Annotated in this window: 49 protein-coding genes and 1 tRNA gene; 21 read left to right on the plus strand and 29 right to left on the minus strand. The window is 71.9% G+C overall.

Going from position 1 to position 43,119, the window contains the following annotated elements; genetic code table 11:
* The first annotated feature begins 132 nt into the window (after positions 1–132).
* Positions 133–873 carry a TerD family protein gene (locus tag ACZ7IF_RS36045; RefSeq protein ID WP_470980666.1) on the plus strand — a complete coding sequence of 247 codons (741 nt, stop codon included), beginning with the start codon at positions 133–135 and terminating at the stop codon, positions 871–873.
* Positions 874–920: 47 nt separating this feature from the next.
* Here ACZ7IF_RS36045 and ACZ7IF_RS36050 read toward each other — a convergent pair whose 3' ends face one another.
* Entirely contained in the window at positions 921–1,703 is a 783-nt protein-coding gene (locus tag ACZ7IF_RS36050; RefSeq protein ID WP_470980668.1) for a TerD family protein, read from the minus strand.
* Between the two features lie 194 nt (positions 1,704–1,897).
* Here ACZ7IF_RS36050 and ACZ7IF_RS36055 point away from each other — a divergent pair, with 194 nt between their 5' ends.
* The 4 genes from ACZ7IF_RS36055 to ACZ7IF_RS36070 are packed head-to-tail and all read left to right on the plus strand — an operon-like array spanning position 1,898 to position 7,116.
* The gene (locus ACZ7IF_RS36055; protein WP_470980671.1) at positions 1,898–3,073 is read left to right on the plus strand and encodes an HpcH/HpaI aldolase/citrate lyase family protein; all 1,176 of its coding nucleotides are present in this window, start codon (positions 1,898–1,900) and stop codon (positions 3,071–3,073) included.
* Between the two features lie 11 nt (positions 3,074–3,084).
* Entirely contained in the window at positions 3,085–5,589 is a 2,505-nt protein-coding gene (locus tag ACZ7IF_RS36060; protein WP_470980674.1) for a phosphoribosyltransferase, read from the plus strand.
* On the plus strand, positions 5,589–6,419 hold the full coding sequence (locus tag ACZ7IF_RS36065; RefSeq protein WP_470980780.1) for an HAD family hydrolase: 831 nt from the start codon (positions 5,589–5,591) through the stop codon (positions 6,417–6,419). Before ACZ7IF_RS36060 ends, ACZ7IF_RS36065 begins: the two co-directional genes overlap by 1 nt.
* A 37-nt stretch (positions 6,420–6,456) precedes the next feature.
* Positions 6,457–7,116 (plus strand): O-methyltransferase, encoded by a 660-nt coding sequence (locus tag ACZ7IF_RS36070; RefSeq protein WP_470980677.1) that lies wholly within the window; start codon positions 6,457–6,459, stop codon positions 7,114–7,116.
* A 13-nt stretch (positions 7,117–7,129) separates the two neighbouring features.
* Here ACZ7IF_RS36070 and ACZ7IF_RS36075 read toward each other — a convergent pair whose 3' ends face one another.
* The 3 genes from ACZ7IF_RS36075 to ACZ7IF_RS36085 all read right to left on the minus strand — a co-directional run bounded on the left by ACZ7IF_RS36075 (position 7,130) and on the right by ACZ7IF_RS36085 (position 9,499).
* Positions 7,130–7,342, minus strand: a complete 213-nt coding sequence (locus ACZ7IF_RS36075; protein ID WP_470980680.1) for an FmdB family zinc ribbon protein — start codon at positions 7,340–7,342, stop codon at positions 7,130–7,132.
* 157 nt (positions 7,343–7,499) lie between these two features.
* Positions 7,500–8,015: a DUF4383 domain-containing protein gene (locus tag ACZ7IF_RS36080; protein ID WP_470980783.1), complete on the minus strand. Its 516-nt coding sequence runs from the start codon at positions 8,013–8,015 to the stop codon at positions 7,500–7,502.
* A gap of 239 nt (positions 8,016–8,254) precedes the next feature.
* On the minus strand, positions 8,255–9,499 hold the full coding sequence (locus ACZ7IF_RS36085) for a hypothetical protein (protein WP_470980683.1): 1,245 nt from the start codon (positions 9,497–9,499) through the stop codon (positions 8,255–8,257).
* Between the two features lie 106 nt (positions 9,500–9,605).
* Between ACZ7IF_RS36085 and ACZ7IF_RS36090 the strand changes: the two genes are divergently transcribed.
* A tRNA-Val gene (locus tag ACZ7IF_RS36090) sits at positions 9,606–9,680 on the plus strand.
* Between the two features lie 68 nt (positions 9,681–9,748).
* Here ACZ7IF_RS36090 and ACZ7IF_RS36095 read toward each other — a convergent pair.
* From ACZ7IF_RS36095 to ACZ7IF_RS36155, 13 genes are all read right to left on the minus strand, one after another.
* Positions 9,749–10,903, minus strand: coding sequence for a tyrosine-type recombinase/integrase (locus ACZ7IF_RS36095; RefSeq protein WP_470980686.1), 1,155 nt, complete (start codon positions 10,901–10,903; stop codon positions 9,749–9,751).
* Positions 10,903–11,091, minus strand: coding sequence for a helix-turn-helix domain-containing protein (locus tag ACZ7IF_RS36100; protein ID WP_470980689.1), 189 nt, complete (start codon positions 11,089–11,091; stop codon positions 10,903–10,905). The genes ACZ7IF_RS36095 and ACZ7IF_RS36100 overlap by 1 nt, the downstream gene beginning before the upstream one ends.
* The gene (gene repSA / locus ACZ7IF_RS36105; RefSeq protein WP_470980692.1) at positions 11,088–12,479 is read right to left on the minus strand and encodes a replication initiator protein RepSA; all 1,392 of its coding nucleotides are present in this window, start codon (positions 12,477–12,479) and stop codon (positions 11,088–11,090) included. The genes ACZ7IF_RS36100 and repSA overlap by 4 nt, the downstream gene beginning before the upstream one ends.
* Complete coding sequence (locus ACZ7IF_RS36110) at positions 12,476–12,661, minus strand: hypothetical protein (protein WP_470980695.1); 186 nt, start codon at positions 12,659–12,661, stop codon at positions 12,476–12,478. The genes repSA and ACZ7IF_RS36110 overlap by 4 nt, the downstream gene beginning before the upstream one ends.
* Positions 12,662–12,750: 89 nt before the next feature.
* Entirely contained in the window at positions 12,751–13,299 is a 549-nt protein-coding gene (locus tag ACZ7IF_RS36115) for a GGDEF domain-containing protein (protein ID WP_470980698.1), read from the minus strand.
* 91 nt (positions 13,300–13,390) lie between these two features.
* Complete coding sequence (locus ACZ7IF_RS36120) at positions 13,391–13,702, minus strand: SpdD protein (protein ID WP_470980701.1); 312 nt, start codon at positions 13,700–13,702, stop codon at positions 13,391–13,393.
* A gap of 23 nt (positions 13,703–13,725) precedes the next feature.
* Positions 13,726–13,884, minus strand: a complete 159-nt coding sequence (locus tag ACZ7IF_RS36125) for a hypothetical protein (protein ID WP_267090472.1) — start codon at positions 13,882–13,884, stop codon at positions 13,726–13,728.
* 17 nt (positions 13,885–13,901) lie between these two features.
* Positions 13,902–14,093, minus strand: coding sequence for a mobile element transfer protein (locus ACZ7IF_RS36130; RefSeq protein ID WP_470980704.1), 192 nt, complete (start codon positions 14,091–14,093; stop codon positions 13,902–13,904).
* Between the two features lie 11 nt (positions 14,094–14,104).
* Positions 14,105–14,758 (minus strand): DUF2637 domain-containing protein, encoded by a 654-nt coding sequence (locus ACZ7IF_RS36135; RefSeq protein WP_470980707.1) that lies wholly within the window; start codon positions 14,756–14,758, stop codon positions 14,105–14,107.
* Entirely contained in the window at positions 14,755–14,901 is a 147-nt protein-coding gene (locus tag ACZ7IF_RS36140; protein WP_470980710.1) for a hypothetical protein, read from the minus strand. Before ACZ7IF_RS36140 ends, ACZ7IF_RS36135 begins: the two co-directional genes overlap by 4 nt.
* Before the next feature lie 77 nt (positions 14,902–14,978).
* A complete protein-coding gene (locus ACZ7IF_RS36145) occupies positions 14,979–16,337 on the minus strand; it encodes an FtsK/SpoIIIE domain-containing protein (RefSeq protein ID WP_470980713.1) in 1,359 nt (452 codons plus the stop codon).
* A gap of 2 nt (positions 16,338–16,339) precedes the next feature.
* A complete protein-coding gene (locus ACZ7IF_RS36150) occupies positions 16,340–16,681 on the minus strand; it encodes an SCO3933 family regulatory protein (protein ID WP_470980716.1) in 342 nt (113 codons plus the stop codon).
* A gap of 139 nt (positions 16,682–16,820) precedes the next feature.
* The gene (locus ACZ7IF_RS36155; protein ID WP_470980719.1) at positions 16,821–17,600 is read right to left on the minus strand and encodes a GntR family transcriptional regulator; all 780 of its coding nucleotides are present in this window, start codon (positions 17,598–17,600) and stop codon (positions 16,821–16,823) included.
* A gap of 18 nt (positions 17,601–17,618) precedes the next feature.
* Here ACZ7IF_RS36155 and ACZ7IF_RS36160 point away from each other — a divergent pair, with 18 nt between their 5' ends.
* The 6 genes from ACZ7IF_RS36160 to ACZ7IF_RS36185 all read left to right on the plus strand — a co-directional run bounded on the left by ACZ7IF_RS36160 (position 17,619) and on the right by ACZ7IF_RS36185 (position 23,298).
* A complete protein-coding gene (locus ACZ7IF_RS36160; protein ID WP_470980722.1) occupies positions 17,619–18,086 on the plus strand; it encodes an NUDIX hydrolase in 468 nt (155 codons plus the stop codon).
* A gap of 559 nt (positions 18,087–18,645) precedes the next feature.
* Entirely contained in the window at positions 18,646–19,308 is a 663-nt protein-coding gene (locus ACZ7IF_RS36165; RefSeq protein ID WP_470980725.1) for a hypothetical protein, read from the plus strand.
* Between the two features lie 868 nt (positions 19,309–20,176).
* A complete protein-coding gene (locus tag ACZ7IF_RS36170; RefSeq protein ID WP_470980728.1) occupies positions 20,177–20,524 on the plus strand; it encodes a hypothetical protein in 348 nt (115 codons plus the stop codon).
* Positions 20,525–20,830: 306 nt separating this feature from the next.
* Complete coding sequence (locus ACZ7IF_RS36175; RefSeq protein WP_470980731.1) at positions 20,831–21,451, plus strand: hypothetical protein; 621 nt, start codon at positions 20,831–20,833, stop codon at positions 21,449–21,451.
* A gap of 270 nt (positions 21,452–21,721) precedes the next feature.
* Complete coding sequence (locus ACZ7IF_RS36180) at positions 21,722–22,198, plus strand: DUF4760 domain-containing protein (protein WP_470980733.1); 477 nt, start codon at positions 21,722–21,724, stop codon at positions 22,196–22,198.
* A 650-nt stretch (positions 22,199–22,848) separates the two neighbouring features.
* Positions 22,849–23,298: a hypothetical protein gene (locus tag ACZ7IF_RS36185; RefSeq protein WP_470980736.1), complete on the plus strand. Its 450-nt coding sequence runs from the start codon at positions 22,849–22,851 to the stop codon at positions 23,296–23,298.
* A gap of 63 nt (positions 23,299–23,361) precedes the next feature.
* Here the strand turns inward: ACZ7IF_RS36185 and ACZ7IF_RS36190 are convergent, their stop codons facing one another.
* Positions 23,362–23,436, minus strand: a complete 75-nt coding sequence (locus ACZ7IF_RS36190) for a 50S ribosomal protein bL37 (RefSeq protein WP_099895366.1) — start codon at positions 23,434–23,436, stop codon at positions 23,362–23,364.
* A gap of 101 nt (positions 23,437–23,537) precedes the next feature.
* Here ACZ7IF_RS36190 and ACZ7IF_RS36195 point away from each other — a divergent pair, with 101 nt between their 5' ends.
* Positions 23,538–24,185: a TRADD-N-associated membrane domain-containing protein gene (locus tag ACZ7IF_RS36195; RefSeq protein WP_470980739.1), complete on the plus strand. Its 648-nt coding sequence runs from the start codon at positions 23,538–23,540 to the stop codon at positions 24,183–24,185.
* 7 nt (positions 24,186–24,192) lie between these two features.
* Positions 24,193–24,423 carry a DUF2277 domain-containing protein gene (locus ACZ7IF_RS36200; RefSeq protein ID WP_470980742.1) on the plus strand — a complete coding sequence of 77 codons (231 nt, stop codon included), beginning with the start codon at positions 24,193–24,195 and terminating at the stop codon, positions 24,421–24,423.
* An 11-nt stretch (positions 24,424–24,434) separates the two neighbouring features.
* Here the strand turns inward: ACZ7IF_RS36200 and ACZ7IF_RS36205 are convergent, their stop codons facing one another.
* From ACZ7IF_RS36205 to ACZ7IF_RS36220, 4 genes are all read right to left on the minus strand, one after another.
* A complete protein-coding gene (locus ACZ7IF_RS36205; RefSeq protein ID WP_470980745.1) occupies positions 24,435–24,935 on the minus strand; it encodes a hypothetical protein in 501 nt (166 codons plus the stop codon).
* Between the two features lie 283 nt (positions 24,936–25,218).
* Positions 25,219–25,830, minus strand: a complete 612-nt coding sequence (locus ACZ7IF_RS36210; protein ID WP_470980747.1) for a DedA family protein — start codon at positions 25,828–25,830, stop codon at positions 25,219–25,221.
* Positions 25,831–25,933: 103 nt separating this feature from the next.
* Complete coding sequence (locus ACZ7IF_RS36215) at positions 25,934–27,595, minus strand: alkaline phosphatase D family protein (RefSeq protein ID WP_470980749.1); 1,662 nt, start codon at positions 27,593–27,595, stop codon at positions 25,934–25,936.
* 153 nt (positions 27,596–27,748) lie between these two features.
* Positions 27,749–28,423, minus strand: coding sequence for an HNH endonuclease family protein (locus ACZ7IF_RS36220; protein ID WP_470980751.1), 675 nt, complete (start codon positions 28,421–28,423; stop codon positions 27,749–27,751).
* Positions 28,424–28,948: 525 nt separating this feature from the next.
* Here ACZ7IF_RS36220 and ACZ7IF_RS36225 point away from each other — a divergent pair.
* Positions 28,949–29,530 (plus strand): TMEM165/GDT1 family protein, encoded by a 582-nt coding sequence (locus tag ACZ7IF_RS36225; protein WP_362469059.1) that lies wholly within the window; start codon positions 28,949–28,951, stop codon positions 29,528–29,530.
* Between the two features lie 177 nt (positions 29,531–29,707).
* Positions 29,708–30,274 (plus strand): hypothetical protein, encoded by a 567-nt coding sequence (locus tag ACZ7IF_RS36230; RefSeq protein WP_470980754.1) that lies wholly within the window; start codon positions 29,708–29,710, stop codon positions 30,272–30,274.
* 85 nt (positions 30,275–30,359) lie between these two features.
* On the opposite strand, the gene ACZ7IF_RS36235 is transcribed toward ACZ7IF_RS36230, so the two are convergent.
* A complete protein-coding gene (locus ACZ7IF_RS36235; RefSeq protein WP_470980756.1) occupies positions 30,360–31,049 on the minus strand; it encodes an HAD-IA family hydrolase in 690 nt (229 codons plus the stop codon).
* 132 nt (positions 31,050–31,181) lie between these two features.
* Entirely contained in the window at positions 31,182–32,375 is a 1,194-nt protein-coding gene (locus ACZ7IF_RS36240; RefSeq protein WP_470980758.1) for a peptidoglycan-binding domain-containing protein, read from the minus strand.
* Positions 32,376–32,656: 281 nt separating this feature from the next.
* On the opposite strand from ACZ7IF_RS36240, the gene ACZ7IF_RS36245 reads away from it, so the two are divergent.
* Positions 32,657–34,705, plus strand: coding sequence for an MDR family MFS transporter (locus ACZ7IF_RS36245; protein WP_470980761.1), 2,049 nt, complete (start codon positions 32,657–32,659; stop codon positions 34,703–34,705).
* Here the strand turns inward: ACZ7IF_RS36245 and ACZ7IF_RS36250 are convergent.
* Complete coding sequence (locus ACZ7IF_RS36250; RefSeq protein WP_470980764.1) at positions 34,702–35,247, minus strand: GNAT family N-acetyltransferase; 546 nt, start codon at positions 35,245–35,247, stop codon at positions 34,702–34,704. The two genes, ACZ7IF_RS36245 and ACZ7IF_RS36250, sit on opposite strands and share 4 nt — an antisense overlap.
* Before the next feature lie 106 nt (positions 35,248–35,353).
* On the opposite strand from ACZ7IF_RS36250, the gene ACZ7IF_RS36255 reads away from it, so the two are divergent.
* The gene (locus ACZ7IF_RS36255; RefSeq protein WP_470980766.1) at positions 35,354–35,749 is read left to right on the plus strand and encodes a nuclear transport factor 2 family protein; all 396 of its coding nucleotides are present in this window, start codon (positions 35,354–35,356) and stop codon (positions 35,747–35,749) included.
* A gap of 75 nt (positions 35,750–35,824) precedes the next feature.
* Here ACZ7IF_RS36255 and ACZ7IF_RS36260 read toward each other — a convergent pair whose 3' ends face one another.
* Positions 35,825–36,160: an antibiotic biosynthesis monooxygenase family protein gene (locus ACZ7IF_RS36260; RefSeq protein ID WP_388936087.1), complete on the minus strand. Its 336-nt coding sequence runs from the start codon at positions 36,158–36,160 to the stop codon at positions 35,825–35,827.
* A 118-nt stretch (positions 36,161–36,278) separates the two neighbouring features.
* Between ACZ7IF_RS36260 and ACZ7IF_RS36265 the strand changes: the two genes are divergently transcribed.
* Positions 36,279–38,303, plus strand: a complete 2,025-nt coding sequence (locus ACZ7IF_RS36265; RefSeq protein ID WP_470980769.1) for a bifunctional glycosyltransferase 87/phosphatase PAP2 family protein — start codon at positions 36,279–36,281, stop codon at positions 38,301–38,303.
* Positions 38,304–38,381: 78 nt separating this feature from the next.
* Here the strand turns inward: ACZ7IF_RS36265 and ACZ7IF_RS36270 are convergent, their stop codons facing one another.
* Positions 38,382–39,314, minus strand: a complete 933-nt coding sequence (locus ACZ7IF_RS36270) for a GlxA family transcriptional regulator (protein WP_470980772.1) — start codon at positions 39,312–39,314, stop codon at positions 38,382–38,384.
* 110 nt (positions 39,315–39,424) lie between these two features.
* Between ACZ7IF_RS36270 and ACZ7IF_RS36275 the strand changes: the two genes are divergently transcribed.
* Positions 39,425–39,946: a PaaI family thioesterase gene (locus ACZ7IF_RS36275; protein WP_470980775.1), complete on the plus strand. Its 522-nt coding sequence runs from the start codon at positions 39,425–39,427 to the stop codon at positions 39,944–39,946.
* Between the two features lie 307 nt (positions 39,947–40,253).
* Here ACZ7IF_RS36275 and ACZ7IF_RS36280 read toward each other — a convergent pair whose 3' ends face one another.
* A complete protein-coding gene (locus ACZ7IF_RS36280; RefSeq protein WP_470980778.1) occupies positions 40,254–41,498 on the minus strand; it encodes a cytochrome P450 in 1,245 nt (414 codons plus the stop codon).
* A gap of 265 nt (positions 41,499–41,763) precedes the next feature.
* Between ACZ7IF_RS36280 and ACZ7IF_RS36285 the strand changes: the two genes are divergently transcribed.
* Positions 41,764–42,933 (plus strand): steroid 3-ketoacyl-CoA thiolase, encoded by a 1,170-nt coding sequence (locus ACZ7IF_RS36285; protein WP_007263861.1) that lies wholly within the window; start codon positions 41,764–41,766, stop codon positions 42,931–42,933.
* Between the two features lie 102 nt (positions 42,934–43,035).
* Here the strand turns inward: ACZ7IF_RS36285 and ACZ7IF_RS36290 are convergent.
* Positions 43,036–43,119: aggregation-promoting factor C-terminal-like domain-containing protein (locus ACZ7IF_RS36290; protein ID WP_470980786.1), on the minus strand; the 84-nt coding region annotated here is incomplete at its 5' end.

The following is a 43,119-nucleotide window of genomic DNA, read 5'->3' on the forward strand; positions in this document are numbered from 1 at the left end:
CCCCCCCCCCCCCCCCCCCCCCCCCCCCCCCCCCCCCCCCCCCCCCCCCCCCCCCCCCCCCCCCCCCCCCCCCCCCCCCCCCCCCCCCCCGCCGCATTCTCCGCTGCACGGACCGACCTGGGGGGTTGGAACATGGGGTTCTTCGACGGGATCAGGGGCGCTCGCGCCATGGGCTTCGACTCGGGCAACGCCTCGTCGAACGCCATCGAGCTCACCAAGCGGCAACCGACGGTGTCGCTCACCAAACAGCAGGCCGTACACGGCAACATGCGCGTGAACCTCTCCTGGCGGATGCGCACCTCCGACTTCGGCGGCCGCTCCGGCCAGAGCGGGCAGCTCTTCCGGCACCCGTTCAAACTCTTCAAACCCGACATCGTGCAGGCCCACACCCAGGGCATGGTCAACGTGGACCTGGACATGGGCTGCCTCTACGAGCTGACCGACGGCACCCGGGGCGCCGTGCAGCCCCTGGGCAACCTGCTCGGCGACCTCAACGACCCGCCGTACGTGAAGCTCAGCGGCGACGACCGGTTCGGCTCGGGCTCGGGGGAGACCCTCTACATCAACCTCGACCACGCCGACGAGATCAAGCGGCTGCTGGTCTTCGTCTACATCTACGACCAGACCCCGGCCTTCGACCGCACCCACGCCCTGGTCACCCTCTACCCGACCGCCGGGCCCAGGATCGAGATCCCGCTGGACGAGCGGCACCCGCAGGCCCGCTCCTGCGCGGTCCTCTCCATCGAGAAGGTCAAGGGCGAGCTGATCGTGCGCCGCGAGGTGAGGTTCGTGTACGGGTTCCAGGCCGAGCTTGACCGGCTGTACGGCTGGGGGCTCCAGTGGGGCCGGGGCTACAAGAGCAGCAAGGCCTGAGGCGCGAGCGCGGGGGCGGGGCGGGGGCCGGGCAGCCCCCCGCCCCGTCAGCGGCGGATGAACTGCGGGCCCTGGACCGGCAGCCGGAAGGACGGGTCCCCGCCCGGAGCCGGCACCGGGACCGGGGACACCGGCTGCGGGTACCCGTACGCGGGCTGGGCGGCCGGCGGGGCCTGGGTGACCGGAGCCGGCACCGGCGGGCGCATGGCGGCGGTCTGGTCGCCCCCGGGGGCGACGGCGGCGGCCGGGGCGGGCTCCGCGGCGGAGCCGGCCGCCTCGGCGGCGTTCTCGTCGACGGAGATCCCGTGGTCGGTGGCCAGCCCCACCAGGCCGTCGGAGTAGCCCTCGCCCAGGGCACGGAACTTCCACCCCTCGCCCCGGCGGTACAGCTCCCCGCAGATCAGCGCCGTCTCGGCGCCGGTCTCCGGGCGGACGTCGAAGTGGGCCAGCGGCTCGGGAGCGCCGCCCGGCGTGGCGTCGTACAGCTGGATCCGCAGGTCGCGGACCTGCTCGAAGGGCACGTCCTCGGCGGAGGCCACCACCAGGACCCGGTCCACGACCGGGGGCACGGCCCGCAGGTCCGCCTGGACCGCGTCGGTGACCCCGTCGCCCACCTGCTTCTTGCCCAGCCGCCACACGGACCCAGAGGGGTGCCGGGGCTGGTTGTAGAACACGAAGTCCTCGTCAGAGCGCACGCGCCCGTCCGCTCCCACGAGCAGCGCGGAGGCGTCCACGTCCGGCACCTCGGGTCCGGTGGTCCAGCGCAGCACCGCCCGGACCGCCGTGGCGGTCACCGGGATGTTGGAGCCCTTCTGCATCGCGTGCGTCATGCCCGTCATCCTGCCCTCCCGGGCCCGACCGGGACAATGCGGCCCCCCGTAGGGCCTTGTCCCGAACGCGAGAGCTGGGCATGGTGCAAGAGGGTTACCTGAACTTCATGTGCTTGAGGAACTCTTGACTCACGTTCGTACGTACTATTACCGGCCACGCCAGTTGGGCCGCCGAGGCAGTACGGGGGAAGCACATGCGTCACTTCGGGCACATATCGCCCAACGTCCGCAAGGACCTCTTCCACCAGGAGCCGGCGGAGTTCGACCTGGCCTCCCCGGCCCGTACCCTGGCGGCCGCGCTCGGAGCCACCCTCTACAGCCCGGCCATCCGGCCGAAGCTGGCCGGCGACATCCGCAAGCAGGCCGGCCGGGGCGTCGTCTCCATGGTCCTCTGCCTGGAGGATTCCATCAGCGACGCCGAGGTGGTGGACGGCGAGCAGAACCTCGTCCGGCAGTTCGCGGCACTCGACGCCGAGGGCGCCGGCCCCGAGGGGCTCCCGCTCCTCTTCATCCGCGTGCGCACCCCCGAGCAGATACCCGACCTCGTCCGGCGGCTCGGCCGCTCGGTCCACAACCTGGCCGGATTTGTACTACCGAAGTTCACCGAAAGCCGCGGAACGGCCTTCCTGGACGCCGTCGCCCACGCCGAGGCCGCCGCCGGACTGCCCCGCCTGTATGCCATGCCGGTCCTGGAGACCCCCGACCTCCTCCACCTGGAGACCCGCGTCGAGGCCCTCGCCGGCATCAAGCGCACCGTCAACCGCTACCGCGAGCGGGTCCTCGCCCTGCGCCTGGGCGTCACCGACTTCTGCTCCGTGTACGGACTGCGCCGCACCCCCGACATGACCGCGTACGACGTCCAGATCGTCGCCGGAGTCATCGCCGACGTGGTCAACGTCCTCAGCCGCGCCGACGGCACCGGCTTCACCGTCACCGGCCCCGTCTGGGAGTACTTCCGCAGCCAGCAGCGCCTCTTCAAGCCGCAGCTGCGCCGCAGCCCCTTCCTGGAGGAGGGCGTGGAGGAGCTGCGCACCGCCCTGATCGAACACGACCTGGACGGGCTGCTGCGCGAGATCGAGCTCGACCGCGCCAACGGGCTGCTCGGCAAGACCTGCATCCACCCGGCCCACGTCACGCCGGTGCACGCGCTGTCGGTGGTCTCCCACGAGGAGTTCAGCGACGCCCAGGACATCCTGCGGCCCGAGCGCGGCGGCGGCGGAGTGATGCGCTCCGCCTACACGAACAAGATGAACGAGGTGAAGCCCCACCGGGCCTGGGCCGAGCGCACCATGCTGCGTGCCGAGGTCTTCGGTGTGGCGAAGGAGGAGGTCGGCTTCGTCGACCTCCTGACGGCCGGGCTCCAGGTGTGAGCCGGCCGGCCATGACGAGGAAGGGCAAGACGATCGACACGGTGTGGTCGGGAACCTGGGTCGCCGAACGGCTCGGCGTGGACCTGAGCGGAGCCGACGGCGGGGCGCCGCCCCAGCTGAAGGAGCTGCTCGGGCTGGCCCTGCGGCGCAATCCGAAGCGGGCCCACCTGCTGGTCTCGCAGGTGCTGGGCAAGCACGTCCCCCAGTCGCCCGAGGCCGTGTACACGGCCGGCCACGGGCTCGGCGTACGGGTCCGTGAGCTGCTCGGCGACCGTGCCGCCGACGCGGTGGTCCTCGGCTACGCGGAAACCGCCACCGGGCTCGGCCACTGCGTCGCCGACGGCCTGGGGCCGGCCCCCTACCTGCACTCCACGCGCCGCCCGGTGCCCGGGCTGCGGCCCGCCGGCGGGTTCGAGGAGGCCCACTCGCACGCCACCTCGCACCTCCTGCTGCCCGAGGACCCCGCGCTGCTGGCGGGGCAGGGGCCGCTGGTCCTCGTCGACGACGAGTTCTCCACCGGCAACACGGTGCTGAACACCATCCGCGACCTCCACGCCCGCCACCCGCGCGCGCACTACGTGGTCGTCGCCCTCGTGGACATGCGCTCCGCCGCCGACCGCGACCGGCTCACCGCCTTCGCCGCCGAGCTGGGCGCGCGCGTGGACCTGATCGCCCTGGCCTCCGGGACGGTCTCCCTTCCGGACGGGGTCCTGGAGAAGGGACGGGCACTGGTCGAGGAGTACGAGGCGGCGGACGCTCCTGCCGTCGACGCTCCTGCCGTCGACGGTGCGGCCGGATCGGTGCGGCCGGTGACCCGGGTGCCGCTCGGCTGGCCCGCCGGGCTGCCGGACGGAGGCCGCCACGGCTTCACCCCCGCGCACCGCGAGGCGCTGGAGGCCGCCCTGCCCGCCATGGCCGCGCGGCTCGCCGACGCGCTCGGCGCGGAGCCCTGTGCCTCCCCCCGGACGGAGGCCGGGGGGAGGGTCCTCGTACTCGGCAACGAGGAGCTGATGTACGCGCCGCTGCGCCTCGCGCTGGCCCTGGAGCAGTCCGGGACGGCCCGTGAGGTGCGGTTCTCCACCACCACCCGCTCGCCCGTGCTCGCCGTCGACGACCCCGGCTACGCCATCCGGACCCGGCTGGTCTTCCCCGCGCACGACGCTCCCGCCGACGGGCCCGGCGACCGCTACGCCTACAACGTCGCCGGCGCCGGCTTCGACACCGTCGTCGCCGTCGTCGACTCCGCCGGGGACACCCCCGAGCTGCACGCCGGGCTGCTGGCCCGGCTCGCCCCGCACACCGGCCGGGTCGTCCTGGCCGTCGTCCCGTCCTACGTACCCGACGACCGGCAGGAGCCGACCGTGACCGAGCCGCCGCTGCCCGAACCGCTGCGGGGGCCGGCCTTCTCCTCGTACGCCCCCGAGGACGTCGGCTGGCTCCTCCAGGACCTCTCCGAGGTGCGGCTGGAGGCCCCGACCGAGGAGCGCGAGGAGGCCATCCAGGCGGGCGGCGCCCACTACGCCGAGTCCCTGCCCGTCGAGTACCAGCCCTCGCCGCAGTACCAGGAGCTCTACCGCGGTGCCCTGGAGGCCTCGGCGGCCCGCATCGCACGGGCCGTCGGTACCGTCACCGAGACCGTGCTCGCCGAGCGCTCCCCGTCGCCGGTGCTGGTCTCCCTGGCCCGCGCCGGGACCCCCGTGGGCGTGCTGATGCGCCGCTGGGCCCGCGCCCGGCACGGCCTGGACCTGCCGCACTACGCCGTCTCCATCGTCCGCGGCCGGGGCATCGACGCCAACGCCCTGCGCTGGCTCGCCGCCCACCACGACCCCGCCGACGTCGTCTTCGTCGACGGCTGGACCGGCAAGGGTGCCATCACCCGCGAGCTGCGCGAGGCGCTTGAACGGTTCCCCGGCTTCAACCCGGAGATCGTCGTCCTCGCCGACCCCGGCTCCTGCGTGGAGACCTACGGCACCCGCGAGGACTTCCTGATCCCCTCCGCCTGCCTCAACTCCACCGTTTCCGGACTCGTCTCGCGTACGGTGCTCAGGTCCGACCTGGTCGGCCCCCACGACTTCCACGGCGCGAAGTTCTACCGGGAGCTGGCCGGAGCCGATGTCTCCGCCGCCTTCGTCGACACCGTCGCCGCCCGCTTCGACGAGGTCGCCGACGCGGTAGCCGCCGAGGTCAAGGAGCTCCTCGCCGCCGACCGCACCCCGACCTGGGTGGGCTGGGCGGCGGTGGAGCGGATCAGCGAGGAGTACGGCATCCACGACGTGAACCTCGTCAAGCCCGGCGTCGGCGAGACCACTCGGGTGCTGCTGCGCCGCGTGCCGTGGAAGATCCTGGCCCAGCGCGGGGCCGGCTCCGACCTGGACCACGTACGCCTGCTCGCCGAGCAGCGCGGGGTTCCGGTCGAGGAGGTCGACGACCTTCCGTACACCTGTGTAGGACTCATCCACCCCCGCTTCACGCGCGGCGCCACGGGCGCCGACGGAAAGGCAGTGGCCTCCCAGTGATCCGCCAAGAGACCGTCCTCGTAGCCAGTGACCTCGACCGGACCCTCATCTACTCCTCGGCCGCCCTCGGCCTGACCATGCCCGACCCCGAGGCCCCCCGGCTGCTGTGCGTCGAGGTGCACGAGGGCAAGCCGCTGTCCTACATGACGGAGACGGCGGCGGCGCTGCTCGCGGAACTGGCCGCCGACCCGTCGGCGGTCTTCGTCCCGACCACCACCCGCACCCGCAAGCAGTACCAGCGGATCCGCTTCCCCGGCCCCCCGGCCCCGTACGCCATCTGCGCCAACGGCGGACAGCTGCTGGTGGACGGGGTCCCGGACCGGGACTGGCGGCGCGCGGTGGCCGGGCGCCTCGCGGCGGAGTGCGCCCCGCTGGAGGAGGTCCACCAGCACCTGCTGTCCGTGTCCGACCCCGTGTGGCTGCGCAAGGCGCGCCTGGCGGAGGACCTCTTCGCGTACCTGGTCGTCGAACGGGCGCTGGTGCCCGACGAATGGCTCAAGGCCCTGACCGAGTGGTCCGAGGCCCGGGGCTGGACGGTCTCGCTCCAGGGCCGCAAGATCTACGCCGTCCCGCGCCCGCTGACCAAGAGCGCCGCGATGCGCGAGGTCGCCCGCCGCACCGGAGCGTCCGCCACCCTCGCCGCCGGCGACTCCCTGCTCGACGCCGACCTGCTGCTCGCGGCCGACCGGGCCTGGCGGCCGGGGCACGGGGAGCTGGCCGACGCGGGCTGGACCGCTCCCACGGTGACGGCCCTCGGCACGGCCGGGATCCTGGCGGGGGAGGAGATCATCCGGGAATTCCGCCGGGTGGTCGGCACGGCGGCCGCATGACCCACGGGCCGCTGCGGACGGTTGGCACACTGACCGCATGACCAAGGGCAACAGCACCAAGATCACCGACGAGCTCTACCAGTACGTCCTGGCCCACAACCCCCCGCTCGACGAGATCCAGCGGGGGCTCGTGCGGACCACCTGGGAGAAGTTCCCCGAGTCGGCCGGCATGCAGTCCGCGGAGGAACAGGGACCGCTGCTGGCCTTCCTGGTCCGGCTGACCGGCGCCCGCCACATCGTGGAGGTCGGCACCTTCACCGGCTTCTCGGCCCTGTCCATGGCCCAGGCCCTCCCGGCCGACGGCCGCCTGATCGCCTGTGACGTCTCGCGCGAGTGGACCGCGTACGGCCGCGAGGCCTGGGAGGCGGCGGGCGTCGCGGACCGGATCGACCTGCGCATCGCCCCGGCGCTGGACACGCTGCGCGCCATGCCGGCGGAGCCGCACATCGACATGGCGTACGTCGACGCGGACAAGGAGAACCAGATCCTCTACTGGGAGGAGCTGGTGCCGAGGCTGCGCCCGGGCGGGCTGATCGTCACCGACAACACCCTGTACCACGGCACCGTCCTCGACGAGTCCCCGCAGAGCCGGGGCGCGAGCGTCCGCGCGTTCAACGAGCACGCCGTGGCGGACACCCGCATGGAGTCCGTCCTGCTGGCGATCTCGGACGGCCTCACCCTCTCGCGCAAGCGCTAGCCAGGGCTTCCCGTCAGCCGCAGCCGCCCCCGCCGCAGCAACCGCCCCCGCCGGCGGGCGCGGGCGCGGGGGCACTGCTGGTCCCGCCGACGGCGACGGCGGAGAGCAGCTTGACGGTGTCGGCGTGCCCGGCGGGGCAGTCGGCGGGCGCGGACGACTCGGCCATCGGCCGGCTGACCTCAAAGGTGTCGTCGCAGGTCCGGCAGCGGTATTCGTAACGAGGCATGCGCACAGGCTACCGAGTTTCCCTGTCCGGCCGGCCGTTCGCGCGTGGATGCGTGGATGCGCGGATCGAACGCGTGACCTTCTCTCCGGTGCGTGTCGTCGATCGGATGAGAGCACGGCGGAGAGCGTGCCGGGCTGGAAGTGCGCCCTCCGCCCGGCTACGGCCCCTTGCGGACCCGCGTCTCGCGCGCCGCCTGTTCGGGGTGGCGGGCGCGCCAGTACGGATTGTCGTGCGGCAGGGCGCTGCCCACCCGCCCGTACATCCCGAACCACATCAGCATCACGCCGACGACGAAGCTGAACAGCACGTTCTGGATCCGGAACGCCAGGAAGTTCAGGCCGGTGTCCAGCAGGGCGAGGTTGACGAAGCCGCTCACGATGAAGGCGATCCCGAGCACGATGTTCAGGGTGGAGGCGAAGGTTCCGCCGATCACCATCCCGGCGAACAGCAGCGCGCCGATGCAGATCGACAGGACGCTCAGCGCCCCGTTCGTGTTCAGGGCGAGCACCGTGTCGCCGCCGGTGTCGAAGAAGCCGATCCGGTCGATCAGCCCCAGGACGCCGAACGCCACCAGCAGCAGCCCGGTCAGGCCCGCGCCGACCCGGTACACCTTGCTGAGCTTGTGGTCGGCGGGCAGGTGCTCGTCCAGCCGGGCGTTGACCGGGTGCAGCATCCGCTCCGCCAGGCGGGGCCCCTGCCGCTGCGGCGGCGGCCCGTACGGCTCGTGGGGCACGTAGGGCGCGTAGTGCTCGTGGGGCTCGGTGCAGCCGTACGCCGCGTGCGCCACGTACGGCTCGTGGGGTACGGGGGGAGCTGCCCGGTGCGTGCGGGGCCGGTGGAAAGTGTGGGCAGCCATGGCGCCCTCCTCAGTCCTCTGTTCCGTTCCAGCATCCGCCGCCGCCCGCGGCCTGGCTACCCCACCGCGCGCTGGTCACGGATGTCCGACACCACCCGGCCCACCGCCGCCCGGACCTGCTCCAGCTCCTGGAGGAAGTGCCAGTAGTCCGGGTGCCGCCCCTCCAGCCCCGCCAGCGCCCGCTCCATCCGCGCCACCGACTCGTCCAGCGGCCGCGCGTGCCGCGGATCGGGCACGCTCCGGCCGGCCATCGCCAGCCGCTGCGCGTCCCGGATCGCGAACCGGGTCCGCTCCGCCTCGGCCTTCGGGTCCCGCGCCACCGCCTCCAGCCGCGTCAGCCGGTCCTGCGCGGCCGACACCGCCTCGTCGGTGGCGTCCAGCGCGGCCCGCACCGCCTCGACCAGTGCCGTTACGTCGGCCCAGCGCTGCTCCTGCCGCGCCCGGGCAGCCTCCCCCAGCCGGTCCTCCGCCCGCGCGACGTCCCGTACCGCCTGATCGGGGACGTGCTGGAGGTCCTGCCAGCAGGCCGCGCTGAACCGGCGCCGCAGCTCGCTGAGCACCGGATCCACCCGGTCCGCCCGGTTGCGCAGCGCCTGCGCCCGGGTCCGCAGGCTCACCAGCCGCCGGTCCATCTCCGCGGCCCGCTCCGGCAGCCGCGCCGCCTCGGCCCGTACGGTCTCCGCGTCCCGCAGGATCCGGTCGGCACGCTGCACGGTCTCCTGCACCCCGTGCAGGGCCGCGCCCTGGTTCAGCTTCGTCAGCTCCGGCCCCAGCGCCGCCAGCCGCGCCGCGAGGTCGTCGGCCCGCATCCCCTGCGCCCGTACCGCGTCCAGCGCGTCACTGGCCGCCAGCAGCGCGGCCCTCGCCCGCTCCCGGGCGGGCACGACCCGCGCCAGCTGCGTCTCCGCCTTGTCCAGCAGCGGCTGCAGCCCCTGGGCGAACCGGTCCAGCTCCCCCTTGACCCGCACCAGCTCGTCCCGCGCCCGGGTCAGCTGCTGCCGCGCCTGCGCGGCGGCGGAGCCCTCCAGGTCGACCCGGTCCAGGTCGTGCGCGTCGACGGCCTCGATGTAGCTGTGGCTGACCTCGTCGATGCGCCGCCCCAGCGCCGCGAACCCCTCGGTGGCCTGCCGCGCCGCGGGAGACCCGTCGCCGGCGGCGATGGTCTCGATGGAGATCCGCAGATCCCGCTGCGCGGTGTCCAGCTCGTAGAACGCGGCCGCGGCGGCGTCCTTCGCCGCCTGCGCATCCGCCCGCCGACCCTCGTCCCGCCCGCCGAACCACCGCCGGGATGCCGTCGTCACAATCCCTCTCCCGTGCCGCGTCCGCCCATGCCCCGGTCCATTCTCCCCCAAGGGAACGGGATTGCGTGGGGGGTCCGCCCTGCATGTAGGCTGTCCACTCGTCCACGGGTGTGTAGCTCAGGGGTAGAGCGCTGCTCTTACAAAGCAGATGTCGGCGGTTCGAAACCGTCCACGCCCACCAGTACGAAGGCCCCCAACCGATCATGGTTGGGGGCCTTTGACATCTACATCTGACATCAACGGGGACGGTCAGAAACGGCTGCGCCGGGTCCTGAGCAGCCGGTCCATGTGCCCGACCGCCTCGCGCTGGGTGTCCTGGACGACGTGTGCGTAGACGTTCATGGTGACGGCGATCTGCGAGTGTCCGAGGATCTCCATCACGACCCGGGGCGGTACGCCGGCGGCGGTCAGTAGCGTGGCCGTCCCGTGCCGGGCATCATGCAGCCGGACGACCCTGATCCCGGCATCCTTGGCCACGCGGGTGAAGGACCGGTAGACGTTCCGCGGCTCGATGGGTCGCCCGGTCCGAGTGGTGAACACGTAGCCGGTCTCTTCCCACTTGGCGCCGGCGGTCTCGCGCATGGCGGCCTGCCGCATCCGCTGCCAACGCAGGGGAGCGACGCAGATCGCGGGCAGCGGCAGGGTCTGCCGGCGCCGCCGCCCCTTGGGATCGTCCTCGTACGCCTCCCCGCGAACGCGCTGACGCTGGCTCCGCACCCTGATCTCCCGCTTCTCCAGGTCCACGTTGTCCCACCGGAGCCCGACGAGCTCACCCCGTCTCAGGCCGAGGGCGATGGCGAGGACGAAGGCGGGGTACAGCGGGTCCTTGCGGGCGGCGGCGAGGAAGTCGAGGGTCTCCTCCAGCTCCCACGGCGACATCTCCCGAACCTGCACCTTGGGAGGCTCGACGAGCGACACCACGTTCCTGCTGACCAGTTCCTCCCGACAGGCGGCGGCGAGGGCCGTCCGGAGCACCCGGTGCGACTCCTTGGCCGTCGCGGCGCTGGCCTGCTTCTGCAGCTGCACGAGGGCCCGCCGCACGTCGGCGACGCTCAGAGACTCCAGCCGCTTCGTACCGAGCAACGGCACCAGGTAGAGCCGGACATGGGTCTCGTACTTGGCGTAGGTTGTGCGCTTGCGGTGCGGCTGGACGATGTTCTCCAGCCAGTACGGCAACCATTCGGCGAGCTTGGCCGACCGGGTGGGCACGGGCACGCCCTGGTCCACCTTGGCGAGGAGTTCGCGCCGCTTGGCATCGCACTCGGCCCAGGTCCTGGCGTAGGCGCACTTCCGGGCTCGTGTGCCGTCGGGCTGGAGCACGTACACGGCAGCCATGTAGCGGCCGTCCTTGCGCTTGGTGATGGTGCCGGCGCCGTTCTGGTTGCGCTTGCGGGCCGTGGCCATCAGGCAGCCTCCCCGATCTCGTGGTCGATGAATTCCCGGACGGCGTCGGCGGGGATGCGGCGGGCCCGGCCGATGGTGATGGAGACGAGCCGCCGGGACCGGATGAGGTCGTAGACGGTCGAACGTCCGAGCTTGAGCCGCTCCATGACCTCGGGCACGGTCAGCAGTTCGGCGATGGCGGTGGTCACGGCGCGGTTCCTTCCAGGGCGAGTTGGTCGTGCAGGGCTTCGCGGGCGGTCTGGCGGTTGAGCTGGATGTCGCGGGCGATGGTGGCGGCGAGGATGGACTCGCCGGGGCTGTGGCCGTGGCCGGCGTACTGCCAGGAGGCGAGGACGAGCACGGTGTCCGGCTCGGTGTCGGTGAGGCCGCGGGCTTCGCGTTCTTGGGCGGCGCGGTAGTCGGCGCGGGTCTGGCGGAGGGCGCCGAGGGTGGTGGAGTACTGCCTCGACTTGGTGGAGAAGTGCCCGCGGAAACCGAGCATGTGGGACCAGGCGGCGAGGCGCCGGTCCGGGTAGAGCGGGTCGAGGTCGAGGCAGGCGCCGATCAGGCGGGCGGCGTGGTCGGGGACGTCGAGGAGGACCAGGGCCTCGCGGTTGCCGATCCGGCGGTCGAGGGTGCCGGTGTTCTCGGCGGCCTTGGTCGCGTACTTGGCGACGTACGAGGCGACTGCCTGTTCGGTGATGTCGGAGCCGTCCCCGAAGGCCTTGATGGGGCGTACGTCGAGCTGCGTACCCCAGCGGAAGGTGCGGGCGGACTGATCTTCGGCGGCCGGGACGGTGACCGAGGTGTACGTGTGGTTGACGGCGGCCCGGATCGAGCGGTCGAGGAGTTCCGTACTGGCCCAGGCGGGCGGCGGGTCGAGGGGGCCGGCCGGTCCGTCGATGCGGATGACCGCGTGGAAGTGGATGGCGCCGCGTTTCTGGAACTCGGCGACCTTGCCGTACGCGATCCGGGCTTCCTCCTTCAGTTCGCGTTGGGTCAGCCCGGCGAAGGCGGCGATCTCACGCCGGAGTCGGGTGGTGAAGCGTTGCCAGAGCTGTCCGGCGTGGTTGTTGAAGAGGACGGCGGCGGCGTAGTCGTAGGTGTTCGGGTCGAGGGCGGTGCCGAGTTCGGGCGCGTCCTCCTGGTGGTGCTGGCCGCAGCGGCAGGGGCGGCCGGCGGGGCGGTTGTGCACCGGGCCGAAGGAGGGAGCGGTGAGGGTGGCGAAGACGCGGGGGTGCTCGCGGACGGTGGCGGGGATGTCGCGTCGGTCGTCGCCCGCCAGCCCCGCCCGGATGAGGTGATAGGTGTCTCCGGCGTAGGTCCAGGCGCATGCGGGGCAGCGGGACGCGCGGCGGTTGCCGCAGGCGATGCGGAGGCGGGCGCCGGGTTCGTTCTCGGTGGAGTAGCGGTGCAGGACCTCGCCGGAGGTCTTGTCCTTGGCAACGGTCCAGCCGGTGATGTGGATCGGGTCGGAGCAGCCGCCGGTGCGGCGTATCTGGTCTTCCCAGCGGTTGTAACCGGGGGCCCCGGCCACCTTCAGCATGTCGCTGAGGAGGCCGGGGTCCAGGTCCGCGAGGGTCGCGGGGTGGGTCACGCCGTCACCGTCCGGCGGGGGTGGATCGCGCGGCGGATGCCGGTGCCGTGGCAGGCCGGGCAGTGCGCGGTGATGGTCCGCAGGGCGCCGGTGCGGTCGCGGCCGCCGAGGGTGATGTGAACGGCGGGGAAGCCGTCGCAGTTCGGGCAGACCTGGGGCGGGGTGTGGTGGGGCTGGGCCATGATGGTCGTCCTTTCGATTGCGGTTGGAAGGGGCCGGTACGTCCGGGCGGCGGCGATGCTTGGCGGCTTGTGCGCCGCCCGGAGGCCGGTCAGTGAGAGGTGTGGCGCTGGCCTCGGCGGCCGGTGGTGCCCTTGGCCGCGTACATCGCGGCGTCGGCGGCGGCGAGGGCCTCGGGAAGGCTGCGGTGGGGCAGGTCCGCGAGGCGGCAGGAGCCGACGGAGACGGAGACCGGCAGCGAGCGGCCGTCATACGGCAGCGGGGCGTTGAGCGCGGTGGTCAGGCCGTCCAGGTGCGGGAGCCGGTGCACGGCGACGAACTCGTCTCCGCCGAGGCGGCCGGCGAAGCCGTAGTGGTCGCACCACGAGGTGAGGCGGGCGGCGGTCGCGGTGAGGGCCGCGTCCCCGGCGGCGTGGCCGTGGGTGTCGTTGAGGGTCTTGAAGTCGTCCAGGTCGAGGAGGACGACGACGGAGTCCCGGTGCCGGCGGATGAAGCGCTCGGCTCGTGCGGTCCATCCGGCGCGGGTCCGCAGGCCGGTCAGCGGGTCGCGGCGGGCGGCGGCGAGGCGGTGGGTCAGCAGGCCGGAGTGGGCGGCCCAGCCGATGAGCGGGAGGGATAAGGCGAGCGATTGGGTGTCCACGATGCTCCTTCGTGCGGTCGGAAGTGGTGGTGTGCGTGCTCCGGGTGGCGGCGATGCTTGGCGGCTTGTGGCGCCCTCGGAGACCGGTCGTTCAGTGGCCCTTGAACTCTTGGCGGAGGGCGCGGACGAGGAAGAGCAGGACGACGCCGCTGATGGACAGGGCGACGGCGGTAACGGCGACGGCCAGGAGCAGCGAGACGGCGACGGAGGCCAGGGCGAGGACTCCGGCGATTCCGCCGGCGAAGAGGAGGAGCGCGCTGCCGGGCGAGTTCTGGACCAGGGCGCCGAGGGCGGTCGGGGGCTTCGCGGGGACCGGGGCCGGGGCGGACTGGTCGACGTGCGTCGGGGTCGGGCGGGTCGCCGGGGTGTAGGTGTCGGGGCGGGGGTACTGGGGCTTGAACACGGTCGTTCTCCTTCCGGGGCGGGTTACTTGTTGATCGCGGTGTCGATGGCCGGGGCGAGGAAGCTGTCCGCGAGGAGGAAGCCGCCGAGGAGGATCACGGCGACGAGCCAGAGCGGCGGGCGGATGAGCTTGTAGCCGAGGACTCCGACGATGAGCAGGGCGATCCAGAGCGGGACGTCCATGGCGTTGGCCTTTCGGGTCAGCTGACGCGGCAGCGGTGGGAGCGGGCGGCGAGCTGGGCGGCGGTGGAGGAGCTGTAGTCGGAGGACCAGCCGCAGCCGTCCGTGGTGCAGACAGCGGCGTCCTTCATGCGGCCGTGGCGGTCGCGGTAGGTGCCGATCTGGACGGGGCCGATCTTCATGAGCGAGCGGAAGTTGATCCGGGCGGGCATGGGATCTCCTGTCAGGCGAGCTGGGCGGCGATGGCTTCGGCGAGGGTGGGCGGGACGCCGAGCCGGGCGCGCAGGGTCTCGGTGTCGATGTCCGAGCCGGTGCGGGTGCGGTGGTCGGCGGCGATCCTCTGGGCGTGGGCCACGAGGGCGGGCGGGGCGGTGACCGTCGAGGTGGGGGCCGGAGCGGGCAGTGCCGGGATGGCCGGTACTTCGGGTTCGGGCTGCGGCTCCCGCTCGACCACGGGCAGGGGATCCGGAGCGGGCTCAGGCTCGGGGTCCGGCGCGCTGGGCGACGTAGGCCGGTGGACCAGGAGCGTTCCGCCGAGGAAGGCGAGTGCGGGCCATCCGGCGACAAGGATCCGGAGCCAGTCCGGCACGTCGCCCAGGTCGAGAAGGCCGGCGGTCGCGACGTTCGCGCCGAGCGAGGCGGCGAGGGCGACGGCGAACCAGGACCAGGCCGAGCGCGACGGTTCTCCCGCGTCCCGCAGGGTGCGGAGGCGGTGCCAGGCGGCGACGAGGAGCAGGTCCACGCTGACGGGGTAGGCCCAGGCCTTCCAGCCGTCCTGTCCTGCGGCTTCGGCGAGGTCGTGCAGGTGAGCGAAGGAGAGGGCTCCGGCGATGACGGCCTGGACGAGGACGGCGTCCGGGCGCAGGCGGGCTGTCACGTCCCCGGCCGGTCGGACGGGTAGGGCACGTCGAGCATCAGCGCGATCTCCGCCTCGGAGATCCCCCGCCAGGGGCAGTGGTCGATCTCGTGATCGATGCCGGTCTTCTCTCCGGTGTCGTCGCCGCAGAGCGTGCAGAACATCGAGTTCTCCCGGGTCTAGGCATGGGTGGGGTAGGGACCTGGCGCGATGAGGTCGCGCCGACCGGTGGGGCGAGTGATCAGAAGGCAGGTGCCGAAGCGGTCTTGGGCTGGACCTTGCCGACGAGGACGCGTACCGGGAGCTCGGGCCGGAAGGGCTCCAGCTCCGGGATTTCCGGGGTGCGGTACGCGTGGGCGGTGCAGGTGTCCACGGCCTGGCGGAGCGTGGTGTGCGGGGCCCGGATTCGGGTCCAGCCGCCGGAGGAGTCACCGGCCACGGCTGTGCCGGGGCGTTCCCTGTCGATCTGTACGGCGGCGAGGACGGCGTCCGGGGAGATGTCCCCGAAGGCCATGTTCGCCGAGGTCTCGTCGTTGACGCGGTGGGCGGTACGGCCGGTGAGCTGGGCGCGGAGCATGGTGATGCCCTTGCCGAGTTCGGAGCCGAAGCGCTGGCCGCAGATCTCCAGGTGGATGCCGGCAGCGCGGCCGAGCTGGGCCAAGCGGACGAGATCGGTCACGATCTGGTCCCGGCGGATCTCCTCCGCCTTGTTCGCGGCGAGAGCCAGCTCCGCGACCTCGTCGACGAAGAGCACGACGGGTACGGGACGGAGGTGCGCGGGCAGGTCCCAGATGTCGGCGGTGATCTCCTCATCCGGCAGGGAGACGCTGATGCGCTGTTCGGCACGGATGAGCTCGTAGACCCCGCCCATGTACTGGACGAGCGCGGCCAGCAGCCCGGCTGCGTCGTCCGGGTTGTCGGCCAGGGCGGTGAACCGCTGTGCCATCGGCGAGAGTTCGACACCGTTCTTGCAGTCGATGCCGACGAGGGCGACGTTCTGCGACGCCAGCCCGGCGACCAACGTGCGCTGGTAGACGGACTTCCCGGATTTGGTCGCGCCGACGTTCAAGGCGTGCGGGACCTGCCGATAGTCCCGGTGATGAACTTCCCCGTCCTCCCGCAAGGCCACCGGCACCCGGAGCACCTCAGCAGGCACGGCCGCCGGCATGCGCACCCGCTTGAGTACATCGAACCCGGTCATCCGCAGTTCAACCACCCCGGAGCGGATCTCCCGCGAGACGACGTTATGGAGGGCGAAAGAGTGCCGGAGCCGGTCGGAGGAGGCGGAGTAGTCGAACGCGTCCTGTCCGGGCCGGAGTTTCAGCCGCAGGACCAGGCCGGTCGCTGTGGGGCGAAGCCGCAGGATGCGCGGCGACCGCGCTTCAGGAACGGGCCGGTTGGTGATCCGGGCGAGTGTCAGTCGCCAGCGGGAGGGCGGGACGGTGAGCCCGCAGGCGTCCATCACCGAGCGGTAGCGGATTAGGACGCGGATCGTCGCGAGGGTGACCCCGAAGGTCATCCAGTACCAGGTGGGCCGCAGCCAGCGCAGTACGAGGGCGACGGCCAGGACCACCAGCAGCGTGACCCATAAGGCGTTCACACTCAGCCCGCCTTGGGGGCGAGCGAGGTGACGGCGACGGCGCGGAAGCTCAGCCCGTGGCGCTTCTGGCCGTTGAACTCGTTCTCCCACGGGCGGGCGACCAGGCCGGTCAGCGCGACCGGGGTGCCCGTCGTCAGCTCGCCGGAGATGTCGGGCTCGGCTACGGTCACGGACACGACCTCGGCGTTGCCGTTCATCACGAACAGCACGTCCACGGTCATCAGGTTCTTGCCGGTCTCGGCGTCGACGGCGACCTGACCGGTCTTCTTGTCACGCAGCTTCACCTGCGGGGGCTGGGCGACCATCACGGTCGCGCCGGTGGTGTCGACGGGAATCTGACGCATAGTAGATCACTCCTCTATAGAGGTCCGACTCCGTCACTCATGTATATGAGTGACATGAAGAAGAGTGCCTGACTCCTATACATGAGTCAACCCGCTACGAAGAGAAACTCGCAGCGGGCTGTGGGGAGTTGAGCGGGCGTCAGTCGCGCGCGGGGATCCGGTACTCGAAGACGAACTGGTCAGCGGCCATGAGGGTGTCGCAGACCTCCACCACACGACCTTCCGCCGTGACCGCGTCGCGAAGCAGGTGCACCACCGGGGCGCCGGGGCTCAGCGACAGTTCGGTCGCCTCAGCCTTGGCGGCCGGCCGGGCCTGGAGCGTCTCCACGTACTCGGCGAAGACGTGGCCGTGGTCCTCCAGCCGCGCATAGATGCCACCGGGCCCGGGGTTCTCGGCGAACAGCTCCGGGATGTCCTTCACGACGTCCCACGGCAGGTACGACGTCGCCGTCTCCACCGGCGTCCCGTTCCGGAAGTACAGCCGTCGCCGGGCCAGCACCTGAGTCCCCGCAGTGACCCCGAGCCGCCCCGCGATCTCCTCCGGCGCCTCCATGGGCCCGATGAACAGGACGCTCACCTTGGCCTCGGCCCCGGACTGCGCCGACTCAGCGAGGTACGCCGCCCTGCCTTCCTGCCGATGCGTACGCCGGAAGCGGTCCGAGGACCGGTGCCGCACCGGCGGCCGGGCCTTCACCAGCGAGCCCTTGCCATGCCGGGTCTCCACCAGGCCGCTCGCGCGAACCTCCACCATGGCTTTCCGGATCGTCCCGCCCGCGACGCCGTAGCGCTCCACGAGCTCGGACTCACTCGGCACCATGTCACCGGCACTCAGCACCCCGGCGCGGATCTGCTGGACGATGTCGTCGGCGATCTGCACGTACCGAGGTACGGCCTTGCCACCTCCTGTTGCGGTTCCCATAGTCCTTCTCTTCCTCCTATGCTCCTGTACATGAGTACGGGTTCCCCGCAGGACAAGTCAACGCCACTCCACTCCGTGTCCGTGGCCGGGGCGGTCCTGCGCGAGGACGGCCGACTCCTGGCGATCCGCCGAGCGGACAACGGGACTTGGGAACTGCCGGGTGGAGTCCTCGAACTCGCCGAGTCCCCGGAGGCCGGCGTCCGCCGCGAGGTCCTGGAGGAGACAGGCATCGAAGTCGAGGTCGACGAGCTCACCGGGGTCTACAAGAACACCGCCCGAGGCATCGTCGCCCTGGTCTTCCGCTGCAAGCCGTCCGGCGGCACCGAGCGCACCTCGGAGGAATCGACCGCGGTTGCCTGGCTCACCCCGGAGGAGGTCTCCGAGCAGATGTCCGAGGTCTTCGCGATCCGCCTCCTGGACGCCCTGGACGGGGATGGACCTCACGTCCGAAGCCACGACGGGCGCCACCTGGTCCCGGCGCGGTAAGAGTTTCCTTACTTCATCAAGCACCCGGCTGCGCTCCGCTCCGCCGGGCGGGCTTCCCGGCTCCGCTCGGGGCGACGCTCCTGCCTTCGGCCCGCTCCGCCCCCGCTGCGCCGACGCCCGCCCCTGCAAGACGGGATAGGCCCAAGGGCATGAGTCGAGCCCAATCCCTGCGGGCTGGCGGTTCCATCACACACGAGCATGCCTCCGGCGGGGGCGCTCAGGCTCCGGGATGGCGGGGGCGCCGTACGCGGGTGCCGGCCGAGTGGGGCTGATGTGGGGAGCTCCCATCCCGTCTGCCATCGGCCCAGGGCAAGCCGAGCAGACACGGCACCGGGCGTCCAGGTCGTTCGTACAGTGGCGCGCTCCACCTGGACGCCCGGCACCGCGTCCGCTCCACATGCGTGTGGGTCGACGGCAGACGGGATGGGAGCTGGGGTAAGTGGTGGTTGAGGTCGTAGTCACGCGTCACGCCCAGGACGGCTCCCGTGCCGAAGGAAGCCATCAAACTGCCTCGCAGACATCCTCGGTCCGACATGATGCTCAAGTGGATGTTGCCCGCATGGTGCTGGACTACCTAAAGGTCCTGATCTGGCCCGCTACCACGTTGGCCATCGTGTACGGGTTTCGCGGGCAATTCCGGGACCTCATACATCGAATAAGGATGCTTAGCGGCCCGGGGATCGATGCCGAGTTCTCTGAGCGCCTGCTCGAAGCGAGCGAGGGGGTGGAGGTGGCTGTCCTCAGCCATCCGCCGAGTGAAGCGGCTGACCCTCAGCCACCAGGCCCCGGCGCAGCCGAGACGCCTAACGTTCCTGCTGAGGCGGTCTCTGAGCAGGCTCCAAGCCGTCGCGTGCGTGGGCACTATGTGCGTGGGTACTACCGGACAGCTCCTCCGGAAGACGATGCCCTGCTGACTCTGGCGGAGAGCCATCCCGACGCTGCCGTGGTTGCAGCGTTCATCGGAGTGGAGACCGGGCTACGCCGCCTGGAAGCGGCTGAGCGGCCGACTTCGACTCACCCACTCTCGACCAGACACCTTGCGGAAGCCTTGTCACTGCCTCACGACATCAGGGCTTCCATTGTCGAGATGAGCCAGCTGCGGAACCGTGCAGCCTACGGTGAGCAGGTGGTCAGCACGCGGGCAGCACGCGCCTTCGTTCGAAGCTCCAGGGAATTGATCGACTGGCTTGAAGCCTTCGGTGATCAACCTAGGCTCTTCTGAGTGCCTGGATCTGGAGGAGGCTGTCAAGCCCGGGCGGGTCGGCTGACATCAGCGCCTGACACCAACAGGGGCGGATCCTGCCGATCGTCGCCGAACCCCAGCGGCAGGCCAGCCGGGGCTGCAAACGGAATGTGCGTGATCCCACAGGCAGCGTGATCGACCTGATAAGGATGGGGCCGAATTGCAAGGCGTCGAGGGGCAGAGCGTATCCGCAATTAGAATCCGACAACTCTGCAACCGTTCCGCTTTTTTCTAATCAAATCCGAGAGCAGGTTGCCGAAACCTCTCTTCGCATCTTAACGCCCCGCTACCCTAAGGCCGAAAGTAGCGGACACGCCGAACTCGCGTACCATGGCAACTGGTGGCCTCGGGGGATTTCTGGACCCTGCTGTGACCTCATCCGCATGGCCGCCGTCGCAGTTGAGTGACGCTTTCAACAATCCTCAAATGTGTGCGTCACACCCACCACGAGCCAGCCCCTCAGGGGGCCACCTTGGTAAATCAATGGTAGGGAAGTCATGGGACCTACATGCACGGCCTGTCCAGCTCCCACGAACACCGTCCTCTACTTCCAGGGCGACGGCGAGTGGTTGGTGGCCGGCCTGATGTCTCTAGGCGTCGAGCCGGAACAAGCAACCATCATGATCGGCAAGCTTCTAGAGTGTGATTCTGACGATGTGTTCTCTCATGAAGAGACTGTGGATCTACCTTTGTTCGTTTGTGCGAGCTGCGCGAAAAAGGCCGGCTACCAGCACGCCCCCGTACCCCCAGGCGTACCCGCTCCGATCATTGCCAGGCCCTAAGTTCCCGCCCTACCCAGCTTGGTGTCGTAGGCGCGTCGCTACAACCAGCGAGGATGGTGTCATAGATGAGAGAGAGCTACGAAGCCCAAATTGCGGCTTATCGTTCCGCACCCCCTGGCACGCACATCCCCCAATGTGTTGGAGCTATTATCGAGCTCACCCAAGATGAACTCATCATCCCTGGAGCAACACGCGAGAGCGTACGTGTGGCTGATATCGGCGCGCTGCATCATGAGGGCGATTCGCATCTGGTCATTGATGCCGTCAGCTACACCTTTTCCCTAGAATGCACATCAAGGGACGAACGAGATCTCTTGGCCTTCGCTATCGCCCTAGTCGCAAAGTGCAATTTGTACGACGTCGACTATCAGCTTGTGAATATGAAAGCCATGAAGAAAAAGTACCTTGGTTAATGGGATTACGTCTGGCCAGTCACACCCCCACGTGGGTGCCACGGCAACGACGAGCACCCTCCCGGGCCGTCTCGGGGCCGTAGGAGGGCGCTCAGTGGTGACCAACGTTGACAACTGGTGGCGGCTCAGCCGCTGGTCAGCGGGTAGATCCGTAACTCAGTCGCAGGTCAGGGCGCCGGGGCGTCAGTTGTGGCTGTTCTGGCCCCGCCATGAGGGCCGCGCTGTGGCCTGATTGCTCCCTTGTGCATGCAGCTGGGGCCTGCCACACAGATGTGAAGCGGGACGATCTGGGGAGGGGAACGCTGAATGTCCGTATTCGCTAGCGATTCGGCAGCTTCGTCAGCCTGGGCAATCAAACGGTTCGGGAAGCAGGCCAGCAAGCTCGTTGCCGCAGTGCCGGTACAGCTGGCCAAGGCGCACTCGAAAGCTCATGCCACACACCTCGCAGCGGAGCTGAAGAAGCGGAGCCCCTACGGCGTCACCCTTGCCGAGGCTGTGCGCGAGAACCTGGCAGACATGGCACGCGAGCTGCGGGAGTCGGTTCGGGACGTGCGCGGGTACGAGTACGCGGTGATCAACGATCACGCCCTCTTTCCGTTCAGGTACGCAGACAAGCCCAAGGCCGTGGATCGCGCCCGGCTGCCCGCCAACACGTCACCCACGCGCCGCCGGCTGTTCAAGGCGCATGGGCCGCAGCCTCGGGAGGGGCTGTTTGATCTCAGCGACGACTTGACCACGGAGGAGTACCTGGGGCTGCACGAGGCCTTCGAGGAGTTGGGGGCCTCGACAAAGCTTGTCTGTCTCTTCTTCACGGCCGACGCGGAGAGCGGCATTCACGCCATTCACTGGGGGGAGGCCCACCTCGAACCGGACCGGACCTTCACATGGCTCTACAGGGAACAGCTCCCAGTCGCCCGCGCCGCTTGAGTCAGGGGCAGCGCCCCGGATGCGAGGTGTAGCTCGGAGCTGGCTCCCCGTGCCCTTCGCATGCCCGACGGGGCGGGGACGGAGGGGGCAGGGTGGGGAACAACGGGGACTTCACCCATGCCGCGCAGGTCAGTGGGGTGCCTGGTCAGAGCGGGTCCGGGTACGCGATCTTCCAATCTAGTTACACAGGTTGGGTCGCGCGGTCTGGGCGAGAAGGCCGCCAAGTGCTGTACTGAGGACATGGGGGAAATATGGGCCAGCGTGGCCGCCGTGAGTGCCGCGATCAGCGCCATTGTGGTGATTGTGGCGTCCTTCTTCGCCTACTCGCAGATCCGGGAGGCTCGAAGTGCGCGGCACGTGAGTCTTCTCATTTCGTTCCAAGAGAAATACCACTCTCCGATGGCGCGCAGCTTTCGGTACCGATTGTTATCTGGTGAGTTCGGGCCGCCGGAAGAGTTTGACCCGTCCCGCCTGAACGTCGATGACTTCCACAGCTTCTGGCAGCTCCACGATCAACTCGAAATGCTCGGTGTCCTCGTTGACCGCCGCTTGCTGGAGTTCGACCTTGTCTTGGCGTGCTTCCATCGTTCGCCTCCTCAGGTATGGGCCGCGATCGAGCCCTACATCCTCACGCGGCGTACAGTTGCTTCCCCTCTTGAAGGACTGAACTTCGAGAAGCTGGTGAGGCGTTACCGCGCGTCCTCCGCCCTGCAAGCCCAGTACTGGGCCCGCAGCACCGTTCTGTAGGGCCGCCACGCACATTCCGCAACCTAGGCCAGGGGTCTGCCTACGGAGTCGTGTGCCGGCGGCGCTCCTGTCCGCCTTGTTTGCGCCTTCCCAGTGGTTGTCCTTGGATAGACCATCCCGGGGTCAGATCGTTGGCGACGCTGGGAGAAGGTGCGGGCGGATGACTCAGCCCAGGGGTGGGGCGCAGACGGCCAAGGGGCGGCCGTGTACCAAGCCCGCGATCATGAACAGTTCTCGGTGTCAGTTACACCAGGGCGGCTGGTCGAGCTATGGAGTGGCGCAGCGGAAGAAGAAGGAAGCTGAAGCCAAGATGCGGAAGCTTCGGACGAAGAAGTGAGCTGGTGGGCGGCCTGCCTCTGACATCCATGGGTGACATCAACGAGGGTGGACACCAGCAGTGCCGGGCGGTCGCGGAGAGGCGTCGCGGCCTGGGCTGAATGGGTGGTGGGTGGGGGCTGGGCGAGCTTACAAAGCAGATGTCGGCGGTTCGAAACCGTCCACGCCCACCAGTCAGAAGGCCCCCAACCGATCATGGTTGGGGGCCTTCGGCGTTCCTGCTGGTGCCCGGGGGCTCCCGCCGGGGTCGCTTCGGCGGTCGCGTTGTAGCGTGCCGCGGAGCCGAGCGGATCGGGCGAGGTACGGCTGGGCGCGTGGGTGGTCGTGGGAGACGGCGGGCGCGGAGAGCGGGCGCGTGGGGTGCCCTGGCCTGTTCGGGGCTCTTCCTGGCGGCGGCTTGCGGGGTTCCCGAAGTCGAGGTCTCGGCTCGTGAGCTCACCGGCCGCTGGTCCAGCCCGGACGGCGGGGCTTCCGCGCGGTTCGAGCGGGACGGGACGTTCACGGCCAGCGGACTCGACAAGGTCGAGATCAAGTCGCGCTGTGCCGAGCTCGGTGGGAGTGCCCGCGGTACCTGGGCGCTGGCCGGTGGATTCGGCGCCAGGCCCGAGCGCAGCCGGACCGGGGAGGTCGCCTTCGAGGGCGTCGTCCCCTGCGCGTCGGATTTCAGCGTCTACGGCGACCGGGAGGACCCGATCGTCTGCTTCACCGGGGACGTCTTCGCCCTCTGTGATCCCGAGGACGGGTTCCGTCGCGACCGCGGGTGAGCGGTGCGGAAGGCCCCCGCCGGTTTCCGGCGGGGGCCTTCCGTGTGTCTGGGGGTGTGCGGCTCAGGCGTTGGGGCGCTTGCCGTGGTTGGCCTTCTTCTTCTTGCGGGCGCGCTTCTTGTTTCCTCGCTTGGCCATGTGTGGCTCCCTCGGGGGTCCCTCATGCCGGATGAATCGGGCGTTCGCCAGTCTAGGTTCCGGGCCGGTTTCCCGCGCGGCGGGGCGGGGATCTGGAAGGTGTGGCAGGGGGAGCGGAGTGGGTCTGGGTCGTGGGGCTCGGGGTGGCGGGGCTCGGGCTGCTGGCGGCCGGGGTGATGGGCCGGGTCCGGTTCGAGCGGGAGCGGGACGCCGAGCGGGAGCGGCTGCTCGCGCGGCTGGGCGGCGGGCCGCGGGAGTCGGGGCAGGGGGAGCCGCGGCTGGTCGACGCCGGGGCGCACCGGGGGGCGCCGGCCGAGCTGGGGGACCGGCATGACGTCTTCACCCCGATCCTCGTCGAGTACTACGCCTACGGGCTGACGCAGGCGCGCAGCAGCTTCGCGACCAGCCAGTTGTTCGCCGGGGTCGGTGCGGCCGTGCTGCTCTTCGGGGTCGGGCTCGCGGTGTGGAAGGCCGAGAGCGCGGGGGACGCGTATCTGGGGGTCGTCACCAGCTCCGTCGGCCTGGTCGTCACCCTCGTCGGGCAGCTGTTCCACCGGCGCGCCGACCTCGCCCTGCGGCACATGGCCGCGCAGACCGCCGCCCTGCGCGAGGACCGGCGGGCCGCGGAGAGCACCCAGCAGGCAATGGGGCTCCTGGAGGAGGTCGCCGACCCGGAGCTGCGCGGAAGGCTCCAGGCCGGGCTCATCATGAAGCTTTCCGGGGCCGAGCTGCCGCCGGCCGCGCCATAGTGGAGGTATGTGCCGCTCCATTAAGACCCTGCGTCCGCCCGCCATCCCCGAGAAGGCCACCGAGGAGGAGATCCGCGCGGCCGCGCTCCAGTACGTACGCAAGGTGTCCGGCTTCCGTGCCCCGGCCGCGCACAACCAGGAGGTCTTCGACGCGGCCGTGGACGCCGTCGCGGAGGCGACCGCCGCGCTGCTCGACGGCGTGCAGGTCCGGGGCCGGCCGGCCGCCGCGACGGTCTGACCGGTCAGGCGTCAGCCGGTGTGGGCCCAGCGGCGGCGCAGCAGCCAGATGCCGGTGCCGAGCGCGCCGGCCGCGAGGGTGCCGCCCAGGGCGATCTGGCCCGGGCTCATGGACTCGACGCTGCCGCCGAGGCCGCCGCGGGCGGCGCCGGTGCTGACCTGGAGGCTGACCGTGACGCGGCGGCCCCCGCTTCCGCCGCACTCGAAGGTGACGGGGTAGGAGCCGACGGGGGCGTCGCGGTAGACGGTGGCCGTGCCGAAGAGGTTGTTCGCGCTCCGGCTGCCCGGGGAGAGGGAGACGTCGCCGAATGCTCGGGAGGACGCCCTGGCGGTCGAGGTGCCGCAGCCGTCGACGTTGAGGCTGACGCGGCTGCCGGGGGCGACGGTGCCCGGGGAGACAGTGGCGGAAGGGGCGGCGGAGGCGAGCGTGGCGGGTGTGACGGCCGCGACGACGAGTGTCGCGGCCGCGATCCCGGTCAGGCGGCGCCGGTTGCGCGTGCGCGTGGGGGACATGGAGGGAACTCCTCGGGCTCGTCGAAACGGCGCGGCCAGGGCTGGCGGGTGACGCGGATTCGGTCGCGCCGTGTTCTGGACGCTAGAAGCCCGGGAGGGAGGCGGCGATCGCTGCCGGGTGAACGGGTGACCGGCCTGCTCCCTCCGGGGGGACCGCTCCCCGGTCCGGGTTCGGGGGCGGCGGGGGGCGTGCGTCGGCCCGGGGTGCCCGCCGGGGGCGGGCATGCGGGGCTCGAGCCGTGCCTCGGCCCCAGGGGAACGGGGAGGCGGGGGCCGGCCGCGGTCAGGCCGGGGCCGGGCCGGGGGAGGGGCGGCGGATGAGGTAGGCGGCCAGGGAGCCCGCCGCGAAGAGGGCGACCATGGAGACCGCGGTACCGAGCCAGGCCGTGCCCAGCCACTGGGTGCCGAAGTAGCCCAGCGACACGCTGTAGCTCGCCCAGCTCATGCCCGCCAGCACCGACCAGGGCAGGAACTCCGCCACCTTCCGCCGCGTCCGGCCCGCCCCCAGGGACACCACCGAGCGGCCGGCCGGGGCGAAACGGGCGATGACCACCAGCGCGCCGCCGCCCCGCACCAGGGCGGTGCCCAGGCGTTCCTGTGCCCGGGTCAGCCGGCGCGAGCGGGCGACGGCACGGTCCAGCCGGGCCCCGCCGCGCCGGGCCAGCCGGTACGCCGTCATGTCACCCAGCACCGAGGCCGTTGCGGCGATCACCAGCAGCAGCCGGATGTCCGGGACCTGCGCCGGTGAGCCCGTGGCCGCCGCCGCGGCCGCGGCGGCGCTGATCACCAGCATCCCGCTGGGCAGAACCGGCAGGAACACGTCGAGCACCACCGACACCGCCACCACGGCGTAGATCCAGGGGCTCGCGGTCAACGACCCCAGAGTCTCAAGCAAAACGGGACTCCCCAGTCCGAAGCGCCGCGTCGTCGCGGGGAGCGGCAGGGGCGGCTGACAGCCATACAGCGTACGCCCGCCGCCGGTCCGGCGGCGGCCCGGCCTACTCCGCCGCGGTGAGTTCCCGGTCCAGCACCGTCACCAGCCGGGCCCCCGGGCGGCCCGACCGGGCCTGGTCCAGCCGAAGCCGGGCGCTCCGGCCCGCCAGCGCCAGCGTCATCAGCTGGTTGCCGAACCACGGGCCACCCGTACGCCGCCAGCTCACCGGCGGCCGGCCCGTCCGGCCGTGGCGGGAGAAGCCGCGCCCCAGCCACCGGCCCAGCCGCGACCAGCCCAGCCGGAACCCCCACTTCACCGCCGTGTGGATGGAGTTGTGCACGGGGGAACAGGTCAGCTGGAACACCCGGGCGGTGCTCGGTATTCGCGGCTCGGCCACGTAGGCATGGTGCACGTCCCCGGACAGGACGCAGACCGTCGCCGGAGCCTTCGGGCCCGTGCCCACCTCCTCGATCAGGTCGCTCAGCGCGGCGAACGAGGCGGGGAACGCCGCCCAGTGCTCCAGATCGCTGCGCCGCCGCAGGTCCTCCCCGATCCGCGCCCACCGAGGCCCGCGCTCGCCCCGGCAGAGCGCGGCGTTCCACACCTCCGCGTCGTGGATCAGCGGCGGCATCAGCCACGGCAGCGAGGACCCGATCAGCAGGTGGTCGTAATCCCCGTGGCCCTCCAGCGCGTTCTCCCGGAGCCAGAGCTGCTCCGCCGGGTCGAGCATGGCCCGGCCGTCCTCGGCGAGCACCCGCGCGGCCCGGGTGTCCACCATCAGCAGCCGCGACCGGCCGAAGTCCCGCCGGTAACTCCAGCGGACCGAAGCCGGGTCGGCGTCCGCCGCGGCCGCGAAGGCGCGCAGCGCGTCGGTGCCGTCCGGGGTGGCCCGTACGGCCGCGTACAGCGCGTCCGCCGCGAGTTCGGCGGGGGAGAGGTTGCCCAGGTGCTGGTACACCCAGTACGACATCAGCCCGCTGAGCACCCGCTCCGGCCACCACGCGGTCGCCCGCATCTCCGCCAGCCAGGCCGCGCTGGTGTTCCAGTCGTCGATGACGTCGTGGTCGTCGAATATGTGCAGGCTGGGGACGGTCGACAGCAGCCAGCGGATTTCGGGGTCGAGCCAGGACTCGTAGTACAGCCGGGTGTACTCCTCGTAGTCCGCGACCTGCGCGCCCGGTGCCTCCCGCAGGTCGCGGCGGGCGGCGAGCCACTTGCGGGTCTCGCGCGAGAGGTGGTCCGCGTAGACCTGGTCGCCGAGCAGCAGCAGGAGGTCCGGCCGGAGCTCCCGGGGGTCGTGGGCCAGCCGGGCCGCGAGGGTGTCGAGGGCGTCGGCCCCGTGCGGTCCGCGCAGGCCGGCGGGCGGTGCCGCCTGCCGGCAGGAGCCGAAGGTGACGCGCAGCCCGGGCGCCGGCCGCCCGGGGCCGCCTCCGACGGCGGGTGTGGTGATCGTGCTCGGCGGGAAGCCGCCGCCGGTCGCCGGCCAGACGAGGACCCCGTCGAGCAGTACTTCGTACGCCGTGGTCGTGCCCGGGGTCAGGCCGGTGACCGGCACCAGCGCGTAGTGGTGGCCGGCGATCTGGAAGGTGCGGACGCTGCCGCCGGAGCCGTCGGCGCACCGCACCTCGGCGGTGCACGGGCGGTCCGCCTCGACCCATATCGTGGCGGAGTCGCCCGTGTCCCAGTCGACGTGGCGCAGCAGTGGTCCCAGTCGCAGCCCGGCCATCCAATTCCCCCTCCTCGGAAGCCCTTTCGATCACGGTACGGGTCGGGGCCGGGGCAGTCCTCCCCCTCGCGGGGGATAGGCAGGGTGAAAACCCCGGCTGCTTCCCCGCGTACTTCCCCGAGAAGGGTCGTGGAGGGCCGGCGGGGTCTCGGGTCAGCAGCCGTTCAGGACGTTCACCAGAGCGGTCTTCTCCCCGGAGTCCATGCTCAGGCCCCAGTACTGCTTCACCTGGACCCACATGCGGGCGTACGTGCAGCGGTACTGGGTGCGCGGCGGCAGCCACTTGCCGGGGTCGAGGTCGCCCTTGGCCTGGTTGACGTTGTCCGTGACCGCGATGAGCTGCGGCCGCGTCAGGTCGTTGGCGAACTGCTGGCGCTTCGTGGTGGTCCAGGAGTTGGCGCCCGAGCGCCAGGCCTCGGCGAGCGGGACCATGTGGTCGATGTCGATGTCGGAAGCGGCGGTCCAGGTGGCTCCGTCGTACTCCGAGTACCAGCTGCCGCTGACGGATGCGCAGGAGGAGTCGGTCACGACGTTCACGCCGTCGCGCTTGAGGACCGTCTCGCGGGTGTTGCAGGTACCGGAGACCGTGCTCCAGTGCGGGAACTGGGAGCGGCTGTAGCCGGTGAGGGAGCCCTCGGCGGCGGGGGTGACCGTGGCCAGGTAGGAGCGGGCCTCGGCGGCGGTGATGGGGGTGGGCGGGGCGGCCAGGGCGGCCGGGGCGTTCACGAGCGAGGTGAGCGAGGCGAGGGCGACGGCGGACGCGAGGATGCCCGCGCGCCCGATGCGACGCGCGTAGAGGGAGGGCGTGCGGGTGGATATGAGGGCCATGGGGGGCTCCCTGGTGCGGGGGGTGGTGGCCGTGCTGACCCCGGCGGGGCGCGGCCATGGTGGCGGCGCGAGATGTCGCGGGGACGGGCGCCAGGTGACAGATTGCCGACATGGGCACGTCACATCAAGGCAATCAATGTCCCGCATTCAAGGGGAAGTTGAGATTCCGGCCGCGGGGAGGAGGGTGGAGTGGGGCCAAGCTCACATACCGGGCACCTTCGCCCTGTCGGCGCCTTCGCGTACCCTGGGCGGAGCAGAAGGGGAGTAGCTCTTCGCCGGACCGTCGACATACTGCTGGGTCACCCAGCCGGCGCCCGGAGGCAGGCCGCGTCAGCGGTCGGCCAGCGAGACCTTCGGCCGCAGTGCCCTGTCCATGTGACGCGGCGCGCGCAACGCATGCCGATGCGTGGTGCGTGACGTGTTCACACCTCCCAGGGCGCCGCTGAGCCGAAGCGACCCCTGAATCACCCCAGGTCTCTCGGTCCGACGGCGTCCTGCCCGACCGACCGATCGAGGTCCCACCCCGTGTTCAGCTTCAGCGTCCTCGCGATCGCCTTCGGCGTCGTCTTCCTCGCCGAACTCCCCGACAAGACGGCCCTCGCCGGCCTGATGCTCGGCACCCGCTACCGCGCCTCCTACGTCTTCGCGGGCGTCGCCGCGGCCTTCGCCGTGCACGTCGCGCTCGCCATCGCCGCGGGCAGCGTGCTCACGCTCCTCCCGCACCGGCTCGTCCAAGCCGTCGTCGGCGTCCTCTTCCTCGCGGGCGCGGCCATGCTGCTCCTGAAGAAGAACGACGAGGACGAGGAGGTCAAGCCGCCCGCCGACCAGTCCTTCTGGAAGGTCTCGGGGGCCGGCTTCATGCTGATCCTCGTGGCCGAGTTCGGCGATCTGACCCAGATCATGACGGCGAACCTCGCGGCCCGGTACGACAACCCGCTCTCCGTCGGCCTCGGCGCGGTGCTGGCGCTCTGGGCGGTCGCGGGCATCGGCATCCTGGGCGGGCGCACGCTCATGAAGTACGTACCCCTGCGGCTCATCACCAAGATCGCGGCGGCCGTCATGGCCGCGCTGGCCGCGTTCTCGCTGTACGAGGCGATCGCGGGCTGATCCGGGCCGGTCCCCTCGCGGGGTGCCGGCGGGGGATGCCGGCTGATCGGCGGTCCGGCCCCGGGCCGCTTCGCCGGGCCTCCCCCGCGTGGGGGAGGCGGTCCCCCCTGGCGGGGGATGCCCGGCCCTTCGCGCCGGGGCGAGCATGGCGGTACCGCAACGCGAGAGGAAGCAGCGATGACCGCCACCGACCCCCACGCCGCCCTCGGCGTGCCCCGCCGCATCAGATGGGCGGCGTACGCGATCCCCCTGTGCGCCCTCCCCTCTGGGCTGTGGCGCATAGGGCTCGTCGCCGGCTGGCCCGACTGGTACGCCGGGCACGTCTGGCTCCCCGGGGAACGGTTGTACGTGCTCTCGCTGTCGCTCGTCGCCGAGGGCCTGGCGCTCCTCACCCTGGGGCTGGTCGAGCCCTGGGGCGAGCGGCTGCCCGGCTGGGTGCCCTTCGCCGGCGGCCGGGCCGTGCCGGTCCGCGCCGCGGTGATACCCGCCGCGGTCGGCGCCTTCCTGGCCACGGCGCTGGCCGCGTACGCCACCCTGAACTACCTGTTCGGGTTCGTGCCGCCGCTGAACGACACCGGCGAGGCCTTCCCGGCCGGCGGGCCGGGCGCGTGGGCCCTGTGGGCCTGCTACGTCCCGATCCTCGCCTGGGGGCCGCTGCTGGCGGTGGTTACCCGGGCCTACCACCTGCGCCGGAAGCGCGGCCCGGGGGCGGCGGGGGTGATGCCGGTGGCGGTGGCTTCCTAGGGGGTGCCCGCGAAGTAGCGCCGTCCGCCCGGTGCGGCGCGTGCGTGCCGGACGCCGCGAGGCAGGCGGGGCTTCGCGGATGCCCCTAGGCGGGCGGGGTGAGGGTGAGGGTGAGGGTGCCGTCGGCGGTGGGGTCGACGCGGACCGAGGTCAGGTCCGGGACGTGGGCCGTCGGGCCGTGGGCGGCGGCGCGGGGGCCTATGCCGATCACGCGCATGCCGGCCGCCAGCCCCGCCGCGATACCGGCCCCGGAGTCCTCGAACACCACGCAGTCGGCCGGGTCCACGCCCAGCTCGGCGGCGCCCTTGAGGAAGCCCTCGGGGTCGGGCTTGCTGGCCCCGACGGACTCGGCGGTGACCCGCACGTGAGGCATCGGGAGCGCGGCGGCCGTCATCCGGGCCTCGGCCAGGGCGGCGTCGGCCGACGTGACCAGGGCGTGCGGCAGGCCCGCGATCGACGCCATGAACTCCGGGGCGCCCGCGACGGGGACCACACCGTCGGTGTCGGCGGTCTCGCGGGCCAGCATCACCGCGTTCTCGGCGTGATTGAGCTCCATCGGGCGCTCGGGCAGCAGGATCGCCATCGTGGCGTACCCCTGGCGGCCGTGGACCACCTTCAGGGCCTCCTGCGGGTCCAGTCCGTGCGACAGCGCCCACTCGCGCCAGCAGCGCTCGACCACCGCGTCGGAGTTGACGATGGTCCCGTCCATGTCCAGGAGCAGTGCCCTGGCGGTGAGGACGGAGGGGGCGGTGGTCGTGATGGTGCTGGCCGGCATCGGCGGGGCTCCAGACGGGCGGCTAAAGAGAACAAGCGGTTCCGTCCACCGGTCAGGGATTGCGGACGGAACCACTTTGTTCCTTCACGATACAAAACCCGGAGGGGTAAGCGCCACCGACGGCCGAGTGACTTATCCCTCCAGGGCGCGCCGGGTCGCCGGGCCGTAGACGCCGAACTCGTCGTCGTACACCTCGTACTCCATCTGGAAGTCCGCCACCGCCCGCTCCACGCCGCGGCCGTACCGGCCGTCGAACCTGCCCCGGTACATCCCGTGCTCCGAGAGCAGCCGCTGGAGCTTCTCCACCTCGGGCCCCGAGTCACCGGGACGCAGCGTCGCCGGTTTCGCGGGCTTCGCCGGGGAGGTGGGGCTCGGAGCGCGGGTCGTCCCCGCCGACGCGGAGGGGGAGGGCGACGCCGAGCGGGACGCGCTCGGGGAGGCGGACGCGGACGCCGAGCGGGAGGCGCTCGCCGACGGGGAGGACGAGGCCGACGCGGAGGAACCGGCCGTCGGGCCGGAAGGCGCCTCCGACGGGCCGGCCGGGGCCGATTCGGCGACGGGCGACGACGGGTTGGGGTCCACCAGCGCGGTGTCGCGTTCGTCGGACCCCGTGAACATCACCAGCGCCAGCGCCACCGCACCGACCGCCACCGCCGCACCCGCCGCGGCCAGCAGCGGCAGCCGCCGGGAGCGCGGCCGCTTGGCGGGGCGGTCGTCGGGCCACTGCAGGGGGACGGCCCGCAGCTGAACCGTCTGCTCCGCCGGCGGTACGGGTACGGGCGCGGCTACGGGCATCCCGAACGCCGGGGTGCCCGGGTCCTCCGCCGACGGGCCGGCCGGGACGGGAGCCAGCATGGCGGTCGGGGCCTCGTCGCCCCCGACGCCGTGCGCGTGCGGCATCGCGTCCGGGCCCGGCGCACCGCCCCCGGCCGCACCGGAAGCGGCCCACGGAGCCCCGGCGGCCGGATCCGGAACCGGGGCCATCGGGGCGGGAGCCCCGGGTCCGTCTGCGAAGCCGTGGGCCGCGGGGCCGGGAGCACCCTGCTGGGCCGTCGGACCGTCGGCCGGTCCGCCGAAGTCACCCGGCTGCGCCGTGAACGCCCCGGGCGAGTGCACCGGGACCCCGGGAGGGGGCGTCGGGGCACCGTCGGGCGCGTGCAGGCCCGGCTGTACGGGGCCCGGCTCGGCTCCGGCCGCCCCGGGCGGGGTCGCGAGCGGTTCGGCCGGGGCCGCCGGAGCGCCGGGCGGGGGCGTCGCCGCCGCCGGAGCGGGCGGAGGGGGGAGGGTGGGGAAGGGGGTGGTGGGGTCCGAGCCCGGTTGGGCCATGGCCCCCAGGACCGGCGGGGGCGGCGGCGGGCCCTGATCGGCTTCCGGCATGGCCACGTACGGGCGAATGCGCAACGGGTTGAAGCCCACACCCCGCGCACACTCGCAGCCGACGCCCACGGCGCCGCATTCCGGACAGCGCTCTGCGCTCACTGGTACCCCTCCCCTGGACACTGCCAGCGATTATGCAGACCCCTTCGGCCCCACCCAACCCTTCCGAGAGGCCATAACCGGACACACCACTCAGGATGGAGTTGTTGATCCGGCCTGAGGAGGAGCCGATGGCTCAGGATGTGACCGCGTCGGCCGTGGACCCGAAGCCCGCCGCCGAGCACGCCTCACGCGAGGTGCTCGTCTCGATCGGGGCCCTGCTGCTGGGCCTGCTGATCTCCGCACTCGACCAGACCATCGTCTCCACCGCGCTCCCCACGATCGTCAGCGACCTCGGCGGCATGGAGCACCTGTCCTGGGTGGTCACCGCCTACATGCTGGCCTCCACCGCCGCCACGCCCCTGTGGGGCAAGCTCGGCGACCAGTACGGGCGCAAGAAGCTCTTCCAGGCCGCCATCGTCATCTTCCTGATCGGATCCGCCCTCTGCGGCCTCGCCCAGAACATGCCCCAGCTCATCGGCTACCGAGCCCTGCAAGGCCTCGGCGGCGGCGGACTGATGGTGCTGTCGATGGCGATCGTCGGCGACATCGTCCCGCCCCGCGAGCGCGGCAAGTACCAGGGACTCTTCGGCGCGGTCTTCGGCGCGACCAGTGTCCTCGGTCCCCTGCTGGGCGGCCTCTTCGTGGACCACCTCTCCTGGCGCTGGGTCTTCTACATCAACCTCCCCATCGGTCTCGTCGCGCTCGTCGTCATCGCCGCCGCCCTGCACATCCCGGCCCGCTCCTCCCGGCACACCATCGACTACCTCGGCACCTTCCTCATCGCCTCCGTCGCCACCTGCCTCGTGCTCGTCGCCTCCCTCGGCGGCACCTGGGGCTGGGGCTCGGCCCGGATCATCGGGCTGGCGGTCCTCGGCGCCGTCCTCCTCGTCGCCTTCCTCTTCGCCGAGCGGCGGGCCGCCGAGCCCGTCCTGCCGCTGGGGCTGTTCCGGATCCGCACCTTCACCCTCTGCTCGGTGATCAGCTTCGTCGTCGGCTTCGCGATGTTCGGCGCGATGGTCTACCTGCCGACCTTCCTCCAGGTCGTGCGGGGCGTCTCACCGACCATGTCGGGCGTCCACATGCTGCCGATGGTGCTCGGCCTGCTGATCGCCTCCACCGCCTCGGGGCAGATCGTCAGCCGCACCGGCCGCTGGAAGGTGTTCCCGATCGCCGGCACGGCCGTCACCGCCGTCGGCCTGCTGCTCCTGCACCAGCTGGAGCGCACCAGCTCCGACTGGGAGACGAGCGTCTACTTCTTCGTCTTCGGCGCAGGCCTCGGACTGGTCATGCAGGTGCTCGTCCTCGTCGTGCAGAACGCGGTCAGCTACGCCGACCTCGGGGTCGCCACCTCCGGCGCCACCTTCTTCCGCTCCATCGGCGCCTCCTTCGGCGTCGCCATCTTCGGCACGGTCTTCACCAACCGGCTCGGCGACAAACTGTCCGCCGCACTCGCCGGCATCCCGCTGCCGCCCGCCGCCACGCCCGCACGGCTGGAGGCCGACCCCCGGGCCATCGGCGCGCTCCCGCCCGAGCTGCGCCCCAGGGTGCTGGACGCCTACTCCTCCGCCATCACCGACGTCTTCCTCTACGCCGTGCCCGTGGTCCTGCTCGCCTTCCTCGTCTCCTGGTTCCTGAAGGAGGACAAGCTCCGCGCGTCCGTCACCGCGCCCGATGTGACGGAGACCCTCGCCTCCAACCCCGTGCACCGCTCCTCGCACGAGGAGGTGGCCCGCGCGCTGTCCGTGCTCGGCACCCGCGAAGGCCGCCGCCACGTCTACGAGAAGATCACCGCGAAGGCCGGCTACGACCTGCTGCCGGCCGCCAGCTGGATGCTGCTGCGGATCAACAAGTACGGCTCCGTCGAGCCGGCCGTGCTGGCGGAGCGCACCGCCATCCCGCTCAAGGTCGTCACGGACGCCGCACGCCAGACCGAGGAGCGCGGACTCGCCACCCGGGACGGGCTCGGGCTCGTCCTCACCGACCGGGGCAGGGAGGTGGCGGGCAGGCTGGCGCAGGCGCGGCAGGAGTCCCTGGCCGAGCTGCTCGGCGACTGGTGGGGCCCGGAGCGGCCCACCGACCTCATCAAGCTGGTCGAGGAACTCAACCGGGAGCTCTGCGGATCCGACGCCGAGGAGCCCTACGACGCGCTGCCGCGCCGGGACCACTCCGCCACCTAGGAAGCGGCCGCCGCGAGCTCCAGGCCCTTCTCGAACCAGTGCTGGGCGTACGGCCCGGAGTTGTACGCCGGTATCTCCCGGTACCCGTGGCGCGCGTACAGGGCGCGGGCCTCCACCAGGTCCGTACGGGTGTCCAGGCGCATCCGCGTGGCGCCCAGCCCGCGGGCGGCCTCCTCCAGCGCGGCCAGCAACGCCGCCCCGCCGCCGGTGCCGCGGGCGCGCCGGTCCACGTACACCCTGGTGAGCTCGGCGGTGGCCGGGTCGAGCAGGCGTATGCCGCCGCACGCCAGCGGCCGGCCGTCGAGCCGGCCGACCACGAACTGACCCGTCGGCGGTACGAGCCCGTCGGCCGGGTCGTCCAGCATCCCCTGGTCGATCTCGGCCTCGGTGACGGACCGCTCCCAGTACCGCCCGGCGACCTCCGCGTAATAGGCGCGGCGCAGCGCCGTCGCGTCCGGGGTGGCGAAGGGCTCCGCCACCACCTCCCACCTGGTCTTCCCGGGGGCGGTGGAGTCTGTCCTGATGATCGGGTTCCTGTCCATGGCGTCATTGTGCAGCGCCCTCCGGAGTCCCCGCGTGGAATATCCACAGGCGCGGGCCGATGATGAGGAAAGGCGTAAATCGCACAAACGGAGGGTGTGAACCGTCATGTCGGAGCATCCGGACTGTGCCCTGATCCGCCGCGGCTACGAGGCCTTCGGCAAGGGCGACATGGAGACCCTGGGCACGCTGATGACGGCCGACGTCATCCACCACGTGCCCGGCAACAGCGTGCTCTCGGGGCACCACAAGGGCCGGGAAGCCGTCCTCGATCTCTACCGCCGCCTCGGGGAGGAGACCAGCGGCACCTACCGGGTCCGCCTGGAGAACGTCATGGTGGACGGCCGGGGCCACGCGATGTCCGTGCACGTCGCCCAGGGCGACCGCGGCGACCGGGGCATCGAGATCCACGAAGGGCTCTTCTTCACCATTGTCGGCGGCAAGATCACCGACATCGACCAGTGCACCCAGGACATCGACGAGAACGACGCCTTCTGGGCCTGAGGCCGAGCCGGAGGGACCCGGGCGCGACACGCCCCGGGCCCCTCCGCCACGCCCCGCGCCCGCGGGGCGCCCTGCTCAGGCCTTCTTCGGCGCCGCCTGCTGGACGACCTCGAACGACCACACCTGCGACCCGGAAGCCGCCGGCTTCGGCCGCTCACCACCGGCCCCGCCCGCGCCGCCACCCTGGTGCGCCGCCTTCATCGGACCCTCCATCCACGCCTGGAAGTCCTCCTCCGACCGCCACCGGGTGTAGACGAGGTACTGGTCCGTACCCTCGATCGGCCGCAGCAGCTCGAACCACTCGAACCCGTCCGAACCCTCCACGGCGCCCGCCCGCGAGGCGAACCGCTGCTCCAGCAACTCCCGCTGCTCGTCAGGGACGGTCAGCGCATTGATCTTCACGATGCTCATGGCCGCCATCCTAGGGATCCCGCCCGGGATATCGTCGTCCAGGTAATGGAACGGGGCACGACGCGCGGCAGCCAGGCGAAGTGACAGTGGCGGTCGACAGGGCGGAGGGCGGCGGGGCGTGGCTGATGCGGTGGAGCGCGGCGGTGCCGGTGGACATGCCGGGGTCATAGGCGGTGGCGGCAGGCTCGGGGCGGTACGGATCCTGCTGTGGGCGCTCGCCGCGCTCCTCGGCGTCAGACAGGCCGCCGCGGTGCTGCGCGTGCCGCCCGGCGAGTGGCTCAGCGGCCTCGACCTCCCCGGCAGCCTGCCCGGACCGCTCTACGGCGCCGGGCAGTTCACCGGAACCCCCTTCGCCGGGCTCGTCCTCAAGCCGCTGGCCGGCCTCGCCGCCCCCTCCCTGGAGGTGGCCTGGACCTGCGTGACGCTGCTCCTCGTCGCCGGCACCGGCCTCGTCGCCGCGCGGGCGCTCCCCGACCCCGTGCCCCGCCGCACCGCGCTGCTCGCCGCGCCCGGGCTGGTCGCGCTGATGATGGTCTCCCTCCCCGTCCGCGAGGCCGCCTCCCCCGGGCAGACCGCCGTCCTGCCCGTACTGCTGGTGCTCCTCGCCGTGTTCCGGGTCCCCGGCGGACGGCCCGCCGGCTTCCTCGTCGGCCTCGCCGCCGCCCTCCAGCCGGCGCTGCTCCTCTTCGCGCCGCTGCTGTGGCTCACCGGGCGCCGCCCGGCAGCCCGGGCCGCCGCCGTGACCTTCGCCGGCGCCACCGCGCTGTCCTGGGCCTCGCTGCCGCGCGACTCGTGGACGTACTGGGTCGAGTACCTCGCCGGCACCGGCCTCGGCGGCGCCCCCGAGGCCCTCGCCAACCAGTCCCTGCACGGCGCCCTCCTGCGCCTCGGCCTCAGCGGCCCCGGCGAGATCGCGCTCGCCCTCGCGCTGGCCGCCGCCGTCGCCTGGACCGGCCTGCGCCGCGCGGTCCGCTACGCCCGCGACGGCCAGCTGCTGCTCGCCGTCGCCGTCACCGGCTGCGTCGCCGTCGCCGTGTCCCCGGCCGGCTGGCGCCACCAACTGCTGTGGGTGCTGCTCGCGGTGGCCGGCAAGGTGGGCCGGCGCGCCGCCGACCGCCGGGTGTGGCCCGTCGCCGTCGTGCTGGCCGTGAGCCTGCCGAGCGCCGTACTGCTGCCCAACCTGGCCGCGCTGGCCCCCGTACGCGACAACGTGCTGCTCCTCGCGGCCCTCGCGGCGGCCTGCGCCGTGCCGTTCCTGCCGCGCTCCTCCCCGTACTGGCGCGAGCCCGTGCCCACCGCCTACGCGGAGCCCGCCGACGCCCGCTGGTCCCGCGTCCCGCTGCTGCCGTTCTGGCGGCGCGTGAGCTCGCGCCCCAACCTCCTGCTGGAACTGCTGCTGATACGGGTCGGCTACTCGATCTACTCGCACATCCGCGCCGCGGCCCCCACGAGCCGCTCCCTCGCCGAGGGCAACGGCGGCCAGATCCTCGGGATCGAGCGGGCGCTCGGCATCGACATCGAACACGCCGTCAACCAGGCCGTGGTGAACACGCCCTGGCTGGAGGCCTTCTTCAACTTCTACTACACGTCCTTCCACTTCGTGGTCCCGCTCGGCATCCTCGCCGTCCTGTACTGGCGCCGCCCCGGCGACTACCGCTGGGCGCGCGCCTCCCTGGGGCTCGCCACCGTCCTGGCACTGGCGGGCTTCTGGCTGTACCCGCTCGCGCCGCCGCGCCTCATGCCGGGCCTCGGCTTCGTCGACACCGTGCACGGGGTCCAGGACCTGGCCAACCCCTCGTACGGGGCGATGACCGCGATCTCCAACCAGTACGCCGCGATGCCCTCGCTGCACTTCGGCTGGTCCCTGTGGTGCGGGGTCGTGATCGTGCTCCTCGCGCCCCGGCGGTGGCAGAAGCTGCTCGGCGTCCTCCACCCGCTGGTCACGGTGTGCGCGATCGTCGCCACCGCCAACCACTGGGTGCTCGACGCGGTCGGCGGCGCGGCCGTCGTCGCCGCCGGCTTCGGGCTGGTCCACGCGCTGTCCGGGCCGCGCGGGCTGAAGGCGGCCCTCCCCGGACAGCGCCGCCCCGCCGCGGACGCCGCGGATCCGGTACGCACCCCCGCGCGCTCGGGACGGCCCTGAGGGCTGTCCCGTAGGCCCCGGTGGATCAGCGCACGGCGTCGGGACGGTCCTCGGCGAAGGCCGTACGCGGCGAAGGCCCTACGCACGTCGGCGCAGCAGCGCGCGCAGCGGGCCGGGGTTCTCGTACCCGACCCGGCGGGCGATGGCGGCGAGCGGCAGCGAGGTGGTGCGCCGCAGGTGTTCGGCCTGCTCGACCCGCAGGTCCTGGACCAGGCGGACGGGGGTGCGGCCCAGGGTACGGGCCATGGTGCGCTGGAGGGTGCGCTCGCTGACGCCGAGGTCGCGGGCCGCTTCGGCGATGGACAGCGGCTCCCCGATGCGGGCGCGCACCCAGCGCTCGAAGGCGGCGACCAGCGGCTCGTGCCGGGCCATGGCGCTGGGGATCATGTACGCGGCCTGCGAGGCCCGGTCGTCGACCACCAGGTAGTGCCGCACCAGGTCAGCCAGGGCCGGGCTGCGCGCGGCGACGACGGCGAGCGCCAGGTCGAGGTGGCTGAACGCGGCGCCGGCCGTGGTGACCCCGTCCGAGGTCGTCACCATCCGCGTTTCCTCCAGCGTCACCCGCCGGTACCGCTCGCGGAACACCGGCGCGAGCCACCAGCTCGTCGTGGCCCGCAGCCCGTCCAGTACACCCGACTCGGCGAGCAGGAAGGTGCCGGTGCAGGAGGAGGCGAGCGGGGTGCGCCGCTCGCGGGCCTCCGCCAGCATCCGGCGGGCCGTGCGCTGCCCGGGCGCGGCCACGGCCTCCAGCAGCGCGGAGGGGCGGCGCTCCATCAGGGCGGGCAGGACGAGCAGCCCGGCGTCCTCCGCCTCGCGGGCGGGCTCGGTGTCGATGCGGTGGCCCAGCCCGCTGCGGACGCGCCGGCGCACGCCGACCGTGCGGATGTCGAAGGCGGGCGGGGCGGCTCCGGGGAGCTCCCGTCGCAGGGCGTTGGCGGTGTGCAGCACGTCCAGGACGGCCGAGATCCCGGAGTCGAAGACCCCGTCGAGGGCCAGTACGGCGACTTTCACCGGCCCAGGGTAGCGCCGGGGTCCGGGGCCGCCCGGCCTGTCGGAATCGATCCGTAAGCCGCCGGATCCGACACTCCCGGGTGCGCGGCGCCCCGCCTAGGGTCGATGGCATGACCACGCATCGCACCACCGCCCCCGAGGGCCTGCGCAGCCGTACCCACACCTGGGAGCCGAGGCCCGGGGCCACCCCGGAGATCCTGGGCATGAGCGGCCTGGAGATCCTCCGGGCGGCGCTGGAGGGGGCCCTTCCGGCCGCCTCGATCATGAGCACCCTGGGTTTCCGGCTCACCGCGGTCGAGGAGGGCTCCGTCGTCTTCGAGGGGGACCCCGGCGACCACCTGCTCAACCCGATGGGCACGGTCCACGGCGGCTTCCTCGCCACCCTGCTGGACTCCGCGCTCGGCTCGGCCGTGATGACCCGGCTCCCGGCGGGCACCGCGTACACCACCGTCCAGCTGGGGGTCCACATGATCCGCCCGGTCCTGGCGGACACCCCCGCCCTGCGCTGCGAGGGCACGGCCCTGCACGTCGGCCGTACCACCGCCACCGCCGAGGCCCGGGTCGTCGGCACGCACGACGGCAGGCTCTACGCCCACGGGACGACGACCTGCGCGGTCCTGCGGCCCGCCTGACGGAGGGACGGCCTGGCGGAGGGACGGCCTGGCGGAGGGACGGCCTGGCGGAGGGACGGCCTGGCGGAGGGATGCCCTGACGGGGAGACGGCCCGGCGGAGCAATGGCCGAAGGAACGCCGGGGCATGGTGTCCCCGGCGCCCCTCCGGTGGATCGTCGCGTCCTGTCAGGATCGGCCAGGTCCCGGGATCCCGCCACTCGGGCGGTCGCCGCACCGGCGGACGGCAGGGGCCGGGGCGTGGGTGTGCGGCCCCTGCCGTCCTGGTTCACGGGCCGGCTCGCACCGGCCCGCAGTCCTGTGGGTCCGTCAGCCCGCGCTGACCCGGAGCTCCTTGATGCCGTTGAGCCAGGCCGCGCGGAGCCGCCGCGGGCCGTCCGAGGCGGGGCGCAGGCCGGGCAGGGCGTCGGCCAGGGCGTTGAAGATGAGGTCGATCTCCAGGATCGCCAGGGACTTGCCGAGGCAGAAGTGCGGGCCCCCGCCGCCGAAGCCGAGGTGCGGGTTCGGGTCGCGGGTGATGTCGAAGACGTCCGGGTTCTCGAAGACCTCGGGGTCGTGGTTGGCGGAGGAGTAGAACAGCCCCACCCGGTCACCGGCCTTGATCTTCTGGCCGCCCAGCTCGGTGTCCCGGGTGGCGGTGCGCTGGAAGGACACCACGGGCGTGGCCCAGCGGACGATCTCCTCCGCGGCGGTCGACGGCCGGGTCGCCTTGTAGAGCTCCCACTGTTCGGGGTGGGTGAGGAAGGCGTGCATGCCGTGGCTGATGGCGTTGCGGGTGGTCTCGTTGCCCGCGACCGCCAGCAGCAGGACGAAGAGGCCGAACTCGTCGGAGCGCAGGTTGCCCTCGCCCTCCGCCGCCACCAGCTGCGTGACGATGTCCTTGGCCGGGCACTCCTTGCGCTCGGCGGCGAGGTTCATCGCGTAGCCGATGAGTTCCACGGCCGCGTTGGAGCCGACCTCCTCGGTGATCGCGTACTCCGGGTCGTCGTACGCGATCATCTTGTTCGACCAGTCGAAGATCCGGGAGCGGTCCTCCTGCGGTACGCCGATCAGTTCGGCGATCGCCTGGAGCGGGAGTTCGCACGCGACCTGCGTGACGAAGTCGAACGAGCCGTCCGCCGAGGCCTCCCGGGCCTCCTCCACGATCTTCCGGGCCCGGTCGCGCAGTGCCTGCTCCAGGCCGCGGATGGCGCGCGGGGTGAAGCCCCGCTGCACGATCTGGCGTACGCGGGTGTGCTCCGGCGGATCCATGTTCAGCATGATCAGGCGCTGGGCATCTATCTGTTCGCGCTGGATGTGCTCGTTGAACCGGATGATCGCCGTGTTGGTGGTGGAGGAGAAGAGCTCCGGGTGCGTGGAGACGTACTTGACGTCCGCGTGCCGGGTGACGGCCCAGTAGCCCTCGTCGTCGAATCCGGTGACGCCCCGCCGCTGCGGGCACCACCACACGGGCGCGGTCTGCCGCAGCTGAGCGAACTCCGGGAAGGGGACGCGGTCCTGGAGGATGTCGGGGTCGGTGGCGTCGAAGCCTTCGGGCAGCGCGGGACAGGGCATCGGGCGACTCCAAGGTCTGACGAAGGTCTGACGGCCCATCAGATGTTGGCTTGAAGGTAGTAACGAGTTCTAGAAGTCACAAGAGCTTCCGCGCCAACTGTTGCGTGTGGAATCCGTGTAAGCCGCGTGCAAGACCCTTGCGTGCCGGGCGTCGAGGTCATAAGACTGCGGGGGAGAAGTAGAACGCGTACTAGTTCGCGCGGGGCAGTCGCCGGACGGCCCGCCACGCCGGCGCTGTGCAGAGTGTGCAGGAGAGGACGAGCTCATGGCCGCGGAACCCGTCATCGTCGAAGCCGTACGCACCCCCATCGGGAAACGCGGGGGAGCCCTGGCCAACCTCCATCCCGCCTACCTGCTCGGCGAGACCTACCGCGAGCTCCTGGCCCGTACCGGAATCCAGCCCGACTGCGTCGAGCAGATCGTCGGCGGCACCGTCACCCACGCCGGCGAGCAGTCCATGAACCCCGCCCGCAACGCCTGGCTCGCCATGGGCCTCCCGTACGAGACCGCCGCGACCACCGTCGACTGCCAGTGCGGCAGCTCCCAGCAGGCCAACCACATGGTCGCCAACATGATCTCCGGCGGGGTCGTCGACATCGGCATCGCCTGCGGGGTCGAGGCCATGAGCCGGGTCCCGCTCGGCTCCGGCTCCAAGCACGGGCCGGGCAAGCCCTTCCCGGACGAGTGGAACGTCGACCTCCCCAACCAGTTCGAGGCCGCCGAGCGGATCGCCCGCCACCGTGGCCTGACCCGCGAGGACGTCGACCGGCTCGGCGTGCTCTCGCAGGAGCGGGCGGCCACCGCCTGGGCCGAGGAGCGCTTCAAGCGCGAGACCTTCGCCGTCCAGGTGCCGACGACGGAGGAGGAGCAGGCCGCCGGCCAGGGCATGTGGCGGCTGGTCGACCGGGACGAGGGGCTGCGCGACACCAGCATGGAGGGCCTGGCCCGGCTCAAGCCGGTCATGCCGACGGCCGTGCACACCGCCGGGAACTCCTCCCAGATATCCGATGGCGCCGCCGCCGTGATGTGGGCCTCCCGCAAGATGGCCCGCGCGCTCAAGCTCAAGCCGCGCGCCCGGATCGTCGCGCAGGCGCTGGTCGGCTCCGACCCGCACTTCCACCTGGACGGCCCGATCGACGCGACCCGGGCCGTCCTGGGCAAGGCGGGGATGTCCCTCAAGGACATCGACCTCGTCGAGATCAACGAGGCCTTCGCGTCCGTCGTCCTCAGCTGGGCCCAGGTCTTCGGCCAGGACCTGGAGAAGGTCAACGTGAACGGCGGTGGCATCGCCCTCGGTCACCCCGTCGGCGCCACCGGCGCCCGGCTGATCACCACCGCGCTGCACGAGCTGGAGCGGCGCGACAAGGAATTCGCGCTGATCACCATGTGCGCGGGCGGCGCGCTGGCGACCGGCACGATCATCCAGCGCCTGTAGCGGCGCTGCTCGGAACCCCGTGGGATGGGATGCGGAAGGCCCCGGTGGCCGGACCTGGGGAGGCCGGCCACCGGGGCCTTCGTATGTCCTGCTGCCGCTGGTCTAGTACCAGTGGTTGGCCTGCCAGAAGTTCCAGGCCTCGACCGGGCTGCCGTAACGCTCGTTCATGTAGTCCAGGCCCCACTT

Source organism: Streptomyces sp. NPDC037421 (assembly GCF_055602105.1).

Excerpts from the sequence above, each read along its gene's own strand:
- ACZ7IF_RS36235 (WP_470980756.1), bottom strand. The coding sequence starts at position 31,049 with ATGCCGGCCAGCACCATCACGACCACCGCCCCCTCCGTCCTCACCGCC.
- ACZ7IF_RS36140 (WP_470980710.1), bottom strand. The coding sequence starts at position 14,901 with ATGTTCTGCACGCTCTGCGGCGACGACACCGGAGAGAAGACCGGCATC.
- ACZ7IF_RS36250 (WP_470980764.1), bottom strand. The coding sequence starts at position 35,247 with ATGGACAGGAACCCGATCATCAGGACAGACTCCACCGCCCCCGGGAAG.
- ACZ7IF_RS36215 (WP_470980749.1), bottom strand. The coding sequence starts at position 27,595 with ATGGCCGGGCTGCGACTGGGACCACTGCTGCGCCACGTCGACTGGGAC.
- ACZ7IF_RS36130 (WP_470980704.1), bottom strand. The coding sequence starts at position 14,093 with ATGCCCGCCCGGATCAACTTCCGCTCGCTCATGAAGATCGGCCCCGTC.
- ACZ7IF_RS36285 (WP_007263861.1), top strand. The coding sequence starts at position 41,764 with ATGGCCGCGGAACCCGTCATCGTCGAAGCCGTACGCACCCCCATCGGG.
- ACZ7IF_RS36175 (WP_470980731.1), top strand. The coding sequence starts at position 20,831 with ATGTCCGTATTCGCTAGCGATTCGGCAGCTTCGTCAGCCTGGGCAATC.
- ACZ7IF_RS36070 (WP_470980677.1), top strand. The coding sequence starts at position 6,457 with ATGACCAAGGGCAACAGCACCAAGATCACCGACGAGCTCTACCAGTAC.
- ACZ7IF_RS36110 (WP_470980695.1), bottom strand. The coding sequence starts at position 12,661 with ATGGCCCAGCCCCACCACACCCCGCCCCAGGTCTGCCCGAACTGCGAC.
- ACZ7IF_RS36050 (WP_470980668.1), bottom strand. The coding sequence starts at position 1,703 with ATGACGCACGCGATGCAGAAGGGCTCCAACATCCCGGTGACCGCCACG.
- ACZ7IF_RS36165 (WP_470980725.1), top strand. The coding sequence starts at position 18,646 with ATGGTGCTGGACTACCTAAAGGTCCTGATCTGGCCCGCTACCACGTTG.
- ACZ7IF_RS36095 (WP_470980686.1), bottom strand. The coding sequence starts at position 10,903 with ATGGCCACGGCCCGCAAGCGCAACCAGAACGGCGCCGGCACCATCACC.
- ACZ7IF_RS36240 (WP_470980758.1), bottom strand. The coding sequence starts at position 32,375 with ATGGCCCAACCGGGCTCGGACCCCACCACCCCCTTCCCCACCCTCCCC.
- ACZ7IF_RS36055 (WP_470980671.1), top strand. The coding sequence starts at position 1,898 with ATGCGTCACTTCGGGCACATATCGCCCAACGTCCGCAAGGACCTCTTC.
- ACZ7IF_RS36245 (WP_470980761.1), top strand. The coding sequence starts at position 32,657 with ATGGCTCAGGATGTGACCGCGTCGGCCGTGGACCCGAAGCCCGCCGCC.
- ACZ7IF_RS36205 (WP_470980745.1), bottom strand. The coding sequence starts at position 24,935 with ATGTCCCCCACGCGCACGCGCAACCGGCGCCGCCTGACCGGGATCGCG.
- ACZ7IF_RS36155 (WP_470980719.1), bottom strand. The coding sequence starts at position 17,600 with ATGGGAACCGCAACAGGAGGTGGCAAGGCCGTACCTCGGTACGTGCAG.
- ACZ7IF_RS36170 (WP_470980728.1), top strand. The coding sequence starts at position 20,177 with ATGAGAGAGAGCTACGAAGCCCAAATTGCGGCTTATCGTTCCGCACCC.
- ACZ7IF_RS36045 (WP_470980666.1), top strand. The coding sequence starts at position 133 with ATGGGGTTCTTCGACGGGATCAGGGGCGCTCGCGCCATGGGCTTCGAC.
- ACZ7IF_RS36080 (WP_470980783.1), bottom strand. The coding sequence starts at position 8,015 with ATGCTGCACCCGGTCAACGCCCGGCTGGACGAGCACCTGCCCGCCGAC.
- ACZ7IF_RS36125 (WP_267090472.1), bottom strand. The coding sequence starts at position 13,884 with ATGGACGTCCCGCTCTGGATCGCCCTGCTCATCGTCGGAGTCCTCGGC.
- ACZ7IF_RS36255 (WP_470980766.1), top strand. The coding sequence starts at position 35,354 with ATGTCGGAGCATCCGGACTGTGCCCTGATCCGCCGCGGCTACGAGGCC.
- ACZ7IF_RS36150 (WP_470980716.1), bottom strand. The coding sequence starts at position 16,681 with ATGCGTCAGATTCCCGTCGACACCACCGGCGCGACCGTGATGGTCGCC.
- ACZ7IF_RS36230 (WP_470980754.1), top strand. The coding sequence starts at position 29,708 with ATGACCGCCACCGACCCCCACGCCGCCCTCGGCGTGCCCCGCCGCATC.
- ACZ7IF_RS36275 (WP_470980775.1), top strand. The coding sequence starts at position 39,425 with ATGACCACGCATCGCACCACCGCCCCCGAGGGCCTGCGCAGCCGTACC.
- ACZ7IF_RS36200 (WP_470980742.1), top strand. The coding sequence starts at position 24,193 with ATGTGCCGCTCCATTAAGACCCTGCGTCCGCCCGCCATCCCCGAGAAG.
- ACZ7IF_RS36160 (WP_470980722.1), top strand. The coding sequence starts at position 17,619 with ATGCTCCTGTACATGAGTACGGGTTCCCCGCAGGACAAGTCAACGCCA.
- ACZ7IF_RS36060 (WP_470980674.1), top strand. The coding sequence starts at position 3,085 with ATGACGAGGAAGGGCAAGACGATCGACACGGTGTGGTCGGGAACCTGG.
- ACZ7IF_RS36075 (WP_470980680.1), bottom strand. The coding sequence starts at position 7,342 with ATGCCTCGTTACGAATACCGCTGCCGGACCTGCGACGACACCTTTGAG.
- ACZ7IF_RS36260 (WP_388936087.1), bottom strand. The coding sequence starts at position 36,160 with ATGAGCATCGTGAAGATCAATGCGCTGACCGTCCCTGACGAGCAGCGG.
- ACZ7IF_RS36220 (WP_470980751.1), bottom strand. The coding sequence starts at position 28,423 with ATGGCCCTCATATCCACCCGCACGCCCTCCCTCTACGCGCGTCGCATC.
- ACZ7IF_RS36280 (WP_470980778.1), bottom strand. The coding sequence starts at position 41,498 with ATGCCCTGTCCCGCGCTGCCCGAAGGCTTCGACGCCACCGACCCCGAC.